General features: G+C 67.7%; 60 protein-coding genes (1 of these 60 only partly in view). 29 read left to right on the top strand and 31 right to left on the bottom strand.

Translation table 11 applies throughout. From position 1 onward, the window contains the following. The 5 genes from cpaB to QMO14_RS14995 form a co-directional block, all read right to left on the bottom strand. Positions 1-63, bottom strand: partial view of a Flp pilus assembly protein CpaB gene (cpaB, locus tag QMO14_RS15015; protein ID WP_301508004.1) — the 5' portion only. 933 nt of this gene lie to the left of the window's left edge; the window shows 63 of its 996 coding nt (coding positions 1-63); it begins with the start codon at positions 61-63; its stop codon lies beyond the left edge, outside the window. Between the two features lie 81 nt (positions 64-144). Beyond that, entirely contained in the window at positions 145-648 is a 504-nt protein-coding gene (locus QMO14_RS15010) for a prepilin peptidase (protein WP_301508003.1), read from the bottom strand. Between the two features lie 24 nt (positions 649-672). After that, the gene (locus QMO14_RS15005) at positions 673-855 is read right to left on the bottom strand and encodes a Flp family type IVb pilin (RefSeq protein ID WP_301508002.1); all 183 of its coding nucleotides are present in this window, start codon (positions 853-855) and stop codon (positions 673-675) included. 426 nt (positions 856-1,281) lie between these two features. After that, positions 1,282-2,772, bottom strand: coding sequence for a murein L,D-transpeptidase family protein (locus QMO14_RS15000; RefSeq protein ID WP_301508001.1), 1,491 nt, complete (start codon positions 2,770-2,772; stop codon positions 1,282-1,284). Then, positions 2,772-3,854: a tetratricopeptide repeat protein gene (locus QMO14_RS14995; protein ID WP_301508000.1), complete on the bottom strand. Its 1,083-nt coding sequence runs from the start codon at positions 3,852-3,854 to the stop codon at positions 2,772-2,774. Before QMO14_RS14995 ends, QMO14_RS15000 begins: the two co-directional genes overlap by 1 nt. A 159-nt stretch (positions 3,855-4,013) precedes the next feature. Between QMO14_RS14995 and QMO14_RS14990 the strand changes: the two genes are divergently transcribed. The 10 genes from QMO14_RS14990 (at position 4,014) to QMO14_RS14945 (ending at position 14,381) form a co-directional block, all read left to right on the top strand. After that, complete coding sequence (locus tag QMO14_RS14990) at positions 4,014-4,976, top strand: LysR family transcriptional regulator (RefSeq protein WP_301507999.1); 963 nt, start codon at positions 4,014-4,016, stop codon at positions 4,974-4,976. A 253-nt stretch (positions 4,977-5,229) separates the two neighbouring features. Then, positions 5,230-5,751, top strand: coding sequence for a hydroxyquinol 1,2-dioxygenase (locus tag QMO14_RS14985; protein WP_301507998.1), 522 nt, complete (start codon positions 5,230-5,232; stop codon positions 5,749-5,751). Positions 5,752-5,890: 139 nt separating this feature from the next. After that, complete coding sequence (locus tag QMO14_RS14980) at positions 5,891-6,898, top strand: hydroxyquinol 1,2-dioxygenase (RefSeq protein WP_301507997.1); 1,008 nt, start codon at positions 5,891-5,893, stop codon at positions 6,896-6,898. 134 nt (positions 6,899-7,032) lie between these two features. Continuing rightward, a complete protein-coding gene (locus QMO14_RS14975; protein ID WP_301508025.1) occupies positions 7,033-8,496 on the top strand; it encodes an aldehyde dehydrogenase family protein in 1,464 nt (487 codons plus the stop codon). A 44-nt stretch (positions 8,497-8,540) separates the two neighbouring features. Then, complete coding sequence (locus QMO14_RS14970) at positions 8,541-9,794, top strand: ABC transporter substrate-binding protein (RefSeq protein WP_301507996.1); 1,254 nt, start codon at positions 8,541-8,543, stop codon at positions 9,792-9,794. Position 9,795: 1 nt separating this feature from the next. Further along, complete coding sequence (locus QMO14_RS14965) at positions 9,796-10,515, top strand: ABC transporter ATP-binding protein (RefSeq protein ID WP_301507995.1); 720 nt, start codon at positions 9,796-9,798, stop codon at positions 10,513-10,515. Positions 10,516-10,654: 139 nt separating this feature from the next. After that, positions 10,655-11,374 carry an ABC transporter ATP-binding protein gene (locus tag QMO14_RS14960; RefSeq protein ID WP_301507994.1) on the top strand — a complete coding sequence of 240 codons (720 nt, stop codon included), beginning with the start codon at positions 10,655-10,657 and terminating at the stop codon, positions 11,372-11,374. Beyond that, a complete protein-coding gene (locus tag QMO14_RS14955) occupies positions 11,367-12,230 on the top strand; it encodes a branched-chain amino acid ABC transporter permease (RefSeq protein WP_301507993.1) in 864 nt (287 codons plus the stop codon). Before QMO14_RS14960 ends, QMO14_RS14955 begins: the two co-directional genes overlap by 8 nt. Then, the gene (locus QMO14_RS14950; protein WP_301507992.1) at positions 12,227-13,267 is read left to right on the top strand and encodes a branched-chain amino acid ABC transporter permease; all 1,041 of its coding nucleotides are present in this window, start codon (positions 12,227-12,229) and stop codon (positions 13,265-13,267) included. The genes QMO14_RS14955 and QMO14_RS14950 overlap by 4 nt, the downstream gene beginning before the upstream one ends. Positions 13,268-13,367: 100 nt before the next feature. Then, a complete protein-coding gene (locus tag QMO14_RS14945) occupies positions 13,368-14,381 on the top strand; it encodes a tripartite tricarboxylate transporter substrate binding protein (protein WP_301507991.1) in 1,014 nt (337 codons plus the stop codon). Between the two features lie 111 nt (positions 14,382-14,492). On the opposite strand, the gene QMO14_RS14940 is transcribed toward QMO14_RS14945, so the two are convergent. Further along, a complete protein-coding gene (locus QMO14_RS14940; protein WP_301507990.1) occupies positions 14,493-15,278 on the bottom strand; it encodes an IclR family transcriptional regulator C-terminal domain-containing protein in 786 nt (261 codons plus the stop codon). A 138-nt stretch (positions 15,279-15,416) separates the two neighbouring features. Here QMO14_RS14940 and QMO14_RS14935 point away from each other — a divergent pair, with 138 nt between their 5' ends. Genes QMO14_RS14935 through pcaF form a run of 3 tightly spaced genes read left to right on the top strand, consistent with a single transcriptional unit; the run spans position 15,417 to position 18,004 of the window. Then, positions 15,417-16,118, top strand: coding sequence for a 3-oxoacid CoA-transferase subunit A (locus QMO14_RS14935; protein ID WP_301507989.1), 702 nt, complete (start codon positions 15,417-15,419; stop codon positions 16,116-16,118). Then, the gene (locus tag QMO14_RS14930) at positions 16,115-16,768 is read left to right on the top strand and encodes a 3-oxoacid CoA-transferase subunit B (protein ID WP_301507988.1); all 654 of its coding nucleotides are present in this window, start codon (positions 16,115-16,117) and stop codon (positions 16,766-16,768) included. Before QMO14_RS14935 ends, QMO14_RS14930 begins: the two co-directional genes overlap by 4 nt. 30 nt (positions 16,769-16,798) lie before the next feature. Further along, the gene (gene pcaF, locus QMO14_RS14925; protein ID WP_301507987.1) at positions 16,799-18,004 is read left to right on the top strand and encodes a 3-oxoadipyl-CoA thiolase; all 1,206 of its coding nucleotides are present in this window, start codon (positions 16,799-16,801) and stop codon (positions 18,002-18,004) included. A 17-nt stretch (positions 18,005-18,021) separates the two neighbouring features. On the opposite strand, the gene QMO14_RS14920 is transcribed toward pcaF, so the two are convergent. Both QMO14_RS14920 and QMO14_RS14915 read right to left on the bottom strand, forming a co-directional pair. After that, complete coding sequence (locus QMO14_RS14920) at positions 18,022-18,462, bottom strand: ribbon-helix-helix domain-containing protein (protein ID WP_301507986.1); 441 nt, start codon at positions 18,460-18,462, stop codon at positions 18,022-18,024. Positions 18,463-18,535: 73 nt separating this feature from the next. Beyond that, on the bottom strand, positions 18,536-19,114 hold the full coding sequence (locus QMO14_RS14915) for a DJ-1/PfpI family protein (RefSeq protein WP_301507985.1): 579 nt from the start codon (positions 19,112-19,114) through the stop codon (positions 18,536-18,538). A 310-nt stretch (positions 19,115-19,424) separates the two neighbouring features. On the opposite strand from QMO14_RS14915, the gene QMO14_RS14910 reads away from it, so the two are divergent. After that, positions 19,425-19,643: a hypothetical protein gene (locus QMO14_RS14910; protein WP_301507984.1), complete on the top strand. Its 219-nt coding sequence runs from the start codon at positions 19,425-19,427 to the stop codon at positions 19,641-19,643. A gap of 31 nt (positions 19,644-19,674) precedes the next feature. On the opposite strand, the gene QMO14_RS14905 is transcribed toward QMO14_RS14910, so the two are convergent. Next, positions 19,675-20,187, bottom strand: coding sequence for a DinB family protein (locus QMO14_RS14905; RefSeq protein WP_301507983.1), 513 nt, complete (start codon positions 20,185-20,187; stop codon positions 19,675-19,677). Between the two features lie 101 nt (positions 20,188-20,288). Here QMO14_RS14905 and QMO14_RS14900 point away from each other — a divergent pair, with 101 nt between their 5' ends. Both QMO14_RS14900 and QMO14_RS14895 read left to right on the top strand, forming a co-directional pair. Next, on the top strand, positions 20,289-20,891 hold the full coding sequence (locus QMO14_RS14900) for a TetR/AcrR family transcriptional regulator (protein WP_301507982.1): 603 nt from the start codon (positions 20,289-20,291) through the stop codon (positions 20,889-20,891). Between the two features lie 108 nt (positions 20,892-20,999). Further along, positions 21,000-21,353 (top strand): hypothetical protein, encoded by a 354-nt coding sequence (locus QMO14_RS14895; protein ID WP_301507981.1) that lies wholly within the window; start codon positions 21,000-21,002, stop codon positions 21,351-21,353. A gap of 34 nt (positions 21,354-21,387) precedes the next feature. Here the strand turns inward: QMO14_RS14895 and QMO14_RS14890 are convergent, their stop codons facing one another. From QMO14_RS14890 to rtcR, 6 genes are all read right to left on the bottom strand, one after another. Then, positions 21,388-21,618, bottom strand: a complete 231-nt coding sequence (locus QMO14_RS14890; protein ID WP_301507980.1) for a hypothetical protein — start codon at positions 21,616-21,618, stop codon at positions 21,388-21,390. A gap of 251 nt (positions 21,619-21,869) precedes the next feature. Next, on the bottom strand, positions 21,870-22,820 hold the full coding sequence (locus QMO14_RS14885) for an ornithine cyclodeaminase family protein (protein ID WP_301507979.1): 951 nt from the start codon (positions 22,818-22,820) through the stop codon (positions 21,870-21,872). Positions 22,821-22,828: 8 nt separating this feature from the next. Beyond that, entirely contained in the window at positions 22,829-23,689 is an 861-nt protein-coding gene (locus QMO14_RS14880) for an alpha/beta hydrolase (RefSeq protein WP_301507978.1), read from the bottom strand. Continuing rightward, the gene (locus tag QMO14_RS14875; RefSeq protein WP_301507977.1) at positions 23,686-24,264 is read right to left on the bottom strand and encodes an exonuclease; all 579 of its coding nucleotides are present in this window, start codon (positions 24,262-24,264) and stop codon (positions 23,686-23,688) included. Before QMO14_RS14875 ends, QMO14_RS14880 begins: the two co-directional genes overlap by 4 nt. A 9-nt stretch (positions 24,265-24,273) precedes the next feature. Further along, positions 24,274-24,819 carry a 2'-5' RNA ligase family protein gene (locus tag QMO14_RS14870; RefSeq protein ID WP_301507976.1) on the bottom strand — a complete coding sequence of 182 codons (546 nt, stop codon included), beginning with the start codon at positions 24,817-24,819 and terminating at the stop codon, positions 24,274-24,276. Between the two features lie 16 nt (positions 24,820-24,835). After that, positions 24,836-26,440, bottom strand: coding sequence for an RNA repair transcriptional activator RtcR (gene rtcR / locus QMO14_RS14865; protein WP_301507975.1), 1,605 nt, complete (start codon positions 26,438-26,440; stop codon positions 24,836-24,838). A gap of 720 nt (positions 26,441-27,160) precedes the next feature. Here rtcR and QMO14_RS14860 point away from each other — a divergent pair. From QMO14_RS14860 to QMO14_RS14830, 7 genes are all read left to right on the top strand, one after another. Next, a complete protein-coding gene (locus QMO14_RS14860) occupies positions 27,161-28,312 on the top strand; it encodes a slipin family protein (RefSeq protein WP_301507974.1) in 1,152 nt (383 codons plus the stop codon). Between the two features lie 301 nt (positions 28,313-28,613). Next, entirely contained in the window at positions 28,614-29,843 is a 1,230-nt protein-coding gene (locus QMO14_RS14855) for an RtcB family protein (RefSeq protein ID WP_126025610.1), read from the top strand. Between the two features lie 98 nt (positions 29,844-29,941). Beyond that, entirely contained in the window at positions 29,942-30,595 is a 654-nt protein-coding gene (locus QMO14_RS14850; protein ID WP_301507973.1) for a zinc-ribbon domain containing protein, read from the top strand. 8 nt (positions 30,596-30,603) lie between these two features. After that, the gene (locus QMO14_RS14845; protein ID WP_301507972.1) at positions 30,604-31,557 is read left to right on the top strand and encodes a ribonuclease Z; all 954 of its coding nucleotides are present in this window, start codon (positions 30,604-30,606) and stop codon (positions 31,555-31,557) included. A gap of 36 nt (positions 31,558-31,593) precedes the next feature. Beyond that, on the top strand, positions 31,594-32,445 hold the full coding sequence (locus QMO14_RS14840) for a nucleotidyltransferase domain-containing protein (protein WP_301507971.1): 852 nt from the start codon (positions 31,594-31,596) through the stop codon (positions 32,443-32,445). Then, a complete protein-coding gene (rtcA, locus tag QMO14_RS14835; RefSeq protein ID WP_301507970.1) occupies positions 32,438-33,475 on the top strand; it encodes an RNA 3'-terminal phosphate cyclase in 1,038 nt (345 codons plus the stop codon). The genes QMO14_RS14840 and rtcA overlap by 8 nt, the downstream gene beginning before the upstream one ends. Before the next feature lie 199 nt (positions 33,476-33,674). After that, positions 33,675-34,739 carry a maleylacetate reductase gene (locus QMO14_RS14830; protein WP_301507969.1) on the top strand — a complete coding sequence of 355 codons (1,065 nt, stop codon included), beginning with the start codon at positions 33,675-33,677 and terminating at the stop codon, positions 34,737-34,739. A gap of 9 nt (positions 34,740-34,748) precedes the next feature. Here the strand turns inward: QMO14_RS14830 and QMO14_RS14825 are convergent, their stop codons facing one another. Together QMO14_RS14825 and QMO14_RS14820 are read right to left on the bottom strand one after the other, a co-directional pair. Continuing rightward, entirely contained in the window at positions 34,749-35,129 is a 381-nt protein-coding gene (locus QMO14_RS14825) for an alpha/beta hydrolase (protein ID WP_301507968.1), read from the bottom strand. Positions 35,130-35,244: 115 nt separating this feature from the next. Beyond that, on the bottom strand, positions 35,245-36,933 hold the full coding sequence (locus tag QMO14_RS14820) for an adenylate/guanylate cyclase domain-containing protein (RefSeq protein ID WP_301507967.1): 1,689 nt from the start codon (positions 36,931-36,933) through the stop codon (positions 35,245-35,247). A 29-nt stretch (positions 36,934-36,962) separates the two neighbouring features. Between QMO14_RS14820 and QMO14_RS14815 the strand changes: the two genes are divergently transcribed. Beyond that, positions 36,963-37,709 carry a Crp/Fnr family transcriptional regulator gene (locus QMO14_RS14815; protein ID WP_301507966.1) on the top strand — a complete coding sequence of 249 codons (747 nt, stop codon included), beginning with the start codon at positions 36,963-36,965 and terminating at the stop codon, positions 37,707-37,709. 12 nt (positions 37,710-37,721) lie between these two features. Here the strand turns inward: QMO14_RS14815 and QMO14_RS14810 are convergent, their stop codons facing one another. Further along, the gene (locus tag QMO14_RS14810) at positions 37,722-38,195 is read right to left on the bottom strand and encodes a DoxX family protein (protein WP_301507965.1); all 474 of its coding nucleotides are present in this window, start codon (positions 38,193-38,195) and stop codon (positions 37,722-37,724) included. A 132-nt stretch (positions 38,196-38,327) separates the two neighbouring features. Beyond that, a complete protein-coding gene (locus tag QMO14_RS14805; RefSeq protein WP_301507964.1) occupies positions 38,328-39,257 on the bottom strand; it encodes a LysR family transcriptional regulator in 930 nt (309 codons plus the stop codon). A gap of 178 nt (positions 39,258-39,435) precedes the next feature. On the opposite strand from QMO14_RS14805, the gene QMO14_RS14800 reads away from it, so the two are divergent. Then, complete coding sequence (locus QMO14_RS14800) at positions 39,436-41,034, top strand: glycosyltransferase family 39 protein (protein WP_301507963.1); 1,599 nt, start codon at positions 39,436-39,438, stop codon at positions 41,032-41,034. A 109-nt stretch (positions 41,035-41,143) separates the two neighbouring features. Here the strand turns inward: QMO14_RS14800 and QMO14_RS14795 are convergent, their stop codons facing one another. The 4 genes from QMO14_RS14795 to QMO14_RS14780 form a co-directional block, all read right to left on the bottom strand. Further along, complete coding sequence (locus QMO14_RS14795; RefSeq protein ID WP_301507962.1) at positions 41,144-41,608, bottom strand: YbaK/EbsC family protein; 465 nt, start codon at positions 41,606-41,608, stop codon at positions 41,144-41,146. Between the two features lie 64 nt (positions 41,609-41,672). After that, entirely contained in the window at positions 41,673-41,996 is a 324-nt protein-coding gene (locus QMO14_RS14790; protein ID WP_192322887.1) for an AzlD family protein, read from the bottom strand. Next, a complete protein-coding gene (locus tag QMO14_RS14785; RefSeq protein ID WP_301507961.1) occupies positions 41,993-42,658 on the bottom strand; it encodes an AzlC family ABC transporter permease in 666 nt (221 codons plus the stop codon). The genes QMO14_RS14790 and QMO14_RS14785 overlap by 4 nt, the downstream gene beginning before the upstream one ends. Before the next feature lie 110 nt (positions 42,659-42,768). Continuing rightward, a complete protein-coding gene (locus tag QMO14_RS14780; RefSeq protein WP_301507960.1) occupies positions 42,769-43,662 on the bottom strand; it encodes an AraC family transcriptional regulator in 894 nt (297 codons plus the stop codon). A 170-nt stretch (positions 43,663-43,832) separates the two neighbouring features. On the opposite strand from QMO14_RS14780, the gene QMO14_RS14775 reads away from it, so the two are divergent. The 3 genes from QMO14_RS14775 (at position 43,833) to QMO14_RS14765 (ending at position 46,427) form a co-directional block, all read left to right on the top strand. Then, the gene (locus QMO14_RS14775) at positions 43,833-44,534 is read left to right on the top strand and encodes an isoprenylcysteine carboxylmethyltransferase family protein (protein WP_301507959.1); all 702 of its coding nucleotides are present in this window, start codon (positions 43,833-43,835) and stop codon (positions 44,532-44,534) included. Positions 44,535-44,722: 188 nt separating this feature from the next. Further along, positions 44,723-45,559 carry an intradiol ring-cleavage dioxygenase gene (locus QMO14_RS14770; protein ID WP_301507958.1) on the top strand — a complete coding sequence of 279 codons (837 nt, stop codon included), beginning with the start codon at positions 44,723-44,725 and terminating at the stop codon, positions 45,557-45,559. Positions 45,560-45,668: 109 nt separating this feature from the next. Further along, positions 45,669-46,427 carry a sulfite exporter TauE/SafE family protein gene (locus QMO14_RS14765; RefSeq protein WP_301507957.1) on the top strand — a complete coding sequence of 253 codons (759 nt, stop codon included), beginning with the start codon at positions 45,669-45,671 and terminating at the stop codon, positions 46,425-46,427. 15 nt (positions 46,428-46,442) lie between these two features. On the opposite strand, the gene QMO14_RS14760 is transcribed toward QMO14_RS14765, so the two are convergent. From QMO14_RS14760 to QMO14_RS14740, 5 genes are all read right to left on the bottom strand, one after another. After that, complete coding sequence (locus tag QMO14_RS14760) at positions 46,443-46,802, bottom strand: DUF1428 domain-containing protein (RefSeq protein WP_301507956.1); 360 nt, start codon at positions 46,800-46,802, stop codon at positions 46,443-46,445. A gap of 70 nt (positions 46,803-46,872) precedes the next feature. Continuing rightward, a complete protein-coding gene (locus tag QMO14_RS14755) occupies positions 46,873-48,339 on the bottom strand; it encodes a DHA2 family efflux MFS transporter permease subunit (protein ID WP_301507955.1) in 1,467 nt (488 codons plus the stop codon). 34 nt (positions 48,340-48,373) lie between these two features. After that, positions 48,374-48,793: a VOC family protein gene (locus tag QMO14_RS14750; protein WP_007833153.1), complete on the bottom strand. Its 420-nt coding sequence runs from the start codon at positions 48,791-48,793 to the stop codon at positions 48,374-48,376. Positions 48,794-48,811: 18 nt separating this feature from the next. After that, complete coding sequence (locus tag QMO14_RS14745; protein ID WP_301507954.1) at positions 48,812-49,339, bottom strand: SRPBCC family protein; 528 nt, start codon at positions 49,337-49,339, stop codon at positions 48,812-48,814. Positions 49,340-49,382: 43 nt separating this feature from the next. Further along, positions 49,383-49,820, bottom strand: coding sequence for a VOC family protein (locus tag QMO14_RS14740; RefSeq protein WP_301507953.1), 438 nt, complete (start codon positions 49,818-49,820; stop codon positions 49,383-49,385). A 131-nt stretch (positions 49,821-49,951) separates the two neighbouring features. Here QMO14_RS14740 and QMO14_RS14735 point away from each other — a divergent pair, with 131 nt between their 5' ends. Continuing rightward, entirely contained in the window at positions 49,952-50,605 is a 654-nt protein-coding gene (locus tag QMO14_RS14735; protein ID WP_301507952.1) for a TetR/AcrR family transcriptional regulator, read from the top strand. Positions 50,606-50,620: 15 nt separating this feature from the next. Here the strand turns inward: QMO14_RS14735 and QMO14_RS14730 are convergent, their stop codons facing one another. Genes QMO14_RS14730 through QMO14_RS14720 form a run of 3 tightly spaced genes read right to left on the bottom strand, consistent with a single transcriptional unit; the run spans position 50,621 to position 54,618 of the window. Beyond that, positions 50,621-51,115 (bottom strand): MarR family winged helix-turn-helix transcriptional regulator, encoded by a 495-nt coding sequence (locus tag QMO14_RS14730; protein ID WP_301507951.1) that lies wholly within the window; start codon positions 51,113-51,115, stop codon positions 50,621-50,623. A 46-nt stretch (positions 51,116-51,161) separates the two neighbouring features. Beyond that, on the bottom strand, positions 51,162-52,910 hold the full coding sequence (locus QMO14_RS14725; RefSeq protein ID WP_301507950.1) for an acyl-CoA dehydrogenase family protein: 1,749 nt from the start codon (positions 52,908-52,910) through the stop codon (positions 51,162-51,164). A gap of 25 nt (positions 52,911-52,935) precedes the next feature. Further along, a complete protein-coding gene (locus QMO14_RS14720) occupies positions 52,936-54,618 on the bottom strand; it encodes a tannase/feruloyl esterase family alpha/beta hydrolase (protein ID WP_301508023.1) in 1,683 nt (560 codons plus the stop codon). Positions 54,619-54,678: the final 60 nt, after the last annotated feature.

The following is a 54,678-nucleotide window of genomic DNA, read 5'->3' as shown; positions in this document are numbered from 1 at the left end:
GACGCCGAGTGCGATGGCCAGGAGCACCAGGACGGCTGCGAGGATTTTTGTGAGATTGATCATGGGCGGCGGGCTGGAGAGTGAGGGCAAGCGATCATGAAAAATGGGAAATGAATGGCCTGCGGTGACAGAGGCTGATGGCTGCTAACTCTGTCGCCCCCAGAACATCCAGATCACCGTGGCCAGTGCGAGGTAGGCCCCGTACGGGATGAAGCGATCCCGGCTTGGCGAAGTACCGCCAAGGGCGGATGGGGAAGGCGGGCCCGAAAGGATCAGGGCAAGCCGTGGGAAGAAGGGCCAGCGCCGCAGGGCGAGCCAGAGAACTCCATGCAATCCTGCGAACAGGCTGGCGATGATCCAGATTGGCACCAAGGCAGACATGCCGACCCAAAGTCCGAGAGCACCAGCGAATTTCACGTCGCCTGCTCCCATGAGCCCCATTGCGTAGAAGAGCAAGAGGAAAGCGAAGCCTGATACGGCGCCTGCGAGTGCTGCTGTCCACCTGACGCCGAAAGGCTGTGCCCCGAAGCAGAGGATTGCCAAGGCCAGCACGGCTCCTGACAGGACCAGCCAATTTGGGACGCGGCGCTTTCGGAAGTCATAGACGGCAACACAGAGCAGCCAGAGCAAGCAGGTCAATGCCGGCACTTTTTATGCGACGGCTATCAAACGTTACTGGGTCGACGGCAGCTTAGCGGTGATGTCTTCAAAAACCTTGGCGAGTCGAGCACCCAAGCCATCGTTGCCGGCCAAAACAGTCACGATAGCAACGGAAATAAGGCCCGCAATAATTCCATATTCAATTGCGGTAGCACCTTCTTCATCGCGCAAAAAACGGGTGATAGAGCTGAGCATGATTTCCCCTTTCAGGAAGTGTTAACAAAGGCTTGCGAGGTGGATGTTATACAGCGTAACTCCGTGTATCAACAAGACAAACCCGCAAGACTTTCGTCAGAGTGTGCTAGCCGAAAGGGGTAAAGCAGGATCGCGGCCAGGCTTTCGCCAGCCCGAGCCGGATGCGGTTCCAGCCGGACAGTTAACCTTTAGGTAACTAATTTTTCCCTCTGTGAACCCGGTCCGCCTCCCATGAAGGGGGGATGTGTCGTAACGGCGCGCGGAACGCTCGGAGAGGGGGTGTTACGGGAACAAGTGCGTTACGTGTTACGTAGCACGGGGCCTCAAACCGCAGATGTAACGGTCAAAAAAAGGCCCAGACCGTGAGCAAAAAGTCACGACTTCGAGGGGGTCGCCACATGGGCGGGAGGGTTTCGGACCCGGGCCTCAGCCCAGGATTTCTTCGTGGAAGAGCTTCCAGTCGGTACCCTGGCGTAACCAGTACTGGCGCCGGGAACGTCCGCTCTTCTCGCCTTCGAACACTTCGCCGAAGGTAACAACCATCGTGTCGTCGCCATCGCGCCAGTGGAGGTACGACATGTCCTTGAGTTGAACGCGCTTGCCCTGCGCGTATTTCACTTCGTCGTCGACGACTGAAATTCCCTCATTTGATTTCTTGCTGCTGCGCTGGAAATCGGGCAAATAGAATTTCTTCAATTGCGCTTCATTTCCGCTGGCGCGGGCATCTTTCCACCCGGTGATAGCACTTCTAATTGACTGTGCTTCTTTTTCTGCCTGCGATTGCGAAATCCATTGCAGGCTGCGCGCGGTCACCACCGGGGTGGCGCCGATTTGCACTTTTCGCAATAGCTGCTTGAGATCAGGGTTTGCCATGACCACGCAGCCGTCGCTCGCCAGCGGCGCCCGTGCGAACTGCTGCGGCGGGGTGCCGTGCAGCCAGATGCCGCCGCCGGTCTTGCCGCGCCGCACGTCGTACGGGTTCGGGTAGTTGATGGGCAGGGCGCCCGCGCCGTAGAAGTCCTTGAGCGACTTCGGATCGAGGCTGCTGGTGATGTAGTAGACACCCAGCGGCGTGCGCGCATCGCCTTCGGTGACCTTGTCGGTGCCGGCCTTGCCGACGGAGATGTAGTAGTCGGCCGTCAGCTTCAGGCCTTTGTCCGAGTTCTCGAACAGGTACAGACGCGAGCGCGAGGCGTCCACGGCAATCGCGTAGCGGCTGCGGGTGGACAGCGCCAGGAACTGCGAGGGCACGGTGTTGGCCGGCGGACGGTCGCGCAGGGCCTGCAGGCGGCGCTTCGATTCCTCGTGCAGCTCGGCCATGGCCGGGTTGCCGCGCATCTTCGCGATGCTGGCGCTGTCGGGCAGGGCGTTCGAAGGCGGCAGCTGTGCTGCGAGCAGGTCGCCGTAGACGAGCTGCGCCAACTGGAAGTTCGGGTAGTCGCGCACCAGGTCGCGTGCCTTGGCCAGCGCGGGGCGGCTCTGGCCGCGGCCGAACATTTCGTAGACCGCGATCAGGCGGGCTTCGGCGTTGCTGGCTTCCTGGATGGTGCCTGCGGGCGGCGACCGGCGCGCGGTTCTCGTCGTCGCAGCGGCTGCGGCAGTGCGGACTTCCGCAGTGCCGGTCTTCCGAACCTTGGCGCCGCGCGATTCCCTGGTTTCCTTCGCGGACGCAGAACGGCCGTTCGGGGCGGCGCGACTGCCGTTGCGTTTGCTGCTGTTGCCCGCGGCGGCCTTGCCGGCCTTTTCCTTGTGGGCGCCGCTGCCAGCCTTCGCGGAACTGCCGTTCGACGCCAGCGCGGCGCCGGGCACAGCAAACATCAGCGCCGACGCGGCGGCGAGCGCAGCGAGCAGCTGATGCCCGCCGCGCGGGAGAAGGGGAGGGTTCTGAAGCCGGCCCTGCCGGACGATGTCTGCCACTAGCCGCCGACGCTTTCCTTGCGAATGTGCCATTGATTGCCGGAGCGCTGCATTTCCAGCGTCTTGCGGCTCGAAACGTTGAGGTTGTCCGCGCGGTAGATCTGGCGGAACTTGGCCGTCGCGTTCTGTCCGTCGACCTTGATCACGAGGTTCTCTATGTTCACACTGATGTTCGACTTGCCGACGATGCGCGCGCGGCGGTCTTCTTCCCAGCTCTTGCGGCTCTTGCCGCCGGCGGGCGTGAAGTCGGAGCCGTAGGCCGCGAGGTAGCGGTCCATGTCCTGGCTGGCCCAGGCCGATGCCCATGCGCGCACGGCCGATTCGACCTCGGCATTGGCGGCGGTGCTGGCTGCAGGCGCCGGAGCGGGCGCGGGAGCAGCTTCCGGCGCCTTGGGCGCGGCGGCCACCGGTGCGGGCGCGGCTGCGACCTTTGCGGGCGGCGGCGGAGCGGCAGGTGCCGGCGCAGGCGCTGCCTTGGCAACCGGTGCCGGCGCGGGTGCGGCCGCGATCAGTGCGGTCGGCTTGGCGCCGGGCGGTGTGGGCGTGAAGAGCGTGCGGATCACTGCCAGCTTGGGCTGCACTGCCGTGTTGTTCTGGTCGAGCTGCAGCGCCTTGCTGTAGGCCTGGCTCGCGAGCCGGGCGTACACGTCGCCGAGGTTCTCCTGGGCGGTGGCGTAGCTGGGGTTGGTGCGGATCGCGCTCTCGAGCGCGGCGCGTGCCTTGTCGAACTGGTTCTGGCTCGCGTAGATCACCGCGAGGTTGTTGTACGGCTCGGGCAGTTCGGGCGCGTCGAGCGTGAGCTGCGTGAAGGCGGCGATGGCTTCGTTGCGCTTGCCGGTGTCGAGCTGGATCACGCCCTTGAGAAAACGCATCTGCGGATCGCGCGGTTTGTCCTTCAGGAAGGCTTCGGCCTTCGCCATGGCCTCGTCGAGCTTGCCGGCCTGCATGAGCTTGTCGACTTCCTCATGCTCGATCGCGGCCAGCGCCGGCAGGGCGGCGCCGCAGGTAGCCGCGGCCAGGAGCAGGGCGCGCACGGTGGGGGAGAAGCTGAAACGGGCGCGTGGCCTGGGGCTCTTGGGCATTGCGGACAAGACCTCGTAGGGGTGGGTGATGCGGCAGGGATTGTAAGTGGGGCGGGTAACCCCCCGATACAGGGATGACAGGCCTTTCGACGCCTTTCGGCTTGCCCGCAACGCCTGCCGGCGCTCCCGCGCGGGGCGGCCCCGCAGTACAGTGCCGCCGTGGACCGCCTCCAAAGCATTGAAACTTTCGTTCGTGTCGCGCAGACGCAGAGCTTCGCCGAGGCCGCGCGGCAGCTGCGCGTGGCCAATTCGGTCGTCACCACGCGGGTCAAGCAGCTCGAGGAGTTCCTCGGTGCGCCGCTCTTCCACCGCAGCACGCGCGTGGTGCGGCTCAGCGACATGGGCCAGGCCTTCCTGCGCGACTGCACCGAGCTGGTGGCCCGCGCCGACAGCATCGTCGACCAGATGCGCGACGCGCGCGGCACGCCATCGGGCACGCTGCGCGTGCATGCGCTGACCGGCATGGTGCTGGGGCGCTTCGCCTCGCTGCTGCGCGAGTTCCAGTCGACCTATCCCGACATCCACCTGGAGCTGATCGTGAGCGACGCGGTGGCCGATCCGGTGAAGGCGGGCGTCGATTGCGCGCTGCAGATCTTTCCCGCGGCCTCGCAGGAACTGGTGGCCAGGCCGCTCTTTCCGGTGCGGCGGGTGCTGTGCGCCACGCCCGCGTACCTGAAGGCGCATGGCACGCCGGCCACGCCGCGCGAGCTGCACCGCCACAAGCTGGGCCTCTACTCGGGCTACCCCACGCGCGACCGCTGGACCTTTCATCACGACGGCGAGCAGACCACCATCTACCTGAACGCCGCGCTGCTGACCAACAGCGTGCACCTGCTGCGCGAATATGCGCTGGAGCATGCGGGCATCGTCTGCCTGCCCACGCTGGTGGCGGGCGATGCCATCGCGCGCGGCGAGCTCAGCGTGGTGCTGGCCGACCACCAGTTGTCGTCGTTCTCGCTGAGCGCGGTGTACGCGGGCACCTCGCGCAATGCGCTGAAGCTGCGGCTTTTCATCGAGCACATCGCCACCCGTTTCACCCGCGTGCCGCCCTGGGATGCGACGTTGATAGAGCGCGGCTTGATCCCGTCGGAGCTCATCGAGTTCAGCCGCACCAGCGGATGACATAGGTAATCCTCCAGGCTTCGCGCACTTCGTGTCGCTGCGCCAACCCCCTCGCCGGGGGCGACGCCTGCGGCCCGGCGAAGCCGGTTCCGCGGCATCCTGCGAACGAGCCTGTGGGTTGCTTCCGGGCGCAGGTCCGACAGGGGGTAAACCCCAGCGATTATTCGGAAGCCCCGAACAATCCTCTTCCAAACTGGTCCCTACCGGTGCCGCCGCATGGCTCCTAGAGTTCGCTCATCCAAGGAGACAAGCCATGACAGCCACCACTTCGACCGCCTACCGGACCCGCTTCGGGTCGCTCAAGCACTTCGAGAAGGGCCATGTCGAGCCCATCGACGACGACGTGCGCCACTACGCCTTTTCCAACTGCTTCGAGATCGCGAGCATCAGCAGGCCCTACGAGAAGGTCGTGTTCGGCCAGAACCAGATCTACGTGCTGGAGACGCTGCGCGCCGAAGGCACCTCGCCCTGGTACACCTGCGCGCACGACGAGTTCGCGCTGGTGATGGACGGCGACGTCGAAGTGCATCTCGTGCAGCTCGATGCGGGCCAGACGGTGCCCGACAAGGACAAGAACGGCGCCGTGCTCGTCGAGGGCGAGCCCGCCGGCAAGAAGATGGGCTGGATGAAGCTCTCGCGCGGCCACCAGGGTCTGCTGCCGAAGAACACCGCCTACCAGTTCCGCAATGCCGGCGAGCCGGGCGTGATCGTGCTGCAGAGCTGCAAGGGCGATCTCTCGATAGAGAAGTGGGCCGACATCTGCCAGGCACATTGACTCGCCCCCAGGCTTCGTGCACTTCGTGTCGCTACGCCAACCCCCTACCGGGGGCAACACCTGCGGCCCGGCAAAGCCGGTTCCGCGGTGTTCCACGAAGGATGCAGGCCACCTGTTCAGACCAGACAAGGAAAACACCATGAACGCACCCGCAGAACTCGCCAAGGTGATCGCGTCGCAGCCCGACGCCACGCTCGGCTACAAGGACTTCTCGCTCGGCAGCTTCAGCTTCCGCCGCGACGAATACTTCGTGCACATCGGCTGGAAGACCCGCGACGGCCGCCCCATGAGCCACACCATGGACGCCGGCAGCTACCTGCGCGCGCTGATGCGCGACGTGGCCTGGGGCTTCTTCTACGGCTGGGTCAACTTCGACGACGTGTTCGGCACCGTCAACCACTACGAGTCGGTCGACCTGTACGCAGGCAGCTTCAACGGCACCATGAAGGACGCGGGCATCGACCTGCTCGAGAACTTCCCCACCGCGCAGATCCGCGCCACCTTCGAGGCCATGCTCGACGACTGGACCAACGAGAGCTTCGACCCCTTCGCCGCACCGCAGGAAACCGGCTCGCCCTACGGCCGCAAGAACGGCAACAACACCGCCAAGATCACCAGGGCGCGCGAGCTCGCCAAGCGCTGCGTGGGCCTGAAGGGCGACCTCGACCTGCGCAGCGACGAGCGCGGCGCGCCGGTCAACCGCGCCTTTGCCGACGTGCCGCAGGGCCAGCCCGAGCTGCACCCCGAGCCCGGCTTCGAGAACGAGGTGCACGCCTTCAATCTCTTCGGCTTCCTGAGCCGTTCGCAGGTCACCTGGAACCCGAGCTTCACCTCGGTGGTGAAGCACAGCTACATGTGCCCGACCACCGAGGAGCACATCCTTCCGATCATCCACGGCAACGACCGCGTCGAGTGGTTCTTCCAGATGACCGACGAGATCCACTGGGACTGCGGCGACAAGAACACCGGCAAGCCGATGGCCCGCGTGATCATGAAGGCCGGCGACATGGCCGCCATGCCAGCCTACTGCCGGCACCAGGGTTTCAGCCCGAAGCGCTCGATGCTGCTGGTGTGGGAGAACGGTTCGCCGAGCCTGGTGTACGAGATCCAGAAGGGCGAGTCGCCCGAGATTCCCGTGCAGTTCTGATCTGCATTTCTCCCTCCCCCGCTGGGGGAGGGCAGGGGTGGGGGCTCTCCAAGCCCGCGCCCTCTTCGAAGAAGCCCCCACCCCAACCCTCCCCCAGCGGGGGAGGGAGAGGAACGACCATGCCTGCACTGTCCATCCGCCACCAGCTCTTCATCGACGGCCGCTTCGTCGACGCCGAATCCGGCGAAACCCTCGCCACGCTGAACCCGCACGACAACACGCCCATCGTCGATGTCGCGCTGGCCGGCAGGGCCGACGTCGACAAGGCCGTGGCCGCGGCAAAGCGCGCGTTTCCCAAATGGAGCCGCATGGCCGCAGCCGACCGAGGCCGCATCCTGCTGAAGCTCGCCGACCTCATCGAGGCCAACGCCGAGGAACTCGCGCGCCTCGAATCGCTGGACACCGGCCACCCGATCCGCGACTCGCGCCGGCTCGACGTGCCGCGCACGGCAGCGTGCTTTCGCTACTTCGGCGGCATGGCCGACAAGTTCCAGGGCGAGACCATTCCGGTGGAAGAGGGCTTTCTCAACTACACGCTGCGAGAGCCCGTCGGCATCGTCGGCCAGGTGGTGCCGTGGAACTTCCCGCTCATGTTCACCAGCTGGAAGATGGCGCCCGCGCTCGCGGCCGGCAACTGCATCGTGATGAAGCCGGCGGAGATCACACCGCTGAGTTCCCTGCGCATCGCCGAGCTGATGGCCGAGGCCGGCCTGCCGCCCGGCGTGGTCAACATGCTGCCGGGGCTTGGCAGCGTGGCGGGCCAGTACATCGCCGAGCATCCGGAGATCGCCAAGATCGCCTTCACCGGCAGCACCGCCACTGGCCGGCGCATCGTGCAGGCCAGCGCGGGCAACCTGAAGAAGGTGCAGCTCGAACTCGGCGGCAAGGGGCCGAACATCGTCTTCGAGGACGCGAACCTGCAGGCCGCCGTCAACGGCAGCGCATGGGCCATCTTCCATAACCAGGGCCAGGCCTGCATTGCGGGCTCGCGGCTGATGCTGCACGAGAAGATCGCCGACGAATTCCTCGCGCACTTCATCCCGCTCGCGAAGTCGATCCGCCTGGGTAACCCGCTGGACGACGCGACGGAGATGGGCCCGCTCACCAGCGCGCAGCACCGCGAGCGCGTGCTGAGCTACGTTGACGTGGCGCAGGGCGAGGGCGGCGAACTGCTCGCGGGCGGCAAGTCGCCAGGCGCCGATCTGGCCAAGGGTTGCTACGTCGAGCCCACCGTGATGCGCGCCAGGTCATACAAGGACCGCGTCGCGCAGGAAGAGGTGTTCGGCCCCTTCGTCACCGTGCTCACCTTCAAGTCCGACGAAGAGGCGATGCAGATCGCCAACGGCACCGACTACGGGCTCGGCAGCGGCCTGTGGACCCGCGATCTGCAGCGCGCCCACAAGGTGGCGCGCGACCTGCACGCCGGCATGGTCTGGATCAACAGCTACAAGCGCGTGAACCCCGGCTCGCCCTTCGGCGGCGTGGGCCAGAGCGGCTACGGCCGCGAGATGGGTTTCGACGCGATGCGCGAATACACGCAGGTCAAGAGCGTGTGGGTGAACGTCGACGCGCAGATACCGCCGCACTTCGCGCGCTGACCCCTGACCGGGCGGCATCAAGAACACAAGAGACGGAGACAACCATGACATTCAATCGCAGACAGTTCACGCAGGCCACGGCCGCGCTGGTGGCTTCGGGCGCGGCACCGCTGGTGTTCGCGGCCGACACGCTGAAGATCGGCTATGTGTCGCCGCAGACCGGCCCGCTCGCGCCTTTCGGCGAGGCCGACAAGTGGGTCATCGACCAGATGAAGGCCGCGTTCAAGGACGGCATCAGCGTCGGCGGAAAGAAGTACGCGGTGCAGATCGTGCTGAAGGACAGCCAGTCGAACCCCAACCGCGCGGGTGAGGTGGCGAACGACCTGATCCTGAAGGACAAGGTGGCGCTGGTGCTCACCGCAGGCACGCCCGAGACCGCCAATCCGGTGAGCGATGCCTGCGAGCTCAACGAGGTGCCCTGCGTCTCCAGCGTGGTGCCGTGGCAGCCGTGGTTCTTCGGCCGCAAGGGCGACCCGGCGAAAGGCTTCGACTGGACGTATCACATGTTCTGGGGCCTGGAGGACGTCATCGCCAACTTCACCAACGGCTGGAAGACGCTGGCCACCAACAAGAAGGTGGGCGGCCTTTTCCCGAACGACGGCGACGGCAACGCCTGGGGCGACAAGGAGCTGGGCTTTCCGAAGCCGCTCGCGCAGATGGGCTTCACGCTCACCGACCCGGGGCGCTTCCAGAACGGCACGCAGGATTTCAGCGCGCAGATCGCGGCCTTCAAGAGCGCGGGCTGCGAGATCGTCACCGGCGTGGTGATTCCGCCAGATGCCAAGACCTTCCTCACGCAGGCGCGGCAGCAGGGCTTCAAGCCCAAGGTCATCACGCTGGGCAAGGCGCTGCTGTTCCCCGGCGCCATCGAGGCACTGGGCGAACTGGGCGACGGCCTGTCGACCGAGGTGTGGTGGAGCCCGTCGCATCCGTTCACGTCGAGCCTCACGCAGCAGAGCGCGAAGGCGCTGGCCGATGCCTACGAGGCTGGCACGAAGAAGCAGTGGACGCAGCCTATCGGCTTCGCGCATGCGCTGTTCGAAGTGGCGGCGAATGCGCTGGGACGCGCGAAGTCGCTGAAGGCGTCGGACGTGCGCGACGCCGTGGCCTCGACCTCGATCAACTCGGTCGTCGGCCCGGTGAAGTGGGGCGGCCAGGGGCCGTTCAAGAACGTCAGCAAGACGCCGCTGGTGCTCGGCCAATGGGGCAAGGGCACGAAGTACAAGGTGGAGCTGACCATCGTCAACAACGAGGCGGCGACCAACATTCCCACCGGCGGCAAGCTGCGGCTGCTCTGACATGGCGCTGTTGGCACTGCATGCCGTGAGCAAGTCCTACGGCGCGCTCAAGGTCACGGACGACATCACGCTGTCGGTGGCCGAGGGCGAGACGCTGGGCATCCTCGGGCCCAACGGGGCGGGGAAGACCACGCTGTTCAACCTGATCTCGGGCGACGTGCGCGTGGATGAGGGGCGCGTCGAGTACGCGGGCCGCGACGTGACGCGGCTCAAGCCGCATCAGCGCTGCCATGCCGGTATCGGCCGCAGCTACCAGGTGCCGCAGCCCTTCGGCAACATGAGCGTGTTCGAGAACCTCGTCACGGCCGCCTGCTTCGGCGGGCAGCAGGCCGAGCGAGACGCCTGGCACACCGCGCAGGAGGTGCTGGAACAGACGGGCCTGATGCCCCACGCGAACAAGCCTGCGGGTGGCCTGACCCTGCTCGATCGCAAGCGGCTGGAGCTGGCACGCGCGCTGGCGACGCGGCCGCGCCTGCTGCTGCTCGACGAGATCGCGGGCGGGCTGACGGAGCCGGAGGCCGCCGTGCTGGTTGCGGAGCTCAAGCGCATCAAGGCGCGGGGCGTGACGATGATCTGGATCGAGCATGTGGTGCATGCGCTGCTGTCGCTGGCGGACCGGTTGTTCGTCATCAATTTCGGGCAGAAGCTGGCGGAGGGAGCGCCGCGGGTGGTGATGAACGATGCGGAGGTGCGGCGGGTGTACATGGGGATGGAAGCATGAGCGCGCTCCGTATTGCTCCTTCCCCCTCTGGGGGAAGGTTGGGATGGGGGCACGACGGCGCCGGTTTCGCCGCGGCGCCTCATCGAGCGCCGCTTGCCCCCACCCCAGCCCTCCCCCAAAAGGGGAGGGAGCAAAGACCATGACAGCTCTGCTCACGACCCGCGCCCTCAAAGCTTTCTACGGCGACGCCCAAGCCCTCTTCGGCATCGATTTCTCCCTCGTCCAGGGCGAGCTCGTCGCCATCATCGGCGCCAACGGCGCGGGCAAGTCGACCTTCCTCAAGAGCCTCACGGGCCTGGTGCGTGCACCGCGCGAAGCCATCCGTTTCAAGGGCCAGCCCATCGGCGGTCTTCCGCCCGGCGACATCGTGCGCCGGGGCCTTGCGATGGTGCCCGAAGGCCGGCGCCTGTTTCCGAGCCTCAGCGTGGAAGAGAACCTGCGCATGGGCGCCACCGCCGCGCGCAAGGGCCCGTGGAACCTGCAGCGGCTGTACGCGCTCTTTCCCATCCTCGCGGAGAAGCGCCACCAGCCGGGCACTTCGCTTTCGGGCGGGCAGCAGCAGATGGTCGCGCTCGGCCGCGCACTCATGAGCAACCCCGAGGTGCTGCTGTGCGACGAGCTTTCGCTGGGGCTCGCGCCCATCGTCATCCGCGAGATCTACGCCGCCATGCCCAGCATCACCGGCGAGGGCATGACAGTGGTCATCGTCGAGCAGGACGTGACGATGGCGCGCCAGGTCTCCCAGCGCATCTACTGCTTCCAGGAGGGCCGCGTGTCGCTCGAAGGGCGTTCGGCCGACCTCACGCGCGAGCAGATTTCGCAGGCCTACTTCGGCATCGCGGAGGCGGCCCATGCTTGAAACCCTCGTCCAGGGCGTGCTGCTCGGCGGCCTCTACACGCTCTTCGCGCTGGGGCAGTCGCTGATGTTCGGCGTGATGCGGCTCACCAACACGGCGCAGGGCGACTTCATCATCCTCGGTGCCTTCGCGGTCATCGCGGGCGTTTCGCTGACCGGTGCCTCCGCACCTTGGCTGGTGGCGCTCGCGGTGCTGCCGGTGGCCTTCGGCTTCGGCTATGCGCTGCAGCGCTACGTGCTCAACGGCACGCTGGGCAAGGACCCGCTGCCTTCGCTGGTCGTCACCTTCGGCTTGTCGATCGTGATCCAGAATCTGCTGCTGGAGCTGTTCTCGGCCGACCCGCGCGCCATCGAGACCGGCGGGCTCAGCACGCAGGGCATCGCGCTGGGCGGTGCGATGTCGGTCGGCGTGCTGCCGCTGGTCGTGCTGGCGATTGCGCTGGTGGCGACGGGCGCGCTGCAGTGGCTCTTCGCGCGCACGGCGCTCGGGCGGTCGTTCCGGGCGGTGTCGGACGACCGCGAGATCGCAGAGCTCATGGGGCTGAACGCGAAGAAGGTCTACGCGCTCGCGACAGCCATTGCTTTCGTGCTCATCGCCATCGCCGGTGCGCTGCAGGGCATGCGCACCACGGTGTCGCCCTCGGACGGGCCACTGCTGCTGCTCTTCGCCTTCGAGGCCGTGATCATCGGCGGCATGGGCTCCTTCTGGGGCACGCTGGCCGGCGCGATGATCCTCGGCATCACGCAGCAGATCGGCTTCAGGCTCGACCCGGGCTGGGGCATCTGGTTCGGGCACATCGTTTTCCTGGTGGTGCTGGTGCTGCGGCCGCAGGGACTCTTTCCAAGGACGCGCGGATGACCAACATGCCTCCTCCCATCGTTGCGGTCGAACGCGCGACGGCCGCGAGCCGCGCGGCGCTCGTTGCCGCCGTCGCCATCGTGCTGCTTGCGGCCAGCCTGCCGTTCTGGGGCGAGTCGAGCTGGATGCGCGAGTTCGTCGAGATCGCCTGCTACTTCATCTTCGCGATGATGTGGAACCTGCTCGCGGGCTACGGCGGCATGGTGAGCATCGGGCAGCAGGCCTTCTTCGGCTTCGGCGGCTATGTGATGCTGATGCTGGGCAACTTCGCGGGCCTCAATCCCTTCGTGGCGATACCGCTGGGTGCGCTGGCCGCGGGGCTGGTCGCCATACCTGTGTCCTTCGTTGCGTTCCGGCTCTCGGGCGGCTATTTCGCGATCGGCACCTGGGTCATCTCGGAGGTGTTCAGGCTGAGCTTCGCCAACGTGTCGGCGGTGGGCGGCGGCTCGGGCACCACGCTGACCGCGCTGCGCGGCATCGACAAGGCGACGCGTGAGAGCACCACCTACTGGATGGCGCTGGCCTGCGTGGTTGCGGCGGTGGCGCTGGTGTATTTGTTCCTGCGCAGCAAGCGCGGGCTGGCGCTGCTGGCGATACGCGACAACGAGGTGGCGGCCGAGTCGCAGGGCATTCCGGTGGCGCGCATGAAGCTCGCGGTCTATGTGGTCGCGGCCTTCGGCGCGGGGCTCGCGGGGGCGCTGTACTTCGTGGGCAACCTGCGCATCAGCCCCGATGCGGCATTCAGCGTCAACTGGACGGCCTTCGCCATCTTCATGGTGGTCATCGGCGGCATCGGGCGCATCGAGGGGCCGCTGGTGGGGGCGCTCATCTTCTGGGCGCTGAACAAGTTCCTGAGCGACTACGGCACCTGGTACCTGCTGGGGCTGGGACTGCTCGCGATCCTCGTCACGCTGTTCTTCAAGCAGGGGCTGTGGGGATACGCGCAGCAGCGCTGGGGCTGGTCGCTGTTTCCGACGCAGCGGAAACTGCTTCGCACGTCGCCTGACGCCGCTACTTTCCTGCGCGATGGACCCTGACGGCAAGCCACTTCGGACTTGCGAAAAGAATCTTCGTCATGTAACGTTGTGTAAACGCAATGTAAGCAATCTCCCGTTCTTTTCATTCTCTGGAGTCATCTTGACGATCACCAAACGCCGCCTGCTCGAAGGCGGCGCGGCAGCCATTGCCGCTTCGCTGCTTGCGAAGACTTCGTGGGCTCAACAGCAACGCAACAGCAGCACCGGCGACGCTGCCTGGCCGACCAAGCCCGTTCACATCCTCGTGGGCTTTCCCGCCGGCGCATCGCCCGATCTGGCGGCACGCGCCATCGCGGAGCCGCTGTCGAAGATCCTGCGCCAGCCGGTGGTCGTCGAGAACAAGCCCGGCGCCAGCGGCAACATCGTGGCCGATCAGGTGGCGAAGGCCACCGACGACCACACCATCGGCGCGCTGATCAACGGCAACCTGACCATCGCGAAGCTGCTCAACCCTTCCCTGCCGTTCGACCCCGAGAAAGACTTCGCGCCGGTCGGCCTGATCGGCACCGCGCCGCTGGTGCTGGCGGTGTCGGGCAGCGCCACGGGCAAGACATCGGCCGAACAGTTGCTGTGGGTGCGCAACCTCGGCAGCGGCGGCAAGTACGGCACGCCGGGCGTGGGCACTGTCGGCCACCTGGGCATGGAACTCATCAAGAGCCGCGCGGCCATCACCGCGCAGCACAAGCCCTACACCGGCAATCCGCAGGTCATTGCGGCCCTGCTGGCCAACGAGATCCAGCTGGCGCTGCTGCCGCCGGGCCTCGCGTTGCCGCACATCAAGTCGGGAAAGATCAAGGCGATCGGCGTGACCTCGCCCGAGCGCAGCCCGCTGGCGGGCGAGCTGCCCACCATCCGCGACGCCGACGTGCGCGGCGCCGACCTGGAGATCTGGACCGCGCTGGCCGCGCCCGCGAGCATGAAGCCCGCGGCCGTCGCCAGGCTCAATGCCGCGCTGGTCGAAGTCATCAGCTCGCCCGAGGTGAGCCAGGCGCTGCTGAAGACCGGCTGGCAGGCCCAGCCCGGTTCGCCCGACACGCTGGCCAAGCGCATGCGCGCCGACACCACGCGCCTGGGCGGCGTGATCCTCATGAAGGGCATCCACTCGGAAGGCTGATGCCTTCCGGGTTCCGCACCGGGCTCGTCGTCAGGTCTTCGAAGCGGATCGCGATGATCTTGGTGTCGTCCGGCCTGCCGGGCATGCGCCGCGCAGGTTGGACCGCGGCACTCAAAGCATCCGCGAGACCCGGTCTGCTGCTTCGCGCAAAGCGGGGAGCATGGTTTCCTGCATCGCCTTCGCACTGGTGCGGTTCGCCTGGCCGCTGATGTTGAGCGCGGCCACCATGCGGCCCCGCCTGTCGACGACGGGGGCGGCCACCGAGATCAGGCCCTCTTCGAGTTCCTGGTTCACCAGACACCACTGCTGCTTGCGCGCCTGCGCGACCTTGGCCATGAGCGCGTCGATGTCGGTCAGCGTGTGCTTGGTCAGCGCCTCGATGTTCGAGGCCTCCAGCCGCGCGCGCGCCTCGTCGTCGTCGAGATCTGCCAGCAGCAGCCGGCCCAGCGAGGTGCAGTAGGCCGGCAGGCGCGAGCCCACGCCCAGGTTGATGTGCATGATCTTCTTGGTCGGCACGCGCAGCACGTAGACGATGTCCGTCGCGTCGAGCACGGCGGCGGAGCACGACTCCTGCACCTGCTGCACCAGCGCCTCCATCACCGGCTCGGCGCGGTTCCAGATCGGCATCGAGGAGAGGTACGCGAAGCCCAGGTCCAGGATGCGCGGGGTGAGCGTGAAGAGCTTGCCGTCGGTCACCACATAGCCCAGCGTCTGCAGCGTGAGCAGGATGCGCCGTGCGCCCGCGCGCGTGAGCCCGCTGCCGGCCGCCACCTCGCTGAGCGTCTGGTGTGGCGCGGCGGCGCTGAAGGAGCGGATCACCTGCAGCCCGCGCGCGAAGGACTGCACGTAGCTGTCGCCGGGAGCCGGGGTTTCGGGTTGTGACGCGTGGGTTGCCATGGTTCGTCTTCCTCTTTAGAATTCATTATACGAACAAATGTTCTTTAGACGAACAAGTCGGCGATTTGCAGAATCGTTCGGCGCGTTCAGGCGGGTTCGTTTCTTCGTTCTCTTTCCTCACTTCCGGAGACAGGCTTCATGATCAACAAGATCGCGCGCTCGGTCGCCGATGCCCTGGCTGGCATCCCCGACGGCGCCACGGTTCTCATCGGCGGTTTCGGCACCGCCGGCATTCCCAACGAGCTCATCGAGGGCCTCGTCGAGCAGGGCGCCAAGGACCTCACCGTCGTCAACAACAATGCGGGCAACGGCGAGACCGGCCTCGCGGCCTTGCTGAAGGCCGGCCGCGTGCGCAAGATCATCTGCAGCTTCCCGCGCCAGGCCGACAGCCAGGTGTTCGACGGGCTCTACCGCAGCGGCAAGATCGAGCTCGAACTCGTGCCCCAGGGCAACCTCGCCGAGCGCATCCGCGCCGCGGGCGCCGGCATCGGCGCCTTCTTCTGCCCCACCGGCTACGGCACGCAGCTGGCGGGCAATCGCGAGACCCGCGAGATCGACGGCAAGCAGTACGTGCTCGAGTACCCCATCCACGGCGACGTGGCGCTCATCAAGGCCGAGCGTGGCGACCGCTGGGGCAACCTGGTCTACCGCAAGGCGGCGCGCAACTTCGGCCCGGTGATGGCCATGGCAGCGAAGAAGACCATCGCCACCGTGCACGACATCGCCGAGCTCGGCACCCTCGACCCCGAGACCGTCGTCACCCCAGGCATCTTCGTGCACCAGGTGGTGCGCATCGAACGCGTCGCCACGCAAGCCGGCGGCTTCAAGAAGGCAGCATGACCATGAGCACGAACTACACCCGCCGCACCAAGGACCAGCTCGCCGCCCGCGTGGCGCAGGACATCTTCGACGGCGCCGTCGTCAACCTGGGCATCGGCCAGCCCACGCTGGTGGCCAATCACCTGCCCCAGGGCCGCGAAGTCATCCTGCAGAGCGAGAACGGCATCCTCGGCATGGGCCCCGCGCCCGAGGCCGGCGAGGAAGACTACGACCTCATCAACGCCGGCAAGCAGCCCGTCACGCTGCTGCCGGGCGGCTCCTTCTTCCATCACTCCGACAGCTTCGCGATGATGCGCGGCGGCCACCTCGACATCTGCGTGCTCGGCGCGTTCCAGGTGTCGGCCACCGGCGACCTCGCCAACTGGCACACCGGCGAGAAGGACGCCATTCCCGCCGTCGGCGGCGCGATGGACCTCGCCATCGGCGCCAAGCAGACCTGGGTCATGATGGACCTGCTCACCAAGCAGGGCGTGAGCAAGCTGGTGAAGGAATGCACCTATCCGCTGACCGGCATCGGCTGCGTCAAGCGCGTGTACTCCGACCTCGCCACGCTCGAATGCACGCCGCAGGGCCTGAAGCTCGTCGACCTCGTCGACGGCTTGAGCCGCGAAGCACTCGAGAAGCTCGTCGGACTTCCGATCGCAGCCTGATTCCTTTCAAGCATCAAAGAGAGACAGCACATGACCAACCAAGCCTTCATCTGCGACGCCGTTCGCACCCCCTTCGGCCGCTACGGCGGTTCGCTCAGCAGCGTGCGTGCCGACGACCTCGGCGCCGTGCCGCTCAAGGCGCTGATGGAACGCAACAAGAACGTCGACTGGCAGGCCGTGAGCGACGTGCTCTACGGCTGCGCCAACCAGGCCGGCGAGGACAACCGCAACGTCGCGCGCATGTCGGCGCTGCTGGCGGGCCTGCCCATCGAACTCGGCGGCGCCACCATCAACCGCCTGTGCGGCTCGGGCCTCGATGCCGTGGGTACGGCCGCGCGCGCCATCCGCGCCGGCGAAGCGGGCCTGATGATCGCCGGCGGCGTCGAGAGCATGAGCCGCGCGCCCTTCGTCATGCCCAAGGCCGAGAGCGCCTTCAGCCGCAACAACGCGGTGTACGACACCACCATCGGCTGGCGCTTCGTCAACAAGCTCATGAAGGCGCAGTACGGCGTCGACTCCATGCCCGAGACGGCCGAGAACGTGGCCACCGACTACAAGATCGAGCGCGAGGCGCAGGACCTGATGGCCCTGAACTCGCAGCTGCGCGCCGTGGCATCGCAGAAGTCGGGCTTCTTCGACGCCGAGATCGTGCCTGTGACCGTGCCGCAGAAGAAGGGCGACCCCATCGTCGTCAACAAGGACGAGCATCCGCGCGAAACCAGCCTCGAATCGCTGGCCAAGCTCAAGGGCGTGGTGCGCCCCGACGGCACCGTCACCGCCGGCAATGCCAGCGGCGTGAACGACGGTGCCTGCGCTCTGCTCTTGGCCGACGAAGCCAGCGCCGCGAAGCATGGCCTCACGCCGCGCGCCCGCGTGGTCGGCATGGCCACCGCCGGTGTCGCGCCGCGCGTGATGGGCATCGGTCCCGCGCCCGCCACGCAGAAGGTGCTGGCGCTCACCGGCCTGAAGCTCGAGCAGATCGACGTGATCGAACTCAACGAAGCCTTCGCCGCCCAGGGCCTCGCTGTGTTGCGCCTGCTGGGCCTGAAGGACGACGACGCGCGCGTCAACATCAATGGCGGCGCCATCGCGCTGGGCCATCCCCTGGGCGCCAGCGGCGCGCGCCTCGCCACCACCGCGGTCAACCAGCTGCACAAGGGCGGCGGCCGCTATGCGCTTTGCACCATGTGCATCGGCGTGGGCCAGGGTATCGCGGTGATTCTCGAGCGCGTCTGACGCTTCTCGCGCGGTGCTCAGGCCTGCCGCCGCGCCGCCACGTGCAGCGTGCGCACCCGGGCCGATGTCTGCGCTGCTGTGGCAGCGGGCCGTTGTTGAAGCAGCGGCCTGCCCCAGCCCTCCGGCAATTCGTGCAGTACCGTCTTCGCGTCAAGCGAGCGGATCGCCACCGAGCTGTCCGCCGGAATGCGCCCCTGCGCCAGCAACGCCTCGTAGCGCAGGGCGCTCACCCGCAGGAACGAGGCGAAGTTGCCGACCTCGCCGCGCGCGGCCACCAGCTCGTCGTAGAGCCGCTCGATGAGTTGCACCACGACCATGTCGTCGCGCCGCGCGATCTCCTCCAACACTTGCCAGAACAGGTTCTCCAGCCGGATGCTGGTGACCACACCATGCAGCCGCACCGAGCGCGTGCGCGCGTCGTAGCTCCGCGGGTCGGCACTGATGAAGACTTCGCACATGGTGGACTGTCTCCTTTGCGGAAAAGGAAGGTGGGCGATGCCGCACTGTAGCGCCGGGCCGCCCGCCGGAAGTTCAATGCTCGATGCGCGTGCCCAGCACCGCCAGGAACTGCGAGAGCCAGGCCGGGTGCGCCGGCCATGCGGGCGCGGTGACCAGGTTGCGATCGGTCACGGCCTGGTCGACCGGAATGCCCATGTACTCGGCGCCCGCCAGTTCCACCTCCACCTGGCAGGCCGGGTACGCCGACACCTTGCGCCCCTTCAGCAGGCCGGTGGCCGCGAGCAGCTGCGCGCCATGGCACACGGCAGCCAGCGGCTTGTCTGCGGCGAGGAAGTGCCGAGCGATCTCGACCACGCGGCTGTTCATGCGCAGGTACTCGGGCGCGCGGCCGCCGGGGATGACGAGCGCGTCATAGGCCTCGGGGCGCACGTCGGCGAAATTGGCGTTGAGCGTGAAGCGGTGGCCCGGCTTCTCGCTGTAGGTCTGGGCGCCCTCGAAGTCGTGGATGGCGGTGTGGACCCAGTCGCCGGCCTTCCTGTCCGGCGCCACCGCATGGACCGTGTGGCCCACGGCCAGCAGGGCCTGGAAGGGCACCATGGTTTCGTAGTCTTCGGCGTAGTCGCCGCAGAGCATCAGGATCTTGCGCGCCATCTGGTTTGTCTCCTTCGGATGAGCTTGGAACGCGACCACGCGCCGGGGCGCGGGCCGTCGCCGGATTATTCGAAGCAGGAAGGCGGGACGGGTAGCAGCCGGCTGTGATCGTGCTTCGCGGCAATGAGGCCGGCGCAGCCAACAGAAGTTCGCAGAGGCTGCAGAGCGTGAGCAAGAGCTACCGCTCACGACGGGGGCGTAACGGATCCGCCTTCTGCTCTGAATAGCCTTGTCCAGGGTTTTCCCGTATCTCCGGGCAGAGCTCAGCCCCGTCTCGGTGCGACAGACAACTCACGGAAAAGACCGAACCGTGAAGACCTCCCGGATCGCCCTCGCCGCCGCGCTCGCCCTGCTCGCCATCGCTTCCTTGCCGGCCCAGGCGCAGCAGCGCGCACGAGGAGCCGTCGAGGCCGAAGCCATTGCCGCCGCTCATGCCAAGGACAAGCACGTCACGCGCGGCTCGCGCGTCAAAAGCAAGGTCATCTCGACCATGCAGAACCCGGTGCTGCAGTCGGCACAGGGCAAATAAGCCGACGAGCCGTTGCCTGAAGACGCCACCGCTACGCGTTGCGTGCGCGGCGTCCGGGTTCGGCCCGATGCAGGAAGCCGGTGAAGGTGTCGGGTGGCGACGAGCCCGTGAGCCGGGTCAGCACCTGGCCGACTTCTCCCCGGTGATAGCCCGCGTGGGTCGCCACGTGGGCCAGTATTTCCTCGCGCGACATCCGGCCCGGCGCGCCGTCGGTGAACGTGAATTCGATGCTCTCCTCGAGCTCCCTGGGCCCCAGGCGCGCGACGTAGTCGACGTACCAGCGGTCGGTTTTCCTCACCGCCTCGGCCAACATCTCCAGGGGCGGTGGTTCGGTTGCGCCGGTCGCGGTGTGGCCGTGCGGCATGCGCTGCACGTTCGCGACGAAGATGCGATCGACGATGCAGGCGTGGTTGAACACGCGCGCGGCAGTGCGGTATTCATCTGCAGGGCCCTTGGCCGCCAGATCGGCCAGGCTCGCCAGCAGGCCTTCATCGGCCCAGGCCTTGTAGCGGAACAGCGAGGCCAGAAGCGTCTGTGTACTCATCACAATCTCCCTTGAACGATTGAATGCACGCGTTGCGTGCGGTCCTATTCTTGAGTGGAGCCTCGAACTTGGGTACTCGCATTCCCCCGTCGCGCAGGATCATGCGCAAAGCGCCCCGGCAACAGCGTTCGCGCGTCACGGTGGACGCGATCGTCGAGGCCGCAACTCGCGTTCTGGCGCGCCGCGGATGGGCGCGGTTCACCACCAACGAAATCGCGGCGGTCGCGGGCGTGAGCGTCGGCTCGCTTTACCAGTACTTCCCGGACAAGCTGGCCATCGCCGAGGCGATACGGCAGCGCCACCTGGACGAGGTGCTTGCGGCGCTGTCCGGCTCCGACGAGGATGGCGACGCGCCGGCCCCGCTCCCGCGCCGCGTGGAGCGCTTCGTCGACGGCGTCATCGCCGCCCATTCGGTCGACCAGGCGCTGCATCGCGTGCTGGTCGACGAGGTGCCGCTCGCCGCGCGCTCGACCTACCCCGAGTTCGAGGCTGAGTACCAGCGGCGCTACCTGGCACTCGTCGCCGAAAGCGGTGGACCGGGAGACGGCGCCGATGCCGGCATTGCGGCCCGCATGCTCTCGTCCGCGGTCGAAGGCGCAGTCCATGCGGCGGCGCGGCGCGGCGACCTGGAGGCGGCGGCGATGAGGACCGAGCTCGTCAGACTGGTCCTCGCCTACTTGAGCGACCGCCAGAGCGCAGGCTGAAGCTTCATCGACATGCGGGTTGCCGGTGTGGACACCGCCCCCGGTCCCTGACCACAATGCCCGGGCCCCGTCCTTCGCGGGTGCTGAAAGGTCATCGCAATGAAAAAAATGCTCGTGCCGGTTTGCCTGGCCATAGCTCAGATGATGGTCGTGCAAGTGGCGTCCGCCCAGTCTTCCGGCGAAGCCGATCCGGCGCAGGGCAAGGCGCGGCCCACCGCGCCTACCACCAAGGCGGAGCGCGCCGAGGCCCGCAAGGAGCGCCGCGCGGATGGTGCAGCCGCCGCGCGCGGTCCGCAGATGCAGGAAGGTGAGGTCCGTCCGACGACCGCGCCGAAGATGTCGAGGCAAGAGCGCCGCGCCGCCGCGGCCAAACGCCGGGCGGCCAACCGCGAGGCGATGAAGGCGGGGCAACTCTCGCGCGGCGGCAGCGGCGACGCGCCGGAAAAGCAGAAGAAACCCTGAGCCTGAACATGCGCCGGGGCGGGCAGGCCTGGGTCTAGGCCAACGCCTTGGCCGAGCGCATCTGCAGCAAAGCCAGCATCCGCGCTTCTTCCGCGTCGCGCAGGCTCTTCGCGGCGCGGCTGGCGGCGTATGTTACGTAAATCGTGTCGACGGCCTTCGCCCAGCATTGAGCCGTCTGGTAAATGCTGTCGGCCTTTCCCGGTCCAGCCGGCACGGCGTATCCGGCCTTGCGAAGGATATTGGCTTTGTGTTCGGTGCTCAGCATGTCGTGCCTCCCGATTCGTTGGCGTGAGCAGCACGGTACCTGCGACGCGTCGTGCGCGCCATTGGCTACATGGCGTATCCAGATGTAGGAAAACATTGCGCAAGTCGGGGCCTGTTCACCCTATTTCCGGGGTTGGGTTGGCGCTCCTGGCGTGCGCGCATGCACACGCCAGGAGCGTGCCTTGATTGGCCCGCCCTGGCTGCCCCCTTCGCGACCCCCGATCAGGGTGAACAGGCCCTAGGCCGCAAGGCCTACTTGGCGTTGCCTGCCTGCCACACGAGCGTTGCAGCGGTCAGGTCTTCGAGCGCGCTGCCGACGGCCTTGAATACGGTGCGCTCCGCGGCGTTTGAACGGCCCGGACGCTCCTGGCGGCACAGCGTGGCGAACGTGCCTCCCACTTCCTCCGAACGCAGTGTGCCTGCGGCCATAGCGTCGAGCAGGTCGCCGGCTTTCTGCAGCGCCTCCTCGGTATCGACCCAGGTCAGCGCACCCTCGAAGCACCGCACGTCGGCCTCGCGCATCGCGGGCGTGAAGCTGCCGATCAGGTCCAGGTGCGAGCCCGGCGCCAGCCACTCGCCGCGCACGAGTGGCGATGTGGCCAGCGTGGCGCAGCTCACGACGTCGGCCTGGCGCACGGCGGCTTCCAGGTCCGTCGTCGCCCGCGCGTTCCAGCCCTCGGCGCGCCATTGGGCGGCCAGCGCTTGCGCGCCTTCGGGCCGGTGGTTCCATACCCAGACTTCATCGATGGTCCGAACGCTCGCGTGCGCGGCCGGCAGCATGCGCGCGATGCGCCCGGTGCCCAGCACCAGCAGCCGGCGCGCGTCGGTCCGCGCCAGGAACGACGCACCCAGCGCCGAGGCCGCGGCCGTGCGGCGCGCGGTGATCTCGTTGCCGTCCATCATCGCCAGCGGCACGCCGGTGCGCGCGTCGTACAGCACGTAGGTCGCGTGCAGGCCGGGCAGTCCGCGTTCGCTGTTGCCGGGGAAGATGTTGATCGTCTTGATACCGAGGAAGCCCGCGTCGCTCCATGCCGGCATGATGAGCACGGTGCCCTTGCTGCTGCTGTCGCCGGCTGCGGTGTCGACGGCATGCACATGGCGCGGCGGCACCTGGGCGCCTGTCGCGAAGGCTGCTCGCAGGGCAGGAACCAGCCGCTCGAAGCCCAGCGGGGCACGGGTCGCGGCTTCGTCGAAATGCTTCATGGCCATCGTCATTGCTGCAGCGGGTGCAGGGCCGACTCGAAGAACTCGGTCAGCGCCTTGCGGTAGGCCGCGCCGTAGCGCAGGGCCGTCATCGGCTCGAGGTGCGCGGCGCCCGGTGCCTCGATCAGCCGCTTGGGCTCGCGTGCGTCGGCCAGCAGCCGCCTGGAGTGCGAGATCGGGATCACCTGGTCGGCCGTACCGTGGATCAGCAGCAGCGGAATGGGCGATATGGCCGCAACGTATTTCGAGGCTGCATATTCATCGCTCACCAGCAGGCCTGCGCCGCTGAGCTTCTCGTTGGCGATCGACGAGTAGGAATAGAAAGTCGACTCGATGGCCGCTGCCTTCACGCCGGCGCGGTTGCTTGAGCCCACCACCGCGATCGCGTTGGTGCCGCCCAGGCTCTGGCCGAAAACGAAAAGCCGCTGCGGGTCCACATCCTTGCGCGAGCGCACGTAGTTCAGCGCGGCGTTGGAATCTTCGAACACGCCTTTGGGCTCCGGCTTGCCTTCCGACTGTCCGTAGCCGCGGTAGTCGAACACGAACACGTTGTAGTCCCGCTTGGGCAGCCATGCCACGAAGCGCCAGTGCGTGCTCATGTTCTGCGCATTGCCGTGGAAGTGCACCACCGTGCCCTTGGCCTCCTTCGGGCTGTCGCGGTTCTCGGCGGGCAGGAACCAGCCGCTCAGGCGCGTGCCGTCGGCGCTGGTGAACTGCACGTCCTCGTAGCGCATGCCCAGCGCCTCGGGGGTCTCGTAGTGAACGCTGTCGGGGTAGTAGAACATCGACTGCACGCAGCCGCCCAGCATGAGCGGCAGCGTGCACAGCGCCAGCCTTCCGATCCACCGACGCAGCGCTCCGTCCTTCATGAAGGCTGCCCGCCCGCGGATGCCGCGCGGTTCTCCGCCAGCATGTTGCAGAAGAGCGCACCCTGCTCGATGGCGTCGTCGAGCGCCACGTGCGTGTGCGGCAGGCCGGCGTCGAACCAGCGGCGCGGCATCGCGCGCTTGGTGCTGTCGCGGTAGTCGAGCTTGAGCATCGCCATCGCGAACGACTTCACGTCGAGCGCCGAATGGCTGAACGGGCTCTCGCCCGCGAATCGCATCAGGTACCAGTAGACAAAGAGAAAATCGAAGCCCGCCGGATACGCGACGAACACCGGCCGCGCATGCAGGCCCTTGAGCCAGTTCACGTAGTTCTTCATGGCATGGGCCGGGTCCTGCAGATCGGCGCGGCATGCGGCCCATGCCTCGGGCTGGGTCTTCCACCATGCGGCGGTCTTCGGGTCGGCCTGCGCGCCGGGCAGCGTGTGCAGGTTGGCGCTGAAGGTGGAGACGAGTTGCTTGTCGGCCGTGTAGGCGGCCGAGCCGAAACTGAGCATCGAGTTCGGGCCGGGGATGGGGCCGTCGGATTCGACGTCGGTGCTTATGTAGATTTCCTGCATGTGTTGTTCTTATTTGATGAAGGGCATGGAATCGGCTGCACGCTGCAGATGAAAGACGTGCATGTCCCGCCAGTTGCCCGTTGAGTTCTCGATCAGCGCGACTTCCGTGCAGCTCGCATGCACGGCTCCCGACGCGGCAAGCCGGGCTTGCAGTTCAACCGCCGCAGCATCCGCATCGAGCGCATTGCCATGCGCCACCGACAGATGCGCAACGATGCTGTCGTGCTCGCCGCCATACGGCGGGAAGTCAGGAAACGCTTCCACGAGCGCTCGCGTCATTTCGATGAAGGGGCCGGCTGGCTCCGGCGCGAGATACGCGGTTTCCGGAAAACGCCCGACCCTGTTCAGCGTGAAGGAGAACGAAGTCGTCCGATTCAAGGCCAGCCTCGCCCTCTCCAGGACTTCCGGCGTGATCCGTGTCGGGTCCATGAAGGGAACGAGCACCGTGATGTGCGCAGGCACTTCGAGGGCCACGGTGGCGTCGTAAAGGCGGCGCAGGTCGCCCACCATGGGCTCGGCGGCGGGAACCTTCACGGCGAATGCGGAGATGGCCATGGCGGCGGAGGATAGCTCAGGCGTCGGCGATCCGGCTCCATTCCAGGCCGTGCTTGACGAGGTACTTGCGCAGCCTGTCGGCATCGTTCACCACGCTGCGCTGCGCGCGCGAAGCCTGGAAGAGCTGGCGGCCCGCGTCCGACAGGCTGCGCGACTGCCGGCAGACGCGCACCACCGCTTCGAGCTGCAGGCGGTCGAAGAGGTCGAGCGCGGCGCTGCGTTCCTCGCCGAGCAGGGCATCGAGGTCAACGCTATCGCCGGTGGCCGGCATTGCGCCTGCGTGCTTCCACAGCCAGCGCAGCCGCGCGATTTCGGCTTCCACCAATGCCACCGGAATGCGCCCGCCGTCGGCGAGCGTTGCCAGCCTTGTCACGCTGGCCGAGAGGTCGCGGAAGTTGCCGCTCCAGATCGCCTCGCCGCTTTGCGCGAAGCGCAGGTAGGCCGTGCGCGCCTCGGCGTTGAAGCGCACCACGCGGTTGTTCTCTGCGGCATGGAGGGCCAGCAGGTGGTCGACGTTGGGTTCGATGTCCTCCGGCCGCTGCGCAAGACCGGGCAGGTCGTAGGTCCAGAGGTTGATGCGCGCGAACAGGTCTTCGCGGAAGCGGCCTTCGGCCACGTCGCTGCGCAGGTCGCGGTTGGTGCCGGCTATCAGCTGGAAGTCGCTTTCCACTTCCTTGTCGGCGCCCACGGGGAAGAAGCGCTTCTCCTCGATGGCCTTCAGCAGCATCGCCTGCTCGTCGAGGCCGAGCTCGCCGATCTCGTCGAGAAAGAGCGCGCCCTGGTGCGCGGTACGCAGCAGGCCCGCGCGGTCTGCTGCGGCGCCGGTGAACGAGCCCTTCTTGTGCCCGAAGAGCGTGGAGGCCGCCCCGTCGCCGCGCAGCGTCGCGCAGTTCACCTCGACGAAGGGGCCCGTCATCTGGTGGCGCGACTGCTTCAGCTCGAACATGCGCCGCGCCAGGAAGGACTTGCCCGCGCCCGTCGGACCTACCAGCAGGATGGGCGCGCGCGAGCGAACGGCCACGCGCTCGATCTCGTCGATCAGCGCATTGAAGCGCGCGTTGCGCGTGGCGATGCCGCTCTTCAGGAAGGCGACCGCGTCGCGCTGCTCCGCGTCGAAGCGCCGCGCGATCACGTCGTAGCGCGACAGGTCGAGGTCGATCAGCGTGCACTTGCCGGCCTCGCCCTCGCGCTGCTTCCTGGGTGGCGATGTCTGCGCCAGCACGCCGGGCACCACGCGCGATTCGGACAGCAGGAACATGCAGATCTGCGCGACGTGCGTGCCGGTGGTGATGTGGGTCCAGTACTGCTCGCGCTCGGTGTCGAAGCTGTAGCCGCGCGCCCAGTCGTACAGGCGCGTGTAGACCTCGCCGAAGTCCCATGGGTCCGCCAGGTCGAGCGGCACCAGGTTGACCGTGGTCTCGGGCGATACGGCGGCGATGTCGGCCCTCACCACCTCGGCCAGCGCCTTGTGCCGCAGCGTGTAGAGCAGCTCCATGCGCGAGACGACCATGTCCTCGTGCTGCGCGAGCGAGACGGTGGGGCGCCACTTGTTCCAGCGGCCGGCGCCCTGGCCAGCGTCGAGCTGGGTGCCGAGGAAGCCGATGACGACTATTGGCTTCATGAATAAAAAGCTAGCTGAATTTATATGAAAAAGATGAAATGCTAGCAGGTCGAGTGCAACGCGAGCTACGGGTCGAAAAAGAATTTAGCTATTCATATCAACAACTTGCGTGATCCCGGAGCTTGCCTTTCCTTCTTCTCGCGCGGCCTGGCACGCCGGCTGCAATAGACAACCCGTCGGATGCAGTTCATCCGCTCGCAGGTGCCGCGTGAAAGCGGCCCGGTGCCGCAGGCCAGATCCTGTCTTGGGCTCGCGGTATGCCGCTGTTGAACTGGCTGGCAACTGAACCTGTTTCAGTTCTGCTCATGGTTGAGCACCGTGCTAACCACACGGCGTTGTGGGTTCGATTCCCGCGAAAAACCCTGGCGGTGCTTGCATCGCCATCTGATGGGGCGAAAGCCCCCCGCCCTGGCACACCGGAGCGATGGCGCAGGGCCCCAAGGCCCTGCGGCGCGCGACACAGTGCCAAGCGCAGGCGGCTTGTGCACCGCGTGCGTGCCAAGGAACTGCGTGCAGCCATCGACGGCAAGGAAAGTGAGGACGTTGCGATGCGACGACGGGAGGCACCTACCGAACCGCGCGACCGTTGCATGCCAGGCCTCGGCAGCCGCAGTGTCCGCCGCCTGCCTTTTTGAGGGTCTGGATTGAACGAATGTATGAATGACGACTGGCCGACGAGAACGAAACGAACAGTCGAACCGAACAAAGAGGAGAAAAAGAATGCTGGGCTTCAACCAATACACCATCAAGAAGAACGAGCGCGCACTGCTGCTGCGCAACGGCGACTTCGAGCAACTGCTCGGCCCGGGAAAGCACCGCGTTTTCGCGGGCTTCGACGCCATCCAGCTGCAACGCTTCTCGCTCGCCGAGCCGGTGTTCGAGCACGAGCTGGCCGACTACTTGCTGGCACGCGAGCCTGAGCTGATCGAGCGGGAGTTCGTGCACCTGTCGCTGGGCGAAACCCAGGTCGGCCTGCGTCATGAAGATGGCGTGCTGGTGCAGATCCTGCCGCCCTCGGCTCGCAAGCTGTACTGGCGCGGACTGCGCGAGCAGCGCATCGACGTGATCGATGTGTCCACCGACGCGCGCCTGCCGGCCGAGTTGCTGGCAAAGCTGCAGAGCGTGGCCCTGCGTCCGCGTGCGGTGCAGGGGCTCGAAGGCGTGCTGCTGGTGCAGGTGCCCGAGTTCCACGCCGGTGTTTTGACGCTCGAGGGGCAGATGCAGGCCTTGCTGCCGCCGGGAAACCACGGTTTCTGGCGCTTCAACCGTCAGGTGTCGGTGACCTCCGTGGACCTGCGTTCGCAGATCGCCGAAGTGAGCGGCCAGGAAATCCTGACCCGCGACAAGGTGGGACTGCGGCTGAACCTGTCGGCGGTATGGCGCTTCCTCGACGTGCGGCAGGCCCTGGCGCAGATGCCGAAGCCGGCGGACCATGTGTACCGCGAGCTGCAGTTCGGTCTGCGTGCCGCGGTCGGCGAGCAGACGCTCGACGCGCTGCTGGAGAACAAGGCCGCCATCGACCAGACCGTGCTGGCGCAGGTGCGAGAGCGGCTGGAGGGTTCGGGAGTCGTGCTGGAGAGCGTGGGCGTGAAGGACATCATCCTGCCGGGCGAGATGAAGACCATCCTCGCGCAGGTGGTGGAGGCCGAGAAGTCGGCCCAGGCCAACGTGATCCGTCGCCGCGAGGAAACCGCGGCCACGCGCTCGCTGCTGAACACCGCCAAGGTGATGGAGGGCAACCCTGTCGCGTTGCGGATGAAGGAACTTGAAACGCTGGAACGCGTGGCCGAACGGATCGACAAGATCTCGGTGGTCGGCGGTCTGGACCAGGTGCTCAACGGACTGGTGACGCTCCGGCCGAACGGTTCCTGAGTTCTGAGAGAAAGAGATACGGGCACGCAGGCACAGAAGGGAGCGCCACTGCCAAAAATGTTGATGTTGCCGGCAGTCCGGGTAGCACCGGATGCGGCGGGCAAGCCGGTCGACGGGCAAGGTTGAGGATGCAGGTGCTGGCTCTGATGACGGGTCTGCCACTGGCGCGCGTTTCCAATCGTCGACTGGGCCGCTGGATTGAAACACCACGGTCGCCGTATTGATGCGGGTTCGAATCCCGCCGTGTCCACCAGCCGATCATGAAGAATCGATAGAGATAGATACAGAGAGAGAAAGAAAAATGGAACAGAGCAAGAACTACAACCTGCACGAAGTCGCCAACGGCGTTCCCGTGAAGATGTGGACCCGCGGCGTGCCCGTGGAAGACGAGGCACAGAAGCAGCTCGAGAACGCAGCGCGCCTGCCCATCGTGTTCAAGCACATCGCGGCCATGCCCGACGTGCATTACGGCATCGGCGCGACGGTGGGTTCGGTGATCCCGACCTTCAAGGCCATCATCCCGGCCGCGGTGGGCGTGGACATCGGCTGCGGAATGATGGCGTGCAAGACCACGCTGCATGCCAACGACCTGCCCGACAACCTCGGACCGCTGCGCTCGGCGATCGAGAAGGCCGTGCCGCACGGCTCGAACCCCAAGCGCATGGGCCGCGACAAGGGCTCGTGGGAGACGCCTCCCAACGAAACCGACGTGGCCTGGGCCGGGCTGGTGGACGAGTTTGATGCGATCTGCGAAGACTACCCACGCCTGAAGAACACCAACAACCACAAGCACCTGGGAACGCTGGGTACGGGCAACCACTTCATCGAGGTGTGCCTGGACGAGGCGGGTTCGGTGTGGTTCATGCTGCACTCGGGTTCGCGTGGCGTGGGCAATGCCATCGGCACGCACTTCATCGAGCTTGCGAAGAAGGATGCCGAGCAGCACCAGCGCAACCTGCCCGATCAGGACCTGGCGTACTTCGAGGAAGGCGCCAAGTACTTCGGCGACTATGTGCGCGCGGTGGGCTGGGCCCAGAAGTTTGCGCGAGCGAATCGCGAAGTGATGATGCAGCGCGTGGTCGCGGCCGCACGCAAGGTCATCACCAAGCCCTTCGAGGCGCACGTGGAAGCGGTGAACTGCCACCACAACTACGTGAGCCGCGAAACGCACTTCGGCGAAGACGTGCTCGTGACCCGCAAGGGCGCGGTGAGCGCCAAGGCCGGCGAGCTGGGGATCATTCCCGGAAGCATGGGCGCCAAGAGCTACATCGTGCGTGGAAAGGGCAACCCCGAGAGCTTCATGAGCTGCAGCCACGGCGCCGGTCGAAAGATGAGCCGTACCAAGGCCAAGAAGCTCTACACGGTGGCCGACCAGATCGCCGCGACGGAGGGCGTCGAGTGCCGAAAGGACGCCGACGTGATCGATGAGATCCCGATGGCCTACAAGGACATCGACGCGGTGATGGATGCGCAGAAAGACCTGGTGGAGGTGGTCTACACGCTCAAGCAGGTCGTATGCGTGAAGGGATGAAAGCGAGGCCGGTTCCCGGCCTCATGAGTGCGGTGTTGCGGTAGGAAGGGGCTTCGGCCCGCCTTCGCGACGCCGTGCGTATTGCGAAGGTCCGAGAAATGAAGAAGAGCAACAAGCAACGCCGCGCCGAGATCAAGGCACGCCGCCTCCAACGCGCCGCCGCGTCGGCCGTACGTCTGCGCGCGCCGGATGTCCGCCTGCCGCAGCCCGATTGCGCGTTCGCACTCGGGTGCGAGCCGGCGGATCAGTTCGTGCTGCAGCAGTACAACAACACCTGCGGCATGCTGCCTCGCTGCTACGTGGCCCGCCCCTTCACCTGCCGCGATTGCGGAGCTGAAGAACTGTGGACGGCCAAGCAGCAGAAGTGGTGGTACGAGGTGGCGCACGGCCATATCGATAGCTGCGCCGTGCGATGCCTGGCATGCCGCCGCGCGCGACGCGAGCGCCTGCGCAACGCGGCGCCGGGTGCGAACCTCTTGGGCGAGCAGACTGATCGTCTTCGCGCGTTGGGTGCAACGAAGCCGGATGCACGAGCCGTGGCCGAAGTCGACGCCGCGCTTGAAAGCAAATGGTGGAGCTTGCGCGTGGTGGCGATCCAGACCATGGCGCAATGGGGTGGCGAAGCGAACCTCGCGAAGCTGCATGAACTGATGGCGGCCCGCCCCGAAGGCGGTCGCCGATACTTTGGCTGGGAGCGCGTTGCCGCGGATGCGGCGAGGAGCGCGCTGCTGAACCGGGAGCGATGGCCTTGACGACGATGATGAAACTGACTTTCCTGGGGACCTCTTCCGGCACCCCCACGCGCCACCGCAACGTTTCCGGCCTCGCGGTGCAGACGGTGCTCGGCGCCGACTGGTTCCTGGTCGATTGCGGCGAGGGTACGCAGCACCGAGTGCTGCAGACACCGCTGTCGCTGAACGACCTTGCCGCCGTCTGCATCACGCATGTGCACGGCGACCATTGCTATGGCCTGCCGGGATTGCTCGCCAGTACCGGCATGGGCAAGCGCACGAAGCCGCTGAAGTTGATCGCGCCGCTGCCGGTGTGGGAATGGTTCGAGGCCACGCGACGGCTGACCGATCTGCATCTGCCCTACGAGGTGGAGCATGTCGATCTGGAGAACGAAGCGCTGGTGTACGACATGCCCGGCTTGCGGATCGATCGCCACGTGCTGCGGCATCGTGTGCCGAGCCATGCCTATCGCGTGCAGGTCGAGACGCGGCGCGTGCGGCTGAAGGCCGATGCGCTGCGGGCTGTCGGCCTGCCGCCAGGGCCGGCATGGCGTGCGCTGCAGAACGGAGAGGACGTGACGTTCAACGACGAGACGCTGCACAGCGCTGATTTCGTGGACACGCAGGTCGACACGGCCGTTGCCGTGCTCGGCGGAGACAACGCCGAGCCTGCAATGCTCCACGAGGCCTGCCAAGGTGCTCAACTGCTGGTGCATGAAGCCACCTTCACGCAGGACGCGCTCGACAAGGTCGGCCCCGGTCCGATGCACAGCTCGGCGCGCCTGCTGGCCGAGTTCGCGCAGTCCGTCGAAATGCCGAACCTGATCCTCACGCACTTCAGCGCGCGTCACCAGAACGAGCAAGGCATGGCGGCGTTGACGGCCGAGACGCGGGCGCACTACCGCGGCAATGCGTTCCTGGCCAATGACCTGGACGTGTACGAGCTCGACAGTGCCGGCCAGGTGGCAGTCACGCGGGCCTGACGAGAGAAAAGAAAAAAGAAAAAAGAAGAATCGAAGATGAGTACCGAAGAAGAGTTCCTGCGCTCCGCCCACCCGATCGAGCCCGCCATGCGCGCGCAGATCATGGAGGCCCTGCGCGACATCGAAACGAAGCACGACGTGAGCGTGCTCTTTGCCTGCGAATCCGGCAGCCGAGGCTGGGGCTTCGCCTCGCCCGACAGCGACTACGACGTGCGCTTCATCTACGTCAACCGCCTGCCTTGGTATCTCACGGTGATGCCGCATCGCGACGTGATCGAGGTGCCGATCAGCGGTGACCTCGACATCAACGGCTGGGACCTGCGCAAGGCCCTGGGCCTGATGCGCGAGTCGAACCCGACGCTGCTCGAATGGCTGCGCTCGCCCGTCGTGTATCGCGACGACGCGACGGCGATGCCGCGCTTTCGCGAACTGTCGGAGGCGGTCTTTTCCAACGCGCGCGGCTGGCATCACTACAGCTCGATGGCGAAGAAGAACTTCCGCGAGCACCTGCAGGCCGACGAGGTGCGCTACAAGAAATACCTCTACGTGCTGCGCCCGCTGCTGGCCGCGCGCTGGATCCGCTCGCAGCCCGGCGTGCCGCCGATGCGCTTCGCCGACCTCGCGCAGCGCACGCTCGACCCGGTGCGCGACGCCGCGCTGATCGACGAGATCAACGCGCTGCTCGAAGTGAAGATGCGCGCCGGCGAGGCCGCGACCAGTCCGCGCTGGAGCGGCATCCATGCGTTCATCGAATCGGAGCTGGCGGCCAACGCGGCGGAGCCGGTGACGCCGCTGCCGCAGGCAGAGCAGGCTGGCCTCGATGTCTTCCTGTACGAAACGGTCCTGCGTTTCGAAGCGAAGAAGAGCGAGGAGGCCGCGCATGGTTGAACTCGACGGCTCCCAAGGCGAGGGCGGCGGCCAGATCCTGCGCACCAGCCTCGCGCTGTCGATGGTCACGGGCCAGCCGATGGCCATCGAGAAGATCCGCGCGGGCCGCGCCAAGCCGGGCCTGATGCGTCAGCACCTTGCGTGCGTGAACGCAGCCGCCGCGATCAGCGGCGCGGAGGTCGACGGTGCCGAGCTCGGTTCGCAGTCGCTGCGTTTCGTGCCTGGCCCGGTGCGCGCGGGGGAGTACCGCTTCGCGATCTCGGGCGCGGGCAGTTGCATGCTGGTGCTGCAGACCGTGCTGCCGCCGCTGCTGCTGGCTGGCGTGCAGAGCCGCGTGCATCTGAGCGGCGGCACGCACAACCCGATGGCGCCGCCGTTCCATTTCCTGGAGCGTGCATTCGCACCGTTGGTGCGCCGGCTCGGTGCCGACCTGCAGCTGACGCTGCGCCGTTGCGGCTTCTATCCAGCCGGCGGCGGTGAGGTCGAAGCGACCATCGTGCCGGCGGCGAGCGCGCTGCAGCCCTTCGACCTGATGGCGCGTGGTTCGCATCTGTCGAGCTATGCGGAGTGCCTGGCGCCGGGCATCCCGCGTCATGTGCCGACGCGCGAACTCGAAACGCTGGGCGGCGCGATGGGCTGGTCGGGCGAGCAACTGCGCTTCGGCTCGGTGCGCCAGAACGAGGGGCCGGGAAACGCGCTGCTGGCCACGCTGGCCTACGAGCACGTGACCGAGGTGTTCACCGCCTTCGGCGAGAAGTCGCTGAGCGCCGAGCAGGTGGCGCACGGTCTGGTGAAGGAGCTGCGCTCGTTCCAGAAGAGCGAGGCGGCCGTGGGGCCGCACCTGGCGGACCAGCTGGCGCTGCTGCTGGCGCTCGCGGTTTGGCAGGGCAAGAAGGAATGCGCCTTCACCTGCAGCGAGGTGACCGAGCACACGCGCACGAACTGCGCGGTGATCGAGCGCTTCTTGCCGGTGCGCTTCGCGATCGCCGAGGGCCGCCAGGCCTGCTCAGTGCGGGTCGCGCCTGCCTGACCTGCCTGACCTGCCTGACCTGCCTGACCTGCCTGACCTGCCTGACACGGGCGCTCGGCCGTTGCCCGCGGCTGGCGGAAAACTCCTTTCCGTTTTCCGCCATTGAACCGCGTGCGGGCCGGCGTATCGTTGTGGCCCGGCGTGGGCCGGGGGCGGACGGATTCGTCCAGGCAGACATCGGAGACACGGACACCAAGCCATGACCACACCCTCGTTCATCTACACCAGCGCGCCCCAGCGGGTGGTTTTCGGCGCCGGTTCGCTGCAGCACCTGGCCCGCGAGATCGATGCGCTCGGTGCGCGCCGGGCCCTTGTGCTTTCCACGCCGGAGCAGCGCCCGCAAGCCGAGCGCGTGGCCGACATGCTCGGCGCCCATGCGGCCGGCGTGTTCGACCGGGCCGTGATGCACGTGCCCATCGAGACCGCGCGCGAGGCGAGGGAAGTGGCCACCAGGCTCGGCGCCGACTGCGCCGTGGCCATCGGCGGCGGCTCCACCACCGGGCTGGGCAAGGCCATCGCGCTCGACTCGGGCTTGCCGATCCTCGCCATTCCCACCACCTATGCGGGCTCCGAGATGACGCCGATCTACGGCATCACCGAAGCCGGCATGAAGAAGACCGGCAAGGACTTCCGCGTGCTGCCGCGCACCGTGATCTACGACCCCGAGCTGTCGCTCGGCCTTCCCGTGGGCATGAGCGTGACCAGCGGCATCAACGCCATCGCGCATGCGGCCGAAGGGCTCTACGCGGTCGATTCGAACCCGATCATGGACCTGATGGCGCAGGAGGGCATCGCCGCGCTGGGCCGCGCGCTGCCGGCCATCCGCGCCACGCCAAAAGATCCGGCCGCCCGCGGCGATGCGCTCTACGGCGCATGGCTGTGCGGAACGGTGCTGGGCAATGTGGGCATGGCGCTGCACCACAAGCTGTGCCACACGCTGGGCGGCAGCTTCAACCTGCCGCATGCCGAGACTCACACCATCGTGCTGCCGCACGCGCTGGCCTACAACGCCGGGGCTGCGCCCGAAGCCATGGCGAAGATCGCGAAGGCGCTGGGAGGAAGCGGCAGCGCCGCGCAGGCCGTGTACGACCTTGCGCGCGACAACGGCGCGCCGGTCGCGCTGCGCGACATCGGCATGAAGGAAGCCGATCTCGATCTGGCCTGCGAGCATGCGCTCAAGAACCAGTATCCCAACCCGCGCCCGCTGGAACGTGCGGCGATCCGCGCGCTGCTGCAGAACGCCTGGGCAGGCGTACGGCCCTGAGCCCGTGCGTCAGGGGCGTGCCGCGCTGGGCAGGCTGGCCTGCCGCGTGAACGAGACGCCGGGCTTCCTGTAGGCGGCAGGCACTTCGTCGCGGTAGAAGGCGCGGCGGTCCAGGCTTTGCAGCGGGTTGTTGGCGGCGGCCACGGCCTGCTCGCGCACGGTGCTGCGATCGAGCGTGGACTTGAAGGCCACGGCGCCTTCGGCGGCGGTGTCCGAATAGGGATTGCCTTCGCGCGTCGCGGCCACGGCTTCGGCCTTCACGTCGTTGCGGCTGGCGGAGGAGGTGACGGCATGGACGCCGTCATAGGTTTCGGCGTGCGCACCGGCGGCGCCGAGCATGGCGAAGGCTGCGGCGAGGGCGGAAGCGGCGATGCGTTGCTTGTTGTTCATTGCGGGAGTCCCTTTGATTCCTGGTGGGCGACGGACATTCGTCGTTGCCACGCATGCAGTTTGAAACTGCTGCGCGATGGACGCTGTGCGTTTGCGCACCGCTATCGGCGATTGGTCAGAGACAGGAGGCCGCCGCGTGCTGTCCGTAGAGCACCACGAGCGGCTCGGAGCGGCCGCGCACCGTGAGCGTTTCGGCCGCGCCCATGGCGTGCGCGACGCCGGCCTTCTCGGCAGCGAACAACGACACAACGAGGCGCGAGGCGGCAGTCTTCGAATGGTCCTGCAGCCGGCTCGCGGTGTTGACCACTTCGCCGATGGCGGTGAATGTGGTGGTTTCCAGGTAGCCCACCTCGCCGACCGCCGCGCGGCCCGCATGCAGGCCCATGCCGAACTCCAGCCGCTGTCCGAATTGCGCCTCGAAGCCTTCGCTCCATGCGTCCATGCGCTGGCCGATCAGCTCCGTCGCCCGCAACGCCTGCCTGCAGGCGGTGGGCAGGTCGCAGTCGAGACCGAAGATCGCCATCACGCTGTCGCCGATGAACTGGTTGGGCACGCCGCCGCTCTCGCGCACCGCCGCGCCCACGGTGGCGAAGTAGCGGTCGAGCACGTAGGCCAGGTCGAAGGGCCACTGCCGCTCCGACAGGCCCGACCAGCGCCGCAGGTCGACGAAGAGGATGGCCACGTCGCGCTCGCGCCCGAAGCTGCCGACCGGCGCGGGCCGGCCCTCGTTGGGCAGCGGCGCGAACAGCGGCGTGACCTCGATGTCGCCGCGCGGGCGCAACTGGCAGGCCAGCCGCACGTCGGCCGGCGCGCGCACCCGCTCGAGCGTGCGCCGCTCGTCGCGGCCCGGCTCGCCGATGTGGTCGGCCGGGCCGGCCACGCGCACCCGGCAGGTGGAGCAGCGCGCGCGACCGCCGCAGATGGAGACGTGGTCGATGCCGTGGGAGCGGCTCGCCTCCAGCACGCTCCAGCCATGCGGAACATGCACCGTGCGGCCGGGGTAGCGCAGCGCCACCTGCGGCTGGCGCGACCAGCGCGCAAGTCCGTTGCGGCCCCAGCGCGCCGCCAGCAGCGCGACCAGCGCCAGCCCGTAGCCCCACTTGATCGCGTTCTCGGCCATGCCCAGCGCCTTGCCCTGTTCGGCCGTGGGCAGGGCGGTCGGCGGCACGCCGGTCCACTGGAACTCGCGCCCCATCGAGACGAAGCCCATCGCGGCGGTCAGCGGCAGCACCACCGCGACGGCCAGCAGCAAATGAGAGAAGCGTCGCCACACCGGCTTGGCCCGCAGCGCGAAGTGCAGGCCCAGGCAGCCGTGGGTCCAGGCCGCCAGCATCATCAGCAGCTGCGCGGCGGCGCCCTGCCAGTCCCACAGGCCCCAGACCACGCGCACGTACGAGCCCTCGATGCCGTAAGCCAGGTAGGCGCCGCGCATGGCCGTGAGGTGCGTGGCCAGCAGCAGCGGCAGCGCGAAGCCCAGCGACACGCGCAGGCCTTCGAGCGCGGGCATGCGCAGGGTGCGCCGTTCCCAGAGGGCGATCGCCGCCAGCGCCAGGTGCGCGGTGGCAGCGCTGTACAGCAGCGCGGTGCCCGCAAGCGTGTGCCAGAAGGCCTGCACGCCGCGCAGCACGGTTTCGGCGGCGGCAAAGGAATAGATGCCCAGCGAATGGTTCAGCAGGTGCACCGTGACGTAGGCCATCAGCACCAGCCCGCTCGCCCAGCGGAGATTGCGCCGCGTGGGCGGTCTCAGCGAAAAGGCGGCGGCAGATGTTGCGTCAGGGGGGGCGTCAGTGGAACGTCTGGCCATGAACGGGTTCGAAGCGGCACCCGAGCATAATGCGCGCGCCCCTACCGTCCCCCGGCATGGCCAAATCCGAACCTACCCCCCGCTCCAGCCTCGCGCTGCGCCAGATCGCGCTGCTCGAAGGCCTTTCCGACCAGCGGCTGGACCTGCTGGCCCAGCAATGCCTGTGGCACAGCGTGGAGGCCGGCAAGCCCCTGCTGCTGCGCGCCGAGCAGCAGGGCGAGGTGTTCCTGCTGGTCTCGGGCCGGGTGCGGGTGACGACCTATTCGGCCAACGGCCGGCAGGTGACCTTCCGCGATTCCGAAGCCGGCGAGCACTTCGGCGACATTTCCGCCATTGACGGCGGCCCGCGCTCCGCCGACGTTGTCACGCTCGAACCCAGCGTGGTCGCCAGCCTCGACCGCGCTTCATTCATGGCCCTTTTGCGCGACGAGCCCCTGGTGGCCGGCCGGGTGATGCTGCGGCTGGCCTCTCTGGTGCGGCAGCTTTCCGAGCGCGTGATCGACCTGAGCACCCTCGGCGTGCAGAACCGGCTGCATGCCGAACTGCTGCGCCTGGCCCGCGCCGCCGGCGTGGAGGGCAACCAGGCCCGGCTCGACCCGGCGCCCAGGCATGCGGCGCTGGCCAGCCAGATCAGCACCAACCGCKAGCAGGTGACCCGCGAGCTCAACGTGCTGGCGCGCAGCGGCGTGCTGCGCAAGGACGACAAGGCCCTTCTGGTCGCCGACGTGGCCCGCCTGGAGGCGATGGTTTCGCAGGTCAGGGGCGACGCCGGCTGAGCCTCGGGGCGATCAGTTCCAGCGGCCCTTGGTGCCGCCGAGAGAGAAGCGGCCGGCGCCCAGCAGCACCACGGTCAGCGCGCCGAACAGGTACAGGCCCTGCAGTTCCAGCGCCCAGCCGCCCTGCTTGGTCATGGCGAACAGGTCGGCCATGTGCACCAGGCCGAAGGCCACCAGCATGTTGATGACGACCACGCCCGCGGCGGCGCGGGTGTAAATGCCCGCGATCATCAGCAGCGGCGCGACGATCTCGCCGACGTACACCAGGTAGGCGATCCCACCCGGCAGCCCGGACTTGGCCAGCATGCCGGCGATGAAGCCCACGCCGGCCGACAGCTTGAAGATGCCGTGCAGCAGCACCAGGAAGCCGACCGTCACGCGGATCAGCAGCTTTCCGGAATCGTCCAGCGTGGAGGGGGAGAGGGCGGACAGCGGCGACGCGATCGGCGCACGCGGGGTGTTGGCGGCGGTGGCCTGGGTGTTCATGGCAGATCCTTGCAGGGTGGAAACGGTGGGTCCGCCGCGGAATGCGACGGTTGCGGTTCCAGTGTGCGGGGCTGCGGAAATGCGGAATGTGCGTTTACGCACATGTTTTGGTGAACGGCCTCCGGGGCCGGGTCAGTGGAGGCCGAAGTGCGTCGTCCACTTGCGCTCGTAGTCCATCTTCCGGAAATGCGCCGCCATGAAGTCGATGAAGCTGCGCACCTTGGCCGACAGGTGCTTGCGGCTGGGGTAGGCCAGGTTGATCGTCAGGTGYGGCAGGTCCCAGTCGTCCAGCGTGGGCACCAGCCGGCCGGCCACGATGTCGTCGTAGACGATGTAGGTGGGCTGCACCAGGATGCCCATGCCGTCGAGCGCGGCGGCGCGCAGCACCTGCCCGTCGTTCGACTCCAGCAGGCCTGTGACCGACACCGTCTGCGTCTCCTTTCCGCGACGAAAGCGCAGTTCGTTCGGGTTGTTGGCGTGGGTATAGATCAGCAGCTTGTGCTGTTTCAGCTCGTCCAGCGTCTTCGGAAAACCGTGCTGTGCGAAGTAGCGCGGCGAGGCCGCGAGGAGGCGCCGCGTCTCGCCGAGCCGGCGGATGGTCACGTTCGAGTCGGGCTCGAACTCGCGGGTGCGGATCGCCACGTCGATGTTGTTGTCGATCAGGTCGAAGTAGCGGTTGGCCGCCTCCACGTGCACCGTCACGCCCGGGTAGCGGTCGGTGTACTCGCGCAGCAGCGGCGCGATGTGGTGGATGGAGAACGACAGCGAGGCCGTGACGCGCAGCGTGCCCGTCGGGTTGAGCGCGGTGGCGTTCACCGCCGATTCGGCATCCGACAGGTCGGCCAGGATGGTGCGGGCGCGGCCGCAGAACTCGCGGCCGGTGTCGGTGAGGTACAGCCGGCGCGTGTTGCGCTCGACCAGCCGCGCGCCCAGCCGGGCTTCCAGCGCGCTCAGGTGGCGGCTCGCGGCCGCGTTCGAGAGGCCCAGCGCCTCGGCCGCTCGGCTCAGGCTGCCGGCATCGGCGATCTGCACGAGCAGGGCGATTTCGGTCCAGCGGTCCATGGGGTGTGTCTCCGGGGCTTGCCTGCGTGCGCGGTCTTGTCGGGCCGATCCAGGGCCAATCCTGGGCCGGCCGGGCCCCGGACGCCTGCAGGCAGGCTGGCGATTCTATGTGGCGGGGAGCGCGGGCAGAGCGGGTTGGTCAGGTGCCGTTAGGACTACAGCTTTACAAAGGGAGGCAATGAATTCCCGGCTGATCCCGCCCGGCACCCGTCCGGCGCCCGCGTTCGCGCGGCATCTTTCCCTGAATGGCGTGGTCGTCGTCGCGTTGCTGGCGCTGGTGGTGCTGTGGACGCTGCCCATGGCAACGTTCTACGAGACGCCGCCTTGGGACAACGTCGAGGAGCTCTTCTGGGGCGGCAGCCCGCAGTGGGGCTACTACAAGCACCCGCCGCTGCCGAGCTGGCTGATCGGCCTGCCGGTCTTGCTGGCCGGCCGCCAGCCCTGGCTGACCTATGCCGCCGGCGTGGGCTGCGGCGTGGGCGCGCTCTACATCATGTGGCGCTGGTCGCTGGGCATGATGTCGCCGATGCGGGCGGCGCTCGCGGTGCTGCTCGGCTCGCTCGTGACCTACCACGTGCAGCGCGCGACCATCTTCAACCACAACACGGTGCAGCTGCTGCCGATGGCGGGCTACTGGTGGATGCTCTGGCGCGTGCTGCGCACGCCTTCGGCAGGCGGTCGCTTCGACTGGCTCTGGCTGGGCGTGTTCGCGGCGCTGTCGATGCTCACCAAGTACAGCGCGCTGGTGCAGTTCGCGGTGGGCGCGGGCTTCATCGCCCGCGAGGGCTCGTGGCGCGACGCGCGCGTGCGCCGCGACCTGCTGCGCGCGAGCGGCGTGGCGCTGCTGCTGATGGCGCCTCACCTTGCATGGCTGGTGCAGCACGGCGACCAGACCATCGGCTACGCGCGGCACTCGGTGCATCCGTCGGGTCCGCTGCTGAAGCATGTGCACCCGAGGCCGCTTCGCATCCTGCTGGTGCAGGTTGCGCGCCTGTCGCCGATGCTGCTGTTCGTCGCGTGGGCCTGGTTCACGCGCGAGCGCACTCCGGTGCCACCAAAGACGCGGCAGAACGGCTTCGACCGCCGCTTCCTCGCCTGGGCCACCTTCGGGCCGGTGTGCCTGGTGCTGGCGATGTCGGTGCTCTTCAACATGCGCCTCGTGGCTTCGTGGCTCAGTACCTTCTTCCTGCCGGTCGCCGTGTGGGCGGTGATGGTGGTACCGGGCCTCGAAGCCGAGCGCTGGACGCGCCGCCGATGGACGGGCACGCTCGTTGTTGCCGCCGTGCTTCACGTCGCCGGCTCCTTCGGCCAGGCCTGGGTCGATGGCGTCTGGAGCGCGCGGCATGGCTATATCACCCGCGCCAATCTGCCATCGGGGCAGATCGCCGAAGCCGTCCAGGCCGTATGGCGCGAGCGCGCCGGCGAACGTCCGCTGCGGCTGATGGTGGGCGACACCTGGTTCACCGGCGCGGTGGTGCTGCACATGGATCCGGCCGTGCAGCTGCTGATCGACGGCGATCCGCGCACCTCGCCATGGCTGCCGCCCGATGCGCTGGCGCGCGAAGGCGGCATGGTGCTGATCCTCGACACGCCGGAGTTCCGCTCCGAGGGCGCGCTGCTGGAGCCGCTGCTGGCCACCGCCAGCTGCAGCGGCAGCCTGCGCCTGCCCTGGGCGGGCGAAGACGACGCGCGCAGCGTGCGGGTGCGCTGGGGCATCCTGCCGGGCGGCGATTTGCAGGAAGAGCTGCGGAGCTGCCTGCCGGCGGGCTCGCCCTGATGGCTCCGGGAAATCTCCTGGACTCGGACGCGGCCGACCCGTTGACTCCGGCGGCCACCCGAAGAGCCGCGACCGATACCGCTGGACTCAGTCCGGAAAATGCGAGCGATCACCGCTTGACGAGATCGTGCAGCGCACAGCGACTTACCCGGACAAGTTCGGCACTGCAAATCTGCAGGGTCGAATCATTGCGCCCCGTGCCGCAATAGATCGTTTCCATTGCCGTCACTCCCGAATCGACGACTACCCGTGCCCCGTTGATCGGCAAGGGTACGACGCCTCCCGGGACCATCGCGAGGAACTGTGCCAGTTCCATGTCCGTTGCCATGTGGAGATCCGCTCTCCTCACGCCAAGTGCATCGGCGATCTTCTTGTAGTCCGCGCGCTCGGCCGCTCGCATGGCGGCAATCGCGTAGCGATCGCCCGGCAGGCGGAAGGCCAGGCTCTTGACCATTGCGTCGGGATCGAAGGGAAGCAGGCGCTGCGCTTCAGCGAAGCTCACCACGGCGTCGTGGTCGTGCACTTCGAAGATCGCATCGCTCGACGTCAGGAAGGAATGTATGGCCGGGCTCATCGCATCCAGGGTATCGAGGAACCGGGAAGCCGATCCGAGCCGTTGTTGCCGTACTCGCGCACACTCATGGCGCACCTGCCATGCCGAGGCCAAGACGCAGCACGGCCACCGCAACGACGCCCACCAGGATCGTTCCGAGAAGCGGAAGGCGGACCGAGGCCACCGCCGCCAGCAGGCCCGCCAGCGTTTCCGGCCAGCCGGTGACCAGCAGGGTCGGCGCGATGATCGTGACGAACATGACGGGCGGTATGGCATCCAGGGCTGCTTTCGCGCGGCCGCGGACGGCGAACCGATCCCCGCGCACCAACAGCATGCCGGCGACCCGGGTGAGATAGGTGACGACGGCCATCGCCGCGATCGCCTCGAGGGTTGTCGCGTGGAACGTCATGCGGGCTGCGGCTCCTGTGCTTGCTCCGGCCGCGCCGCGAAGTAGGCCACCGCGATGCCGGCCATGGCGCCGGCCATCACGTGCCACGGCGCACCCAGGGTGTGGAACACGGCCGCCGACGACAGGCCGCTGGCGGCGATGGCAAAACCGGTGCGCCGCCACCCCATCCAGAACCTGGCCGTCATGCCGATGAACAAGGCCGCCAGCGCGAAGTCCGCGCCGATCCGCCGGGGATCGCCGAGATAGGCGCCCAGCCACGCGCCGGCCATGGTCGCACCAGCCCACGCGGCCGAGAAGACGAGCGCCAGGCCCATCCAGTAGGACCAGGTGACCGGCAGGCCCGCGCGCGCACGCTGCTCCGCGAATCCCCATGTCGGATCGGTGAGGAAGGCCAGCGCCACGCACATGCGCAGGCGCGTCATGCCGGCTTTCGCGAGCTTCGGAACGAGGGTCAGGCTCATCAGCGCGTGGCGCACATTGATCAGCAAGGTGGACAGCAGGATCGGCCCGAGCCGCGGCCCGTCGTTCGCCCACAGCTGGACCGCCGCGAACTGCGATGCGCCCGCGTTGACGAGCAGGGACATCCATCCGGCCTCCGCGGCCTGGATGCCCTTGGACCTGCACAGGGCTCCGAGCAGCAGGCCGATCGGAACCGCGACCATCACCGCAGGCAGGATGTCCCTTGCGCCTTCGGCGGCTGTGGCGAGCGAGGAGGGTCGGCGATCCGGTGGAGCCGCGGGTGAGGCGGATGAGGCGGGGCCTTCGCGCGGCCTCATTTCGACACCCCGTCCCTGTAGGCGCCAGGTGTCACGCCGACCCTGGCCTTGAAGACGCGTGTCAGGTGGGCCTGGTCCGCAAAGCCGGTTGCCGACGCCACGGCGATCGGCGCTTCTCCCCGGCGCAGGCGGCGCTTTGCCGCCTCGATGCGGCGGCCGACCAGATAGGCGTGCGGTGTGGTCCCCGCTTCATTGCGGAACATGCGGATCAGGTGAAACCGGCTCACGCCGACTTCGCCGGCGAGGTCGGCCAGGCACACGTCGCTCGACGTGGCTTGATCTTCCAGCATCGACTTGACCCTGGACACTCGCTGCTGCTCCCGGCCTCGCGGGGCCTCGGGGCGGAAGCCCTCGGCGTGTCGCTCGAGGCAGCAGGCATAGGCCAGCAGCAGCGCTTCCTCCGTGCCCAGCGACCAGCCGGAGGTCTCCAGTGCCAGGTGCGCGGCCACCAGGCGAGTGGCCGCGGCGGGGTCCCGGATCACCCGGCACCGGAAATGCGGCTGGACTTCATGGCCGGTGATCTCGGCCGCCAGGCGCCGAACGAGCGGCGCGGAAGGGTAAGTCACCCGGTAGCTGTAGCCTGTGTCGTCATGGGGCGTCCCGTCGTGCACGTCTTCCGGGTTGAGCAGCGTCAGGTCTCCCGGGCTGGCGCGATGCCGCGTACCTTGAAGCCACAAGGTGCCGCAGCCCGAGGTGATCGCTCCGATCACGAAAGTCTCGTGCGCATGCAGGGCATAGCGGTGCTTCCTGAAGGTTGCGGTCAGGCAATCCACCCGTTCCTCGCCTGTCATGCACCCCGACGTGAAGAAGCGTGCGTCGTCCCGCAGCGCGTTGCGGGATCGGGGGCCATCAGGCCCGGGTGCTTCTTCATGGTGTCCGTCTTCTCGCATGAAGCCATTCTTGCAGCGCAGGAAACGCCTGTCTTGAAGAAAATTGACATGCCTGATCCGGCATGATGACCACATCATCGAGACCCGCAACGCACGTCATCGGTTCGCGCGCGGCAGCGCAATGACGAAGAAGCGCGCCAGATCGGATGACCCTGGAAGGAGCAGCAGTCATGGAAGCCCCCAGGCAACCGCCATCGATATCACCGCTTGCAGCGATCGCCTATGCGGTCGGCCTGCCGTTGGCCCTGCTCGTCCTGATCTTCCTGCCCGCAGGCTCCATCGGCTGGCGACCTGGTTGGGTGCTCCTTGCAGTGCTGCTCCTCGGGTTCGGCGTCTCGGCACTGGTGCTCGCGCGAGTCAACCCGATGATCTATCGGGCACGCAGCCGCTTCCAGCCGGGGACCAAAGGCTGGGACAAGGCGTTGCTTGCGGTCATCCTGCCGGCGATGGTGGCGATTCTTCCTGTTGCGGCGCTCGATGCCGGGCGTTTTCAGTGGTCGCAAGTGCCGGCCTGGGTTGTAGTGCTGGGGCACGTCGCATTGCTCGCCGGGATCGCAATGACCGCGTGGGCCCAGGCCGTGAATCCTTTCTTCGAGCCCGGCGTTCGAATTCAGTCGGAGCGCCATCAACGCGTGATCGATGTGGGGCCTTATCGGTTCATCCGGCATCCGGGGTATGCCGCGGCGCTCGCATTGTTCTTCGGCATGGCGCTCGCGCTGGGCTCGCTGTGGGCGCTCCTGCCCGCCGCGCTCGCTTCGGCCTTGCTGGTACTGCGAACCTCCTGGGAAGATCGCCTGTTGCAGGCAGAGCTTTCCGGTTACGCGGACTATGCCGGTCGCGTGCGCTGGAGGTTGCTTCCCGGCCTGTGGTGAAAGCGGCCGGAAGCGGTGAGCGCGCCGCATCGATAGCCAGCCAGCCGCAGACGGAACGCCGCCACAGGGCGCACGACCTTTCCGCTGCACGGAAAAATCATTTGCGCCCGGGTGCTTCAACCGGCGCGGCGAGCGGTCTACAGTCTCCCGAAGTCGAAGTTCGACCGGACAACATGGAGACAGCCACGATGCGCAACCTCAACCAGGACAACATCACGCAGGCCGTGCTCGCGCGCTTTGCCGACACGCCGGACCCGCGGCTGCGCGAGATACTGACCAGCCTGGTGCAGCACCTGCACGCCTTCGCGCGCGAGGTGAAGCTCACGGAGGACGAGTGGTTCCAGGGCATCCAGTACCTCACGGCCTCGGGCCGGAAGTGCGATGACAAGCGGCAGGAGTTCATCCTGCTGTCGGACGTGCTGGGGCTTTCGATGCTGACCATCGCGATGAACAACGACAAGCCGGCCGGCTGCACCGAGGCCACGGTCTTCGGCCCCTTCTATTTCGACGGCGCGCCCGAGTACGCGCATGGCGACGACGTGGCCAACGGCGCCGAGGGCGAGCCCTGCGACGTGTTCGCCACCGTGCGCGGGCTCGGCGGCGAGCCGGTGGCGAATGCGGTCGTCGACGTGTGGCAGGCCGACGCGGGCGGCCACTACGACGTGCAGCACGCCGGGCTCGACCATGCGGAGAACCGCGGCACGTTGCGCACCGGGTCCGACGGCTCGCTGCACTTCCGCAGCGTGGTGGCGGTGGCGTACCCGATTCCGGTCGACGGGCCGGTGGGCGACCTGCTGCGCGCGACGAAGCGCCATCCGTGGCGGCCCGCGCACCTGCATTTCAAGATCGAGGCGCCGGGCTACGAGCGGCTCATCACGCACGTGTTCCGCGAAGGCGACGAGTACCTGGATTCGGACGCGGTGTTCGCGGTGCGCCAGTCGCTTGTGGCTCCATGGACGAAGCAGGACAACGGCCGCTGGCGCCTCGACTTCGACTTCGTGCTCAATCCGCTGAAGCAAGGGTAGCGGCCCGCGCCGTGGATGCAGGCCCCTGGCGGGCGCGGCCGGCGCCGTCCTGCTACGCTCGGCAGGCCCGCCGCGATGGCGGGTCTTGTCCGGCTGCTTCCCTCCCTCCATGGCTTTTCCCCTGATCACCGACCCGTACTTCTACGCGGTCGCCATTCCCGCCGTGCTCCTGCTCGGCATCAGCAAGAGCGGCTTCGGCGCGGGCTTCGGCTCGCTCGCGGTGCCGATGATGGCGCTGGCCGTCACCGTGCCGCAGGCGGCGGCCATCCTGATGCCGCTGTTGCTGCTGATGGACGTGCTGGGCCTCGCGGCGTTCCGGCGCGACTTCGACCGCTCGCTGCTGAAGTTCCTGATTCCGTTCGGGCTGCTGGGCACGGTGATCGGCACGCTGCTGTTTCGCATGCTCTCGGCGCACACGGTGGCGGGCATCGTCGGCGTGTTCACGCTGCTTTTCCTGGCGCAGCGGTTGCTCTTTCCGCCCAAGCCCGACGATCCGCTGCCCTCGCGCGGCGTCGGCGCGGTGCTGACGACGGTCTCGGGCTTCACCAGCTTCATCGCGCACGCGGGCGGCCCGCCGATCAACGCCTACGTCATTCCGCTGCGGCTCTCGCCGGTGATCTTCACGGCCACCATGGCCTACTTCTTCTTCGTGGTGAATCTCAGCAAGTGGATTCCCTACGCGTGGCTCGGCCTGCTCGACTTCCGCACGCTGGCCACCTCGCTGGTGCTGATGCCGATCGCGCCCTTCGGCGTGTGGGTCGGCATCCGCATCGCACGGCGCATCGATGCGACGTGGTTCTATCGCTTCGTGTATCTCGGAATGCTGCTCACAGGGCTCAAGCTCGTCTACGACGGGTTCATCGCCTGAGGCCTGCGCGCTGCATCAGAGCTCCACAATGCTTTTGAAGCCGCCGAAGATCATGCGCTTGGCGTCGAAGGGCATGGTCTTGGGGTCCATCGATGCGATGCGCGGGTCGGCCATCACCTTGGCGTTCACCGTGTCGCGGTGCTTGCGCGATTTGTAGGTGATCCACGAGAAGGCCACCGTCTCGTCGGCCTTCTGCTTCACGCTTTGCGGAAACGAGGTCAGCTTGCCGGGCTTCACGTCGTCGGCAATGCACTCGACGTATTCGAGCGCGCCGTATTCCATCCAGACCTTGCCGGCCTTACGCGCCAGCTTGCGGTAAGCCTCGACGTTGGCGGTGGGAATGGCGACGATGAAGCCGTCTACATAACGAGCCATGGTTGTTCTCCTGAATAGTCTGTGGAACCGTTGAAGAAAGAAGACCGGCGGTTGCATGGCGTGTTGCCGCTCATTGCGATGCCGCCGTTCCCTGGGGTGCCGCTGCTTCATCGTTGTTCTGCATCTGCCCCGGCATGGCGGAGCGAAGCAGCAAGGCACCCAGCAGACCCGCCACCGCCGCGAACACGGCGCCGACGAGAAAGGCGAGGTTGTAGCCGCCGGTGAGTGCCAGCGGCAGCTGCGCGCCGGCGGCTTCCATCGACGCGGAGCGCGCGGCCGCCGCGCTGGCCAGGACGGCCAGGCCCAGCGCGCCGCCCATCATGAAGGAGGTGTTGACCACGCCCGAGGCCAGGCCCGAGTCTGTGGGGCTCACCTCGCTCATCGCGGCCAGCAGCACCGGGTTGAAGGCCATGCCCGCGCCCAGGCCCAGCAGCATCATGCCGGGCAGCACGTCGACCACGAAGCTGCCGTTGACCGGCGCCCGCGCGAACAGCGCCAGCCCGATGGCCGCGAGCCACAGCCCCGCCGCCAGCGGCTTGCGGATGCCGAAGCGCATCACGATCTTTGCCGAGAGGCCCAGCGAGAACACCGCCATGATGATGTTGGCCGGCAGGAAGGCCAGGCCGATCTGCATCGGCGTGTAGTTCAGCACCAGCTGCATGTAGAGCGCCGAGATGAAGAACCACGCGAACATGGCCGCGGCCCACAGCACGCCGACCACGTTGGCCACCGACACGCTGCGCAGCCTGAACAGGCCCAGCGGCATCAGTGGATGCTGCACGCGCGACTCGATGGCGATGAAGATCGCCAGCAGCACCACGGCCGCGCCGAGCAGGCCGAGCGTCTGCGTGGAGCCCCAGCCGGCCTCGTTGCCGTTGACCACGCCGTACACCGCGAGCATCAGCGACAGCGTGACGGTGATGGCCCCGGCCACGTCGAGCTTCTCGCCGTGGGCATGGCCGCGCGCGCTGGGCAGCAGCGCCACGCACAGCGCATACACCGCCACGCCGATCGGCAGGTTGACCAGGAAGATCCAGTGCCAGCTCAGCGTGCTCGTGAGCAGGCCGCCCAGCAGCACGCCGATGCTGCCGCCGCCGGCGCACACGAAGCCGTACACGCCCATCGCCTTGGCGCGGTCGGCCGGTTCGGTGAAGAGATTCATGATGAGCGAGAGCGACACGGCGGACACCACCGCCCCGCCCAGGCCCTGCACCGCGCGCGCCGCCACCAGCAGGCCCTGCGAGGTCGAGACCCCGCAGGCCAGCGATGCCAGCGTGAACAGCACCAGGCCCGCGAGGAACACACGGCGGTGGCCGTACAGGTCGCCGAGCCGGCCGCCCAGCAGCAGGAAGCCGCCGAAGGTCAGCATGTAGGCATTCACCACCCAGACCAGCGAGGTCTCGGTGAAGCCCAGGTCGGTGCGGATCGAGGGCAGCGCCACGTTCACGATGGTGGTGTCGAGCACGATCATCAGGACGCCGAGGCACAGCACCATCAATGCGAGCCAGCGCTTGCGGCTGTCGAGTTGGTTGGTCATGGGAAGCGAATTCTTTTGGAAGGGTGGGGACGGCTCAGACCAGCGGCTTGCCGCCGTTGATGAGCCACGGAGTGCCGAAGCGGTCGGTCACCATGCCGAAGCCTTCGACCCAGAAGGTCTTCTCGAAGGGCATTCCGACGTGGCCGCCTTCGGCGAAGGCGTCGAAGACACGGCGGGCCTCGGCCACGGTCTCGATGGTCAGCGCGACGCCGAAGCCCTTCATGCCTTCGTACGGCTGGCCGGGCATGGAGTCGGAGGCCATGAGGATGCCCTGGCCGTAGGCGAGCGAGGCATGCATGATGCGCTTCTTCGCCTCGGGCGGGAACTGCTCGGTGTCGGGCGCTTCGCCGACGGTCATCATCATCTGCATGGTGCCGCCCAGCGTCTTCTCGTAGAAGCGCATGGCCTCGGCTGCGTTGCCGTCGAAGGTGAGGTAGGCGTGGATGTGGGGCATGATTTTTCCTTTCGGGAATTACTTTTCGGTGGCGGCCTTCAGGTTGGCAAGGCCCGTCTCGAAGTCCTTGCCGATCATCTGGTCCATGTTGAAGAAGATGCCCATGAGCTTGGCGACATAGGGACTCGGGCCGTACATGGCCCAGGTGACCTGCGTTGCATTGCCCTGGGGCTGCAGCGTGAATTCGGCGGTGTTGTGGCCCTCGAAGGGCTTGATGAAGTCGAGCTTGATCGCGACCTTCGACGAAGGCGCCGACTCCACGATCTCCATGCGGCCCGCGCCGGCCTTGTCGTTGCCCTCCCAGGCATAGGTCGCGCCCTTGCCGTTCGCACTGCCGCCGAAGCTGCGCTTCATGGCGGGGTCGAGCTTCTCGTAGGGCGACCAGGTGCCCCAGCGGTGGAAGTCGTCGATCAGCGGAAAGATCTTCTCGGCCGGCGCCTCGATGCGCGCGGTGCGCTCGACGCGGAAGGTGTCGGGCCGGGTGGCCGCGAAGATCAGCAGCGCGGCGATCGCGAGCACGACGACGAGGGCGATTTTCTTGAGCATGGCGGGAGCTTTCTCTGGAGATCGGAATGCGGGGAAAGGCCGTTCAGCCCGGCTGCGCAACCACCAGCAGCCAGCCCACGCCGAAGCGGTCGGTCAGCATGCCGAACTTGGAAGTGAAGAAGGTCTGGATCAGCGGCTGCATGACCTGGCCGCCGTCGGCCAGCGCGTCGAACCACTCGACGGCTTCGGCGTCGGTGTTGGCGGTGAGCGCGAGCATGATGCCCTCGAACTTCGGCTGGCCCGAGCAGCGGCCGTCAGAGGCCATCAGCTCGGTTTCGCCGATACGGAACACCGCGTGCATCACTTTCTCGGCATCGGGCGTGCCGCCGGCGCAGCCGGCTTCGGCGTTCTCCGAAGGGGCACCCGCGGGCGCCTCCTTGTAGCGCATGAGCTGGGTGACCTCGGCGCCGAGCGCCTTCCTGTAGAAGCCGAGCGCTTCGTCGCAGCGGCCTTCGAACGAGAGATACGACTGGACTTTCATGACGATTCCTTTGGACTGAAGAGGTGACTCGGAGGCCCCCGGTGTCTCGGGCCGCAAACAATCGGATTACTTTGTGTACACCGTCCACAAAGAATAGCAGAGATAATGGACAGTGTCCACATGGAGTAGCGATGAAGCTCAACAACGTCCCCGAAAGCCTGCCGCCGGCCCGCAGCACCTATCGCCACGGCGATCTGCGCCGGGCGCTGCTGGAAGCAGGCATCGAATTGGCCCGCGACGGCGGTCCCGACGCGGTCGTGTTGCGCGAGGCCACCCGTCGTGCCGGCGTGGTACCCAACGCGGCCTACCGGCACTTCGGCAGCCGGCAGGAACTGCTGCTGGCGGTGCGTGAGGCGGCCCTGGCCGCCGCGGCGCAGGCAATGGAAAAGGAGTTGGCCGCCCAGCCCTGCGACCAGCCCCCCGCCGATTTCGCGCGCGGGCAGGTGCGCGCCATCGGCACCGCCTATCTGCGTTTCGCCCAGGCAGAGCCCGGCCTGTTCCGCACGGCCTTCGTGATTTCCGACGAGGGCAGCGGCGAACTCGGCCCCGGCAAGGCCGGCGCGAGCGGGCTGGACCCGTTCCAACTGCTGGGCAAGGCGATTGACCGGCTGGTGGACGCCGGCGTGCTCGATGCGGCGCGGCGCCCGAACGCCGAGTACTGCGCGTGGAGCGCGGTGCACGGACTGGCGCTGCTCATCATCGACGGGCCGCTGCGCGAGATTCCGCCCGATGCGGCCTACAAGCTGGGCCAGCAGTTGATCGACATGGTCGAGCGAGGCCTCTGAGCCCCGCGGCATCCGCTACAGATAGATCTTCTGCAGCAGCCGTATCAGCGTCTCGCGCTCCCGCGCCGTGAGCTTGGCGCTGGCATCGGCTTCGAGCTGGATCACGGTCTGCTCCGCCTCGCGGATCAGCGCCCCGCCCGAAGCCGTGAGATGCAGCCCGACCGCGCGCCCGTCATGCGGATGAGGGCGGCGCTCTATCAACCCCCGGCTGTCCAGCGTGGCCACCAGGCTCACGAGATTCGGCGGCAGGATGTCCAGCGCATTGCACAACTGCCGTGACGTGGCGCCCGGGTTGTGCGCCAGCAGCGAGAGCACCGAGAAATCGATCTGCTTGAGCCCGTAGGGCGCCATGCGCTCCGCGAAGAAGGCGCTGACGATCAGCCAGGCCCGGCGGGCGTTGTAGCCGACCAGGGTTTCGAGCATGCGTGCGTCGAGCCGGTCGGGCTTGCTGCCTTGCGGCGCCGCGGCCTGCTCGCCTTTGGCGGAAGCGGATTTCGGGTTGGAGGCCATGGCCCGAGCGTAACCCCGCGCGGACGCCCGCGATTGCCCGGAGTGGCTAGTTGGAGACACCGGTGCCGGGCGTAGCTGCATGGGTCAGAGCCACCGTCTCGCAGGCCCGCTTGACGATGCCGAGCCGCATCTCGAATTCCGGCAGCACCCAGCGCCGGAACGCTGCGGCCACGCGAGCCTTCTGCGCATCCTGCGGCGCGGCCGCCTCGATGCGCGCCCAGGCCCAGGCCATCATCGCGAGCATGGTCACGCGCAAGTAGTCGTCGGCCACCTCGTACGGCAGCACCGGGTTGGCATGCGCCGCCATCGCGACGGTGGTGCCCAGGTAGCGCAACTGCGCCAGCCGGCGCTGCACGTCGGCATCGGCCTCGCGCGAGGCGTCCAGCGTGTCGCGCAGCTCCAGCAGCACGGCCGACATGGCGGCGCCGCCGTCGGGCAGCACCTTGCGCACCAGCAGGTCGATGGCCTGGATCTCGTTGGTGCCCTCGTAGATCATCGTCACGCGCGAGTCGCGCACGATCTGCTCGATGCCCCATTCGCGCACGTAGCCATGGCCGCCGAACACCTGCAGGCACTCGCTCGCGCCATGGAAGGCCTGGTGCGTGCACGCGGCCTTGAGCACCGGCGTGACCAGCGAGCACCAGCGCTGGGCGCGCTCGCGGGCCTTGGGGTCGGCGTCGTGCGCGGCCACGTCGAGCATCAGCGCGCTGCGGTAGGCGAGGGTGCGCGCGCCGTCGATCCAGGCGCGCTGCGTGTCGAGAATGCGGCGCACGGCCGGATGCTCGGCGATCAGGTCGGCGCTCTCGCTGCCACGGCTGGCGGGCACGGGGCCGGGCGCGCGCATCTGGCGGCGCTCGGCGGCGTAGGCGTCGGCCTTCTGCCAGGCCGCGTCGAGCAGGCCGATACCCTGCAGCGCCACATGCAGGCGCGCCGAATTCATCATCACGAACATCGCGGCCAGACCGTGGCCGGGCTCGCCGACCAGCCAGCCGGTGGCTTCGTCGAAGCACATGCTGCAGGTGGGGCTGCCGTGCAGGCCCATCTTTTCCTCGATGCGCTCGCAGTGCACCGCGTTGCGCGTGCCGTCGGGCAGCAGCTTGGGCACCAGCGCCAGCGACAGGCCCTTGGGGCCGGCCGGCGCATCGGGCAGCCGGCACAGCACCAGGTGGACGATGTTCGGCGTCAGGTCGTGCTCGCCACCGGAGATGAAGATCTTGCCGCCGCTCAGCCGCAGGCTGCCGTCGGCCTGTGGCACGGCGCGCGTGCGCACCTGGCCGAGGTCGCTGCCTGCGTGGGCCTCGGTGAGGCACATGGTCGCGAGCCATTCGCCGGTCGCGATCTTCTGCAGGTAGCGCTGCTTCAGCTCCTCGCTGCCGTGGTGCTTGAGGCAGGCGTACGCGCCGTGCAGCAGGCCCGGCGCCATCGTGAGGCCATGGTTGGCCGCGGCCAGCCATTCGTAGAGCACGGCCTCGAGCACGGCTGGCAGGCCCTGGCCGCCGTCTTCGGGCGCGGCCGAGAGGGCGGGCCAGCCGCCGTCGACGAAGGCCTGGTACGCATCGCGAAAGCCCGGCGGCGAGACCACTTCGCCGTTGGAGAAACGGCAGCCGGTTTCGTCGCCGCCGCGATTGACCGGCGCGACCACTTCGCCGACGAAGCGCCCGGCCTCCTCGAGCACCTGCGACTGCAGCGCCTCGTCGACTTCGGCAAAGGGCGCGAGCACGGCAAGGCGCGCGGGGGCGTCGAGCACCGCATTCAGCAGGAAGCGGACATCGTCGGGGCGGGGCTGGTAATCCATCGGAGGTTCGGTAGCTAACTGGATATCAGGGTGTGGGCAGCTTGCAGGCGAAGCTGCCCGCGCGCTCGGCATCGCCGCCGGTGTAGGTGGCGACCTGCGGATAGGGGCACAGCGGCCGCGTACGTTGCGCCGACCAGCCGGCCGGCACTTCGGCATTGGGCACCGGCGTGCCCGCGCCGCGTGCCGAGGCGGTGACCGACGTCGGCTCCTTGCCCTGCTCGACCCAGTCGACCAGCGCGCTGAGCATGTCGAACTGGTCGGTGGCCGGCCCGCCCGCGCAGTGGTTCATGCCGGGCACGGGGAAGTAGCGCGTGAACGAGGAGGCATCGCCGCCGTTCGCGGCCTGCACGCGCTCGTACCAGGCCTGCGTGTCGTCGGAGGAGAACACCGGGTCGCTGGTGCCGTGGTAGACGATCATCCGGCCGCCGCGCTCGCGCAGCGCGCTCAGGTTGGCCGCGTCCGGCGGCGTCATGAACGACAGCGCCGATTCGCGGAACACGCCGTCGGCGGCGGCGATGCGCGGCGCGTCGCGGTCCATGTCGAAGTCCAGCGCGAAGGGCAGGCCCTGCGGCCGGTCGGCCAGCGGCGGCGTGCTGAAGATGAAGCCCACTGCGCCCGCGTCGCGCGTCGGCGGGCTCGCGAACTTCCATTCGCGCCAGTTGGCGCCGCTCACGCCCGCATCGAAGGGAAAGCCGCTATAGACCGGCTGGCCCGCGCTGTTGCGCGCGCCCTTGAACACGTTGGCGAGCGCGTTCTTCTGCGGCGCGCTCAGGCACATGCCATCGCGCGTGCCTGCGGCGCAGGTCGGCACGTCGCGCCGGATGTCGAAGCGCGTGCGGCAGGCGTTGACGTCCGACACGATGCCGTCGGCAATGCCGTCGAGCGCGTCGCAGCGCTGCAGCACCTTGTCGGCCACCAGCTTCAGCTCGGCGGGCGTGAAGGCGCTCTGCAGGTCGGGCTGGCCGGCGGGCGTCTTCGCGCTGGCCACCGCCGCGTACTGCTGCGCGCCGTAGAGCTGCGCCACCGCCGCCTTCGGCAGGTTGAAGCCGGGGTCGCCCGCGAGCACGCCATCGTATTGGCCCGCGGAGCGCACGGCGGCCACCATCGCATGCCGGCCGCCGTTGGAGCAGCCGCCGATGTACGAGCGGTCTGGGCCGCGGCCATAGGCCTTGGAAATCAGGTTCTTGGCCATCGGCGTGAGCTGCGCGACGGCGTTGTAGCCGTAGTCCAGCCGCGCCTGCGGATCGAGCCCGAAGCGCGGGCCCATCGAGCCCGCGTGGCCGGCGTCGGAGCTGATGACCGCGAAGCCCATCTGCAGCGCGCTGCTGCGCGGTCCGCCGCCGCCGATGCCGCCGAGCGCGGGCACGACCACGCCGTCGAGCCCGCCGTTGGCCTGGTAGAAGAAGCGGCCGTTCCAGGCGACCGGAAGCCGCATCTCGAAGCCGATGGCATAGCGCTGGCCGTCGACGGGGCTGGTGCGCTCGTTCATGCGGCCCTGCACGAGGCAGTGCGCGGGCGCCGCCATAGCGACGCCGCCGACCGTGACGGTGCCGGCCGGCACCTCGGTGGCCGATGTGTAGACCGTGCCCGGCAGCACCGCGCGGGCGGCGAGGTCGGTGCAGGCCTGCAGCGTGCCGGGGCGCGCGGCGGCCAGCGGCGCATGCGGCGCCGGAGGCGCGTTGGACCGGCTCGCGCAGGCCGCGAGCAGCGCGGCGGCGCCGAGCGCGGTCGCGCACAGGGCAGGGGGGAAGCGGCGCTGTGGCGCTGT

The sequence above is a fragment of the Variovorax sp. CAN15 genome (assembly GCF_030462475.1).
GTDB lineage: Bacteria > Pseudomonadota > Gammaproteobacteria > Burkholderiales > Burkholderiaceae_C > Variovorax.
Note: the sequence above shows the minus strand (reverse complement) of the source record. Positions and strands in the feature narration are given on the sequence as shown.

Coding starts and splice junctions, on each gene's coding strand:
- QMO14_RS15005 (WP_301508002.1), bottom strand. CDS start 855: ATGCTCAGCTCTATCACCCGTTTTTTGCGCGATGAAGAAGGTGCTACC.
- QMO14_RS14995 (WP_301508000.1), bottom strand. CDS start 3,854: ATGCCCAAGAGCCCCAGGCCACGCGCCCGTTTCAGCTTCTCCCCCACC.
- QMO14_RS14985 (WP_301507998.1), top strand. CDS start 5,230: ATGACAGCCACCACTTCGACCGCCTACCGGACCCGCTTCGGGTCGCTC.
- QMO14_RS14980 (WP_301507997.1), top strand. CDS start 5,891: ATGAACGCACCCGCAGAACTCGCCAAGGTGATCGCGTCGCAGCCCGAC.
- QMO14_RS14970 (WP_301507996.1), top strand. CDS start 8,541: ATGACATTCAATCGCAGACAGTTCACGCAGGCCACGGCCGCGCTGGTG.
- QMO14_RS14965 (WP_301507995.1), top strand. CDS start 9,796: ATGGCGCTGTTGGCACTGCATGCCGTGAGCAAGTCCTACGGCGCGCTC.
- QMO14_RS14960 (WP_301507994.1), top strand. CDS start 10,655: ATGACAGCTCTGCTCACGACCCGCGCCCTCAAAGCTTTCTACGGCGAC.
- QMO14_RS14955 (WP_301507993.1), top strand. CDS start 11,367: ATGCTTGAAACCCTCGTCCAGGGCGTGCTGCTCGGCGGCCTCTACACG.
- QMO14_RS14950 (WP_301507992.1), top strand. CDS start 12,227: ATGACCAACATGCCTCCTCCCATCGTTGCGGTCGAACGCGCGACGGCC.
- QMO14_RS14940 (WP_301507990.1), bottom strand. CDS start 15,278: ATGGCAACCCACGCGTCACAACCCGAAACCCCGGCTCCCGGCGACAGC.
- QMO14_RS14935 (WP_301507989.1), top strand. CDS start 15,417: ATGATCAACAAGATCGCGCGCTCGGTCGCCGATGCCCTGGCTGGCATC.
- QMO14_RS14930 (WP_301507988.1), top strand. CDS start 16,115: ATGACCATGAGCACGAACTACACCCGCCGCACCAAGGACCAGCTCGCC.
- pcaF (WP_301507987.1), top strand. CDS start 16,799: ATGACCAACCAAGCCTTCATCTGCGACGCCGTTCGCACCCCCTTCGGC.
- QMO14_RS14920 (WP_301507986.1), bottom strand. CDS start 18,462: ATGTGCGAAGTCTTCATCAGTGCCGACCCGCGGAGCTACGACGCGCGC.
- QMO14_RS14915 (WP_301507985.1), bottom strand. CDS start 19,114: ATGGCGCGCAAGATCCTGATGCTCTGCGGCGACTACGCCGAAGACTAC.
- QMO14_RS14905 (WP_301507983.1), bottom strand. CDS start 20,187: ATGAGTACACAGACGCTTCTGGCCTCGCTGTTCCGCTACAAGGCCTGG.
- QMO14_RS14900 (WP_301507982.1), top strand. CDS start 20,289: ATGCGCAAAGCGCCCCGGCAACAGCGTTCGCGCGTCACGGTGGACGCG.
- QMO14_RS14895 (WP_301507981.1), top strand. CDS start 21,000: ATGCTCGTGCCGGTTTGCCTGGCCATAGCTCAGATGATGGTCGTGCAA.
- QMO14_RS14890 (WP_301507980.1), bottom strand. CDS start 21,618: ATGCTGAGCACCGAACACAAAGCCAATATCCTTCGCAAGGCCGGATAC.
- QMO14_RS14885 (WP_301507979.1), bottom strand. CDS start 22,820: ATGAAGCATTTCGACGAAGCCGCGACCCGTGCCCCGCTGGGCTTCGAG.
- QMO14_RS14880 (WP_301507978.1), bottom strand. CDS start 23,689: ATGAAGGACGGAGCGCTGCGTCGGTGGATCGGAAGGCTGGCGCTGTGC.
- QMO14_RS14875 (WP_301507977.1), bottom strand. CDS start 24,264: ATGCAGGAAATCTACATAAGCACCGACGTCGAATCCGACGGCCCCATC.
- QMO14_RS14870 (WP_301507976.1), bottom strand. CDS start 24,819: ATGGCCATCTCCGCATTCGCCGTGAAGGTTCCCGCCGCCGAGCCCATG.
- rtcR (WP_301507975.1), bottom strand. CDS start 26,440: ATGAAGCCAATAGTCGTCATCGGCTTCCTCGGCACCCAGCTCGACGCT.
- QMO14_RS14860 (WP_301507974.1), top strand. CDS start 27,161: ATGCTGGGCTTCAACCAATACACCATCAAGAAGAACGAGCGCGCACTG.
- QMO14_RS14855 (WP_126025610.1), top strand. CDS start 28,614: ATGGAACAGAGCAAGAACTACAACCTGCACGAAGTCGCCAACGGCGTT.
- QMO14_RS14850 (WP_301507973.1), top strand. CDS start 29,942: ATGAAGAAGAGCAACAAGCAACGCCGCGCCGAGATCAAGGCACGCCGC.
- QMO14_RS14845 (WP_301507972.1), top strand. CDS start 30,604: ATGAAACTGACTTTCCTGGGGACCTCTTCCGGCACCCCCACGCGCCAC.
- QMO14_RS14840 (WP_301507971.1), top strand. CDS start 31,594: ATGAGTACCGAAGAAGAGTTCCTGCGCTCCGCCCACCCGATCGAGCCC.
- rtcA (WP_301507970.1), top strand. CDS start 32,438: ATGGTTGAACTCGACGGCTCCCAAGGCGAGGGCGGCGGCCAGATCCTG.
- QMO14_RS14830 (WP_301507969.1), top strand. CDS start 33,675: ATGACCACACCCTCGTTCATCTACACCAGCGCGCCCCAGCGGGTGGTT.
- QMO14_RS14825 (WP_301507968.1), bottom strand. CDS start 35,129: ATGAACAACAAGCAACGCATCGCCGCTTCCGCCCTCGCCGCAGCCTTC.
- QMO14_RS14820 (WP_301507967.1), bottom strand. CDS start 36,933: ATGGCCAGACGTTCCACTGACGCCCCCCCTGACGCAACATCTGCCGCC.
- QMO14_RS14810 (WP_301507965.1), bottom strand. CDS start 38,195: ATGAACACCCAGGCCACCGCCGCCAACACCCCGCGTGCGCCGATCGCG.
- QMO14_RS14800 (WP_301507963.1), top strand. CDS start 39,436: ATGAATTCCCGGCTGATCCCGCCCGGCACCCGTCCGGCGCCCGCGTTC.
- QMO14_RS14795 (WP_301507962.1), bottom strand. CDS start 41,608: ATGAGCCCGGCCATACATTCCTTCCTGACGTCGAGCGATGCGATCTTC.
- QMO14_RS14790 (WP_192322887.1), bottom strand. CDS start 41,996: ATGACGTTCCACGCGACAACCCTCGAGGCGATCGCGGCGATGGCCGTC.
- QMO14_RS14785 (WP_301507961.1), bottom strand. CDS start 42,658: ATGGTCGCGGTTCCGATCGGCCTGCTGCTCGGAGCCCTGTGCAGGTCC.
- QMO14_RS14780 (WP_301507960.1), bottom strand. CDS start 43,662: ATGCGAGAAGACGGACACCATGAAGAAGCACCCGGGCCTGATGGCCCC.
- QMO14_RS14775 (WP_301507959.1), top strand. CDS start 43,833: ATGGAAGCCCCCAGGCAACCGCCATCGATATCACCGCTTGCAGCGATC.
- QMO14_RS14770 (WP_301507958.1), top strand. CDS start 44,723: ATGCGCAACCTCAACCAGGACAACATCACGCAGGCCGTGCTCGCGCGC.
- QMO14_RS14765 (WP_301507957.1), top strand. CDS start 45,669: ATGGCTTTTCCCCTGATCACCGACCCGTACTTCTACGCGGTCGCCATT.
- QMO14_RS14760 (WP_301507956.1), bottom strand. CDS start 46,802: ATGGCTCGTTATGTAGACGGCTTCATCGTCGCCATTCCCACCGCCAAC.
- QMO14_RS14755 (WP_301507955.1), bottom strand. CDS start 48,339: ATGACCAACCAACTCGACAGCCGCAAGCGCTGGCTCGCATTGATGGTG.
- QMO14_RS14750 (WP_007833153.1), bottom strand. CDS start 48,793: ATGCCCCACATCCACGCCTACCTCACCTTCGACGGCAACGCAGCCGAG.
- QMO14_RS14745 (WP_301507954.1), bottom strand. CDS start 49,339: ATGCTCAAGAAAATCGCCCTCGTCGTCGTGCTCGCGATCGCCGCGCTG.
- QMO14_RS14740 (WP_301507953.1), bottom strand. CDS start 49,820: ATGAAAGTCCAGTCGTATCTCTCGTTCGAAGGCCGCTGCGACGAAGCG.
- QMO14_RS14735 (WP_301507952.1), top strand. CDS start 49,952: ATGAAGCTCAACAACGTCCCCGAAAGCCTGCCGCCGGCCCGCAGCACC.
- QMO14_RS14730 (WP_301507951.1), bottom strand. CDS start 51,115: ATGGCCTCCAACCCGAAATCCGCTTCCGCCAAAGGCGAGCAGGCCGCG.
- QMO14_RS14725 (WP_301507950.1), bottom strand. CDS start 52,910: ATGGATTACCAGCCCCGCCCCGACGATGTCCGCTTCCTGCTGAATGCG.